Annotated in this window: 54 protein-coding genes (2 of these 54 running past the window's edge); 21 read left to right on the top strand and 33 right to left on the bottom strand. The window is 60.3% G+C overall.

The window, feature by feature from the left end:
• Window positions 1–33, bottom strand: partial view of an SDR family NAD(P)-dependent oxidoreductase gene (locus ACSOSP_RS39485; RefSeq protein WP_455314432.1) — the 5' end (the start) only. It extends 741 nt beyond the left edge of the window; the window shows 33 of its 774 coding nt (coding positions 1–33); it begins with the start codon at window positions 31–33; the stop codon falls past the left edge of the window.
• 231 nt (window positions 34–264) lie between these two features.
• Here ACSOSP_RS39485 and ACSOSP_RS39480 point away from each other — a divergent pair, with 231 nt between their 5' ends.
• Entirely contained in the window at window positions 265–2,292 is a 2,028-nt protein-coding gene (locus ACSOSP_RS39480) for an ATP-binding response regulator (RefSeq protein WP_455314431.1), read from the top strand.
• A 60-nt stretch (window positions 2,293–2,352) separates the two neighbouring features.
• Here ACSOSP_RS39480 and mazF read toward each other — a convergent pair whose 3' ends face one another.
• The 3 genes from mazF to ACSOSP_RS39465 form a co-directional block, all read right to left on the bottom strand.
• The gene (gene mazF / locus ACSOSP_RS39475; protein WP_455314430.1) at window positions 2,353–2,703 is read right to left on the bottom strand and encodes an endoribonuclease MazF; all 351 of its coding nucleotides are present in this window, start codon (window positions 2,701–2,703) and stop codon (window positions 2,353–2,355) included.
• Window positions 2,703–2,945 carry an AbrB/MazE/SpoVT family DNA-binding domain-containing protein gene (locus ACSOSP_RS39470; protein ID WP_455314429.1) on the bottom strand — a complete coding sequence of 81 codons (243 nt, stop codon included), beginning with the start codon at window positions 2,943–2,945 and terminating at the stop codon, window positions 2,703–2,705. Before ACSOSP_RS39470 ends, mazF begins: the two co-directional genes overlap by 1 nt.
• A 125-nt stretch (window positions 2,946–3,070) precedes the next feature.
• Window positions 3,071–3,712, bottom strand: coding sequence for a response regulator (locus ACSOSP_RS39465; protein WP_455314428.1), 642 nt, complete (start codon window positions 3,710–3,712; stop codon window positions 3,071–3,073).
• 341 nt (window positions 3,713–4,053) lie between these two features.
• Between ACSOSP_RS39465 and ACSOSP_RS39460 the strand changes: the two genes are divergently transcribed.
• Window positions 4,054–4,515 carry a response regulator gene (locus ACSOSP_RS39460; RefSeq protein WP_455314427.1) on the top strand — a complete coding sequence of 154 codons (462 nt, stop codon included), beginning with the start codon at window positions 4,054–4,056 and terminating at the stop codon, window positions 4,513–4,515.
• 374 nt (window positions 4,516–4,889) lie between these two features.
• On the opposite strand, the gene ACSOSP_RS39455 is transcribed toward ACSOSP_RS39460, so the two are convergent.
• The 14 genes from ACSOSP_RS39455 to ACSOSP_RS39390 all read right to left on the bottom strand — a co-directional run bounded on the left by ACSOSP_RS39455 (window position 4,890) and on the right by ACSOSP_RS39390 (window position 19,233).
• Window positions 4,890–6,623, bottom strand: coding sequence for a methyl-accepting chemotaxis protein (locus tag ACSOSP_RS39455; protein WP_455314426.1), 1,734 nt, complete (start codon window positions 6,621–6,623; stop codon window positions 4,890–4,892).
• 547 nt (window positions 6,624–7,170) lie between these two features.
• A complete protein-coding gene (locus tag ACSOSP_RS39450) occupies window positions 7,171–7,395 on the bottom strand; it encodes a hypothetical protein (protein WP_455314425.1) in 225 nt (74 codons plus the stop codon).
• A 417-nt stretch (window positions 7,396–7,812) separates the two neighbouring features.
• Window positions 7,813–8,016 carry a cold-shock protein gene (locus tag ACSOSP_RS39445; RefSeq protein ID WP_031362000.1) on the bottom strand — a complete coding sequence of 68 codons (204 nt, stop codon included), beginning with the start codon at window positions 8,014–8,016 and terminating at the stop codon, window positions 7,813–7,815.
• A 278-nt stretch (window positions 8,017–8,294) separates the two neighbouring features.
• Window positions 8,295–8,579, bottom strand: coding sequence for a DUF6723 family protein (locus ACSOSP_RS39440; RefSeq protein ID WP_455314424.1), 285 nt, complete (start codon window positions 8,577–8,579; stop codon window positions 8,295–8,297).
• Window positions 8,576–8,860, bottom strand: a complete 285-nt coding sequence (locus ACSOSP_RS39435; RefSeq protein ID WP_455314423.1) for a hypothetical protein — start codon at window positions 8,858–8,860, stop codon at window positions 8,576–8,578. Before ACSOSP_RS39435 ends, ACSOSP_RS39440 begins: the two co-directional genes overlap by 4 nt.
• A 93-nt stretch (window positions 8,861–8,953) precedes the next feature.
• A complete protein-coding gene (locus tag ACSOSP_RS39430) occupies window positions 8,954–9,331 on the bottom strand; it encodes a hypothetical protein (protein WP_063771244.1) in 378 nt (125 codons plus the stop codon).
• A gap of 571 nt (window positions 9,332–9,902) precedes the next feature.
• On the bottom strand, window positions 9,903–11,252 hold the full coding sequence (locus tag ACSOSP_RS39425; RefSeq protein WP_455314422.1) for an MFS transporter: 1,350 nt from the start codon (window positions 11,250–11,252) through the stop codon (window positions 9,903–9,905).
• Between the two features lie 95 nt (window positions 11,253–11,347).
• Complete coding sequence (locus ACSOSP_RS39420) at window positions 11,348–12,541, bottom strand: CaiB/BaiF CoA transferase family protein (protein ID WP_455314421.1); 1,194 nt, start codon at window positions 12,539–12,541, stop codon at window positions 11,348–11,350.
• Between the two features lie 104 nt (window positions 12,542–12,645).
• Entirely contained in the window at window positions 12,646–13,575 is a 930-nt protein-coding gene (locus ACSOSP_RS39415) for a LysR family transcriptional regulator (protein WP_455314420.1), read from the bottom strand.
• Between the two features lie 62 nt (window positions 13,576–13,637).
• Entirely contained in the window at window positions 13,638–15,041 is a 1,404-nt protein-coding gene (locus tag ACSOSP_RS39410) for an efflux transporter outer membrane subunit (protein WP_455314419.1), read from the bottom strand.
• Between the two features lie 8 nt (window positions 15,042–15,049).
• Window positions 15,050–16,624 (bottom strand): DHA2 family efflux MFS transporter permease subunit, encoded by a 1,575-nt coding sequence (locus ACSOSP_RS39405; RefSeq protein ID WP_455314418.1) that lies wholly within the window; start codon window positions 16,622–16,624, stop codon window positions 15,050–15,052.
• Window positions 16,621–17,721: an HlyD family secretion protein gene (locus tag ACSOSP_RS39400; RefSeq protein WP_455314417.1), complete on the bottom strand. Its 1,101-nt coding sequence runs from the start codon at window positions 17,719–17,721 to the stop codon at window positions 16,621–16,623. Before ACSOSP_RS39400 ends, ACSOSP_RS39405 begins: the two co-directional genes overlap by 4 nt.
• Before the next feature lie 68 nt (window positions 17,722–17,789).
• On the bottom strand, window positions 17,790–18,212 hold the full coding sequence (locus tag ACSOSP_RS39395) for a MarR family winged helix-turn-helix transcriptional regulator (protein WP_455314416.1): 423 nt from the start codon (window positions 18,210–18,212) through the stop codon (window positions 17,790–17,792).
• Between the two features lie 124 nt (window positions 18,213–18,336).
• Window positions 18,337–19,233, bottom strand: a complete 897-nt coding sequence (locus ACSOSP_RS39390) for a LysR family transcriptional regulator (protein ID WP_455314415.1) — start codon at window positions 19,231–19,233, stop codon at window positions 18,337–18,339.
• Window positions 19,234–19,440: 207 nt separating this feature from the next.
• Here ACSOSP_RS39390 and ACSOSP_RS39385 point away from each other — a divergent pair, with 207 nt between their 5' ends.
• From ACSOSP_RS39385 to ACSOSP_RS39370, 4 genes are read left to right on the top strand one after another with little or no spacing between them, the layout of a single operon-like run.
• Complete coding sequence (locus tag ACSOSP_RS39385; protein WP_455314414.1) at window positions 19,441–20,181, top strand: IclR family transcriptional regulator; 741 nt, start codon at window positions 19,441–19,443, stop codon at window positions 20,179–20,181.
• A 46-nt stretch (window positions 20,182–20,227) separates the two neighbouring features.
• Window positions 20,228–20,974 (top strand): transporter substrate-binding domain-containing protein, encoded by a 747-nt coding sequence (locus ACSOSP_RS39380; RefSeq protein WP_455314413.1) that lies wholly within the window; start codon window positions 20,228–20,230, stop codon window positions 20,972–20,974.
• A gap of 43 nt (window positions 20,975–21,017) precedes the next feature.
• On the top strand, window positions 21,018–21,683 hold the full coding sequence (locus tag ACSOSP_RS39375) for an amino acid ABC transporter permease (protein WP_455314412.1): 666 nt from the start codon (window positions 21,018–21,020) through the stop codon (window positions 21,681–21,683).
• 26 nt (window positions 21,684–21,709) lie between these two features.
• Complete coding sequence (locus ACSOSP_RS39370) at window positions 21,710–22,477, top strand: amino acid ABC transporter ATP-binding protein (protein WP_455315381.1); 768 nt, start codon at window positions 21,710–21,712, stop codon at window positions 22,475–22,477.
• Between the two features lie 18 nt (window positions 22,478–22,495).
• Here ACSOSP_RS39370 and ACSOSP_RS39365 read toward each other — a convergent pair whose 3' ends face one another.
• Window positions 22,496–22,942, bottom strand: coding sequence for a hypothetical protein (locus ACSOSP_RS39365; RefSeq protein ID WP_455314411.1), 447 nt, complete (start codon window positions 22,940–22,942; stop codon window positions 22,496–22,498).
• Window positions 22,943–23,242: 300 nt separating this feature from the next.
• Complete coding sequence (locus ACSOSP_RS39360; protein WP_455314410.1) at window positions 23,243–24,214, bottom strand: GlxA family transcriptional regulator; 972 nt, start codon at window positions 24,212–24,214, stop codon at window positions 23,243–23,245.
• A gap of 298 nt (window positions 24,215–24,512) precedes the next feature.
• Here ACSOSP_RS39360 and ACSOSP_RS39355 point away from each other — a divergent pair, with 298 nt between their 5' ends.
• From ACSOSP_RS39355 to ACSOSP_RS39335, 5 genes are all read left to right on the top strand, one after another.
• Window positions 24,513–25,202 (top strand): HD domain-containing protein, encoded by a 690-nt coding sequence (locus ACSOSP_RS39355; RefSeq protein ID WP_455314409.1) that lies wholly within the window; start codon window positions 24,513–24,515, stop codon window positions 25,200–25,202.
• Window positions 25,203–25,433: 231 nt separating this feature from the next.
• On the top strand, window positions 25,434–26,309 hold the full coding sequence (locus ACSOSP_RS39350) for a TauD/TfdA dioxygenase family protein (protein ID WP_455314408.1): 876 nt from the start codon (window positions 25,434–25,436) through the stop codon (window positions 26,307–26,309).
• Between the two features lie 55 nt (window positions 26,310–26,364).
• Window positions 26,365–27,426: an ABC transporter substrate-binding protein gene (locus ACSOSP_RS39345; RefSeq protein WP_455314407.1), complete on the top strand. Its 1,062-nt coding sequence runs from the start codon at window positions 26,365–26,367 to the stop codon at window positions 27,424–27,426.
• A gap of 204 nt (window positions 27,427–27,630) precedes the next feature.
• A complete protein-coding gene (locus tag ACSOSP_RS39340; protein ID WP_455314406.1) occupies window positions 27,631–28,461 on the top strand; it encodes an ABC transporter ATP-binding protein in 831 nt (276 codons plus the stop codon).
• Window positions 28,458–29,357, top strand: coding sequence for an ABC transporter permease (locus ACSOSP_RS39335; RefSeq protein WP_455314405.1), 900 nt, complete (start codon window positions 28,458–28,460; stop codon window positions 29,355–29,357). Before ACSOSP_RS39340 ends, ACSOSP_RS39335 begins: the two co-directional genes overlap by 4 nt.
• Before the next feature lie 167 nt (window positions 29,358–29,524).
• Here the strand turns inward: ACSOSP_RS39335 and ACSOSP_RS39330 are convergent, their stop codons facing one another.
• The 6 genes from ACSOSP_RS39330 to ACSOSP_RS39305 form a co-directional block, all read right to left on the bottom strand.
• Window positions 29,525–30,934 (bottom strand): OprD family outer membrane porin, encoded by a 1,410-nt coding sequence (locus tag ACSOSP_RS39330; RefSeq protein WP_455314404.1) that lies wholly within the window; start codon window positions 30,932–30,934, stop codon window positions 29,525–29,527.
• Window positions 30,935–31,211: 277 nt separating this feature from the next.
• Window positions 31,212–32,195 (bottom strand): murein tripeptide/oligopeptide ABC transporter ATP binding protein OppF, encoded by a 984-nt coding sequence (oppF, locus tag ACSOSP_RS39325; protein ID WP_455314403.1) that lies wholly within the window; start codon window positions 32,193–32,195, stop codon window positions 31,212–31,214.
• On the bottom strand, window positions 32,188–33,186 hold the full coding sequence (locus tag ACSOSP_RS39320) for an ABC transporter ATP-binding protein (protein WP_455314402.1): 999 nt from the start codon (window positions 33,184–33,186) through the stop codon (window positions 32,188–32,190). Before ACSOSP_RS39320 ends, oppF begins: the two co-directional genes overlap by 8 nt.
• Window positions 33,187–33,191: 5 nt before the next feature.
• A complete protein-coding gene (locus tag ACSOSP_RS39315) occupies window positions 33,192–34,094 on the bottom strand; it encodes an ABC transporter permease subunit (RefSeq protein ID WP_455314401.1) in 903 nt (300 codons plus the stop codon).
• A gap of 30 nt (window positions 34,095–34,124) precedes the next feature.
• Window positions 34,125–35,045 carry an ABC transporter permease subunit gene (locus ACSOSP_RS39310; protein ID WP_455314400.1) on the bottom strand — a complete coding sequence of 307 codons (921 nt, stop codon included), beginning with the start codon at window positions 35,043–35,045 and terminating at the stop codon, window positions 34,125–34,127.
• A gap of 91 nt (window positions 35,046–35,136) precedes the next feature.
• Window positions 35,137–36,837 carry a peptide ABC transporter substrate-binding protein gene (locus ACSOSP_RS39305; RefSeq protein ID WP_455314399.1) on the bottom strand — a complete coding sequence of 567 codons (1,701 nt, stop codon included), beginning with the start codon at window positions 36,835–36,837 and terminating at the stop codon, window positions 35,137–35,139.
• Between the two features lie 538 nt (window positions 36,838–37,375).
• Here ACSOSP_RS39305 and ACSOSP_RS39300 point away from each other — a divergent pair.
• From ACSOSP_RS39300 to ACSOSP_RS39290, 3 genes are all read left to right on the top strand, one after another.
• The gene (locus ACSOSP_RS39300) at window positions 37,376–38,263 is read left to right on the top strand and encodes a LysR substrate-binding domain-containing protein (RefSeq protein ID WP_455314398.1); all 888 of its coding nucleotides are present in this window, start codon (window positions 37,376–37,378) and stop codon (window positions 38,261–38,263) included.
• A 306-nt stretch (window positions 38,264–38,569) separates the two neighbouring features.
• A complete protein-coding gene (gene ggt, locus ACSOSP_RS39295) occupies window positions 38,570–40,309 on the top strand; it encodes a gamma-glutamyltransferase (RefSeq protein WP_455314397.1) in 1,740 nt (579 codons plus the stop codon).
• A gap of 327 nt (window positions 40,310–40,636) precedes the next feature.
• A complete protein-coding gene (locus ACSOSP_RS39290) occupies window positions 40,637–42,031 on the top strand; it encodes an NCS2 family permease (protein WP_455314396.1) in 1,395 nt (464 codons plus the stop codon).
• 176 nt (window positions 42,032–42,207) lie between these two features.
• Here ACSOSP_RS39290 and ACSOSP_RS39285 read toward each other — a convergent pair whose 3' ends face one another.
• The 3 genes from ACSOSP_RS39285 to ACSOSP_RS39275 all read right to left on the bottom strand — a co-directional run bounded on the left by ACSOSP_RS39285 (window position 42,208) and on the right by ACSOSP_RS39275 (window position 44,548).
• Window positions 42,208–42,357 carry a hypothetical protein gene (locus ACSOSP_RS39285; RefSeq protein ID WP_455314395.1) on the bottom strand — a complete coding sequence of 50 codons (150 nt, stop codon included), beginning with the start codon at window positions 42,355–42,357 and terminating at the stop codon, window positions 42,208–42,210.
• Between the two features lie 208 nt (window positions 42,358–42,565).
• Window positions 42,566–43,657 carry a calcium:proton antiporter gene (locus ACSOSP_RS39280; protein ID WP_455314394.1) on the bottom strand — a complete coding sequence of 364 codons (1,092 nt, stop codon included), beginning with the start codon at window positions 43,655–43,657 and terminating at the stop codon, window positions 42,566–42,568.
• Window positions 43,658–44,116: 459 nt separating this feature from the next.
• Window positions 44,117–44,548 (bottom strand): OsmC family protein, encoded by a 432-nt coding sequence (locus ACSOSP_RS39275; RefSeq protein ID WP_455314393.1) that lies wholly within the window; start codon window positions 44,546–44,548, stop codon window positions 44,117–44,119.
• A gap of 197 nt (window positions 44,549–44,745) precedes the next feature.
• On the opposite strand from ACSOSP_RS39275, the gene ACSOSP_RS39270 reads away from it, so the two are divergent.
• The 3 genes from ACSOSP_RS39270 to ACSOSP_RS39260 all read left to right on the top strand — a co-directional run bounded on the left by ACSOSP_RS39270 (window position 44,746) and on the right by ACSOSP_RS39260 (window position 47,995).
• Entirely contained in the window at window positions 44,746–46,086 is a 1,341-nt protein-coding gene (locus ACSOSP_RS39270) for an NAD(P)/FAD-dependent oxidoreductase (RefSeq protein WP_455314392.1), read from the top strand.
• Between the two features lie 436 nt (window positions 46,087–46,522).
• Window positions 46,523–47,257, top strand: coding sequence for a hypothetical protein (locus ACSOSP_RS39265; protein WP_455314391.1), 735 nt, complete (start codon window positions 46,523–46,525; stop codon window positions 47,255–47,257).
• 87 nt (window positions 47,258–47,344) lie between these two features.
• The gene (locus tag ACSOSP_RS39260) at window positions 47,345–47,995 is read left to right on the top strand and encodes a DsbA family oxidoreductase (RefSeq protein WP_455314390.1); all 651 of its coding nucleotides are present in this window, start codon (window positions 47,345–47,347) and stop codon (window positions 47,993–47,995) included.
• Window positions 47,996–48,027: 32 nt separating this feature from the next.
• Here the strand turns inward: ACSOSP_RS39260 and waaC are convergent, their stop codons facing one another.
• Together waaC and ypfJ are read right to left on the bottom strand one after the other, a co-directional pair.
• Entirely contained in the window at window positions 48,028–49,038 is a 1,011-nt protein-coding gene (gene waaC / locus ACSOSP_RS39255; protein WP_455314389.1) for a lipopolysaccharide heptosyltransferase I, read from the bottom strand.
• Window positions 49,039–49,374: 336 nt separating this feature from the next.
• Window positions 49,375–50,301, bottom strand: coding sequence for a KPN_02809 family neutral zinc metallopeptidase (ypfJ, locus tag ACSOSP_RS39250; RefSeq protein WP_455314388.1), 927 nt, complete (start codon window positions 50,299–50,301; stop codon window positions 49,375–49,377).
• A gap of 434 nt (window positions 50,302–50,735) precedes the next feature.
• Between ypfJ and ACSOSP_RS39245 the strand changes: the two genes are divergently transcribed.
• Genes ACSOSP_RS39245 through ACSOSP_RS39235 form a run of 3 tightly spaced genes read left to right on the top strand, consistent with a single transcriptional unit; the run spans window position 50,736 to window position 53,287 of the window.
• Window positions 50,736–52,148, top strand: a complete 1,413-nt coding sequence (locus tag ACSOSP_RS39245; protein WP_455315380.1) for a cytochrome ubiquinol oxidase subunit I — start codon at window positions 50,736–50,738, stop codon at window positions 52,146–52,148.
• Between the two features lies 1 nt (window position 52,149).
• Window positions 52,150–53,151, top strand: coding sequence for a cytochrome d ubiquinol oxidase subunit II (gene cydB, locus ACSOSP_RS39240; protein ID WP_455314387.1), 1,002 nt, complete (start codon window positions 52,150–52,152; stop codon window positions 53,149–53,151).
• Window positions 53,129–53,287: a hypothetical protein gene (locus ACSOSP_RS39235; RefSeq protein WP_455314386.1), complete on the top strand. Its 159-nt coding sequence runs from the start codon at window positions 53,129–53,131 to the stop codon at window positions 53,285–53,287. Before cydB ends, ACSOSP_RS39235 begins: the two co-directional genes overlap by 23 nt.
• Window positions 53,288–53,408: 121 nt before the next feature.
• On the opposite strand, the gene ACSOSP_RS39230 is transcribed toward ACSOSP_RS39235, so the two are convergent.
• Together ACSOSP_RS39230 and mnmH are read right to left on the bottom strand one after the other, a co-directional pair.
• The gene (locus ACSOSP_RS39230) at window positions 53,409–54,464 is read right to left on the bottom strand and encodes a permease (protein WP_455314385.1); all 1,056 of its coding nucleotides are present in this window, start codon (window positions 54,462–54,464) and stop codon (window positions 53,409–53,411) included.
• 33 nt (window positions 54,465–54,497) lie between these two features.
• Window positions 54,498–55,589: a tRNA 2-selenouridine(34) synthase MnmH gene (gene mnmH / locus ACSOSP_RS39225; protein ID WP_455315379.1), complete on the bottom strand. Its 1,092-nt coding sequence runs from the start codon at window positions 55,587–55,589 to the stop codon at window positions 54,498–54,500.
• A gap of 255 nt (window positions 55,590–55,844) precedes the next feature.
• Here mnmH and ACSOSP_RS39220 point away from each other — a divergent pair, with 255 nt between their 5' ends.
• Window positions 55,845–56,689, top strand: the 5' portion of a protein-coding gene (locus ACSOSP_RS39220; protein ID WP_455314384.1) for an ethanolamine ammonia-lyase subunit EutB. Its footprint extends 535 nt past the window's final position; the window shows 845 of its 1,380 coding nt (coding positions 1–845); the start codon lies at window positions 55,845–55,847; its stop codon lies beyond the right edge, outside the window.

Raw genomic sequence — 56,689 nt, 5'->3', positions numbered from 1 at the left:
ATCGGCGGACCCGGTTATGAAAACGCGTGACATGGCGGTACCTTTTAAAGATCAGACGAATAACACAGTAGGACTATCTATCTGGCGACGATGAAAGCGAGGGTAGCGTGAGAGTTCGCCATTAGCGAGCGCGTGCCGGTCATCAAGCCAATGACACCCTGTCATGGACGGTAAACATCTGGAATACTTCGTAAATATGATGTTTGCTTCAGGCGAATGGTCAGATAAAGTAATCGATCACGCCCTTTTTCGAGTGAGCGAATCATGGACGTCCCCGAACACGTTGTTGAACTAGCCGCGCCCAAACCGTCGCGGCTCTTTTCCTCGTCCGCGCGCGATGCGGGCTTAAGTCTCGTCCGCAATCTTTCGCTGCCGAAGCCGTTCCCCGACGCCGCTTTCGAAGCCCAGTTCCTCGAAGACCATTGCCGTCGTTTCTGCGCGTTTCGCCGCGCATCGGCGCTTCTCGCGCTGACTGTGTGGATCTGCTTCCTCTGGTACGACTTCAGTTTCGGCCGTGAAAGCGCGGTGCTTGCCCCGGTCTTCATGCAGATCATGGTGCTGCGGTTCGCCGGCATCGTGTTGCTGGCATTCGTCGGCAGCCTGACCTTGAGGGCGTCGTTCGCGACGCATGCCACGTCGCAGCGCGTGATCCTGACCGGCGTCTACGGCTGTAACGTGCTGCTGGTTCTGATGGTGGCCCTGGCGCCAGGACCGTACAACTACACGTGGTATTTCGTCGGGCTCTACCTGGTATTTTTCTTCCAGTCCGGCTTCTTCTACCTGATGTCGGGGGTGGCGCTGACAGCCGCTGCGATCACGTTTTCATCGGTCATCGTGATGCAGTACACCATCAGGATTCTCTCGCCCGAAGACTTCTACATGGGCATGTTCTATCTGTTCAACGTGGTCGTGATCGGCCATGGCGTGTGCGTGCATGCGGAACGGGTGTCGCGTGAACGCTTCGCGGCAGAGCGTGCCCTCGGTGTGCTCAATAACGAGCTCTCCACCGCAAACGTTCAACTGGAACGAAAGAACCTGGACCTGCTTGCGTCGGAGAAAGAACAGGACACCAAGACCAACGCATTGCTCGCGCTCAAGGAGCAGCAGATGCTGGCCGCGGAAACCGCAAGCAAGGAGAAGTCGAATTTCCTCGCCGCCGCCACGCACGATCTGCGGCAACCCATGCACGCGCTCAATCTTTTCCTGCAAGCCGCCGCCGAAGCGCTGCACCACGACGATGTCACCGAAGCCGCCCGGCTGATCGATGAATCCGGCCGTTCATCGGTGATCCTTGCACGCTTCCTGAACGCAGTGCTCGATCTGTCCCGGCTCGAGTCGGGCCGGGTCGTGCCCCGCTATCACGTGTTCGACCTCAAGATCGCGGTGCTGGAAGCGGCCGAGCAGTTGCGCCCGCTTGCGACCATGCACGGCGTCGAGTTGCGCCTGCGCATGCCTCAGGCACCCGTGTACGTACGCAGCGACGCGCATTGGCTGGGGCGGGCGATCGTGAACCTGGTGTCGAACGGCATTCGTTACGCCGATGCCAGCAAGAAAGCCGAGCCCGTGGTGATCGTGGGCGTGGTGCGTTCGGCCACGCGAACCCGGATTGATGTGGTGGACAACGGCATTGGCATTGCATCGGAACATTGGGATTCGATCTTCCAGCCGTTTTTCCAGGTGGGCAACGCCGAGCAGGACAACGATCGGGGACTGGGTCTTGGCCTGTCGATCGTGAACGCCGTGGTGTCCATATTGGAGGAACACCGGATCGAGCTGAAATCGACAGAAGGACGCGGTTCGCGCTTCTCGCTCGAAATGCCCATTTGCGGTTCGCCGCTCGGCGAAGCCGCGCCGCGCGCGCGAGGTGACGCCTCCGACCTGCAAACGGTGCCGCTGGACGGGCTCTATGTGCTGCTGGTGGAAGACGACAGCCTCGTGCGGGCATCGACGGAAGCGTTGCTCGTGCAATGGGGCATGCTGTTCGATTCCGCGAGCAGTTTCGAGGAGTTCGAGGAGACGCTGAATACCATCGAACGTTATCCGGATCTCATCATCACGGATTTCCGTTTGCGCGATTCGAAAACAGCACGCGATGTGGCCATGCTCGGTGCGTCGAAAATCGGGCGGCGCTGCCCGTGCCTGGTGGTCACCGGTGAGCCGGCTGCGACCATCGTGCCGCTCGCCTGCGATCACGACGTGCTGAGCAAGCCGGTTAGTCCCGTTGAATTGCGCCGGCAGATTGCGTCGCTGATATCGGGGCGCCAGGAGGGAGAGACCGCGAGGGCTTGCTGATAAAGGGGAAGACAGAGGACGAACGCGACAGCCAGGCTTGACCGTCGCGCTTCCTGCAGATCAGGACCTGACTTTGGGAATCCCGATGAGGGCGCCAATTTTCGCCCTTACATCGGCGAGTTCACTTGAAGAGACCTGGCCCTTGCGCGTTGCCTTGCGCGCGCCCCAATCCAGGTTCTTGACCTGATCGGCCAGCACCGCCTGCGCCCGGTCGCCACCGACGATCACCTCGAATGGATAACCCTTGATCTGAGTTGTCATAGGGCAGCAAAGCATCAATCCAGTCTTGTTGTTGTACGCCGAGGGACTGAGCACCAGCGCCGGCCGGTGTCCGGCTTGTTCGTGACCTGCCTGCGGGTCGAAATTCAGCCATACCATATCGCCAGCTTCCGGCACATAACGCCGTACCATCAGAAGCTTTCCTTACCGAGTGCCGGGCCGAAACTGACTTCGGCGTGCAAATTTTCCCGCGTTATACCGGCCAACAGCTGATCAAGGTCATACTCCTTGAAACGCACCGGCTCGATAACGATCCTTCCACCTTCCTCGTGGACGTCTACAATTTCGTCCAGATTCAAGCTGATCGCTTCCATCACAGCGGCGGGAATACGCACCGCTGCGCTGTTGCCCCATTTCTTTACGGTTACACGCATTTCAACTCCGTATCATCAATGTAGATACTATGCCACAGCGCCGGGGCAGTAGCAACATTGTAGATACGCGACAAACGCGGCTGCTCACTTAATTTTATTTATAAATCTCTCAGGCCCAGCCTTCCCTACCGTGACGCTGCTGCCGTCGCCGTGTTGCCCATCGGCATCTCGATTCCGCGCCGCGCCATTTCCACGATCAGGAACGTGCGACGCGTTACGTGAAACCGGGCGAGGAGATCGCTTGAATACTCCTTGGCGGTGTTCTCGCTGATATTCATTTTTCTCGCGATCGCCTTGTTCGACAAACCCTGCAACAAATAGCGCAGCGTCTCCGTCAGGCGCGGCGGCAGGTTCAGCGACTCCACCGTCACACCCGAATGGGTGGAGACCGGCTTGGGGCTGTGACCGCCCTTTCCCAGCACGCTATTGGGCAGATACACCCGGCCGCTCAAAATCGTCTTGAGCGCCTCGCGGAACACGCCCGGCCCTTGTTCACTCGCCTTCGAAATAAAGCCGCATGCGCCGCTCCTGATGCATTCCAGCACCGTATCGCGGTCGTCTTGTGCGGACAGCATGATGGTCTGTACCTCGCGCTCCTGCTCCCCGATCCAGTTCAGCAGATCGAGTCCCGTGGAATCGCCCCGTAATTGATAGTCGAGGAAAACGAGATCGTACGAGCGCTCGGACAGCTTCTCCGTGGCCTGTTCGAAGCCGTCAGCCTCATCGATATCGAGCAACGGTTCGTTGGCCAGGATCAGGCTTTTCATGGCGCTTCTCGTAAGCCCCTCATCCTCGACCAGCAGCACCGTTTTGAAATTACCGTTTTCCATTGCCATTCCCATAAATCACAACCAGATGGTAACGGCATGTCGGTGTGTCGCCACCCCCCCTTTCGCAGGGATACGAAGGGGGGTCCGCGGCCCCCCCGAAAAGTTCGCGAGCGTCCCCTCATCGACCGGGTTTTGCGGCAAACGTTTAATCGCGACACTCACTCATCGATTCCGCAGCACTCCCAACGCCGGACCCGCAGTTGCCGTACCTGGAGCCCATTCGGTTCCAGTTACGGCTCCGGCGCCCCGCCCACACCATAAAACCAGGAGGAGGCACTATGAGCAATCGTTCAGGTACGGATGATGAGAGACACTTTGCACTATGGAGCAACAAACAGGCACGCATGCCGATCGGCTCACCGCGGGTACTGATCGCCCATCAGGACAAACTGATCGGGGAATCGCTGGCCGCGCTGCTGCGGCTGACGGGGCTGCAGGTCATGCATACCCAGAGCCTCAAATCGGCGCGCTCGCTGCTGCAGAACTGGAAACCCCAGGCCTTGATACTGGATACGCGGCTCGACAGCGAATCCGGTTATGCCTTCATTAGCGCCCTGCGCCCCGATGCCGACATCACCGGCCGCCTGCTGGTCGCGATCAGCAACGTCTGGCCGGCCGATCCGGTAGAAACCCTGAAAGATGCAGGCTTTGACGCCCACTGCCGCCGGCCCTGCGCTACGTGGCGCCTGGCAGAGATGCTGGCCACCTACTTCTCGATACCCAAGCGGTGCCATTATTGAAACGGCGCCGAATTTAAGCTGAAATCGCGCCGATGCCGACGTCGACGCCAGTTACACCGGTAGCGCTGTTGAGGCGGCTCAAGCGAACGCAATGCCGATCACCAGCGCGCCGCCGAACGCAACCACGTCTTCCATCAGCGCCGCCGGCAAATCACGGCCCTCACTTGCAAGCCAGCGTATCGATACAAAGAATACTGCGCGACGAGACCAATCTAAAATAAATCATCTGGATAACGAAGCATAATTTGATCGGCAGCATCATGCGGACTGAAGGACTTAACGCGATCAGCACATAAAACCGCATGCGCCACCCGCTGAAAACGGCGCGACCGCAGTCGCGCCGCTTCATCCCCCTGCCAGACAGTAACAATGCGTCAGAACGTGCTCCAGCCTTCCTCTCCGGCGCTTGCCGTTTTCAGCGGTGCAATCAGCGCGGCAGGCGAGCGCTTGATAGCGCGTTTGGCAACCGGCGAGGTCGACGCGCGAACCGTCGGCTTGTGCGTGGGCTTATGAGTCGGCTGAGCCGCTGGACGGGAAGCGACCGTCGTGGCCTCCACCTGGAAGAACGCAACGGCCTCTGTCAACTGCCGCCCCTGATCCTGCAGTGAATGCGAGGCCGCCGCCGCTTCTTCCACCAGCGCCGCGTTCTGCTGCGTGACTTCGTCCATCTGTGTGATCGCCCGGTTCACCTGTTCTATGCCGCGGCCCTGTTCGATCGATGCCGCCGCAATCTCCTCCATGATGTCCGTCACGCGCGCGACCGCCTGCGTCACCTCCGACATCGTCTCGCCAGCTTGGCTGGCAAGCGCCGAACCGGTCTGGACCTGCAGCACCGAGTTCGCAATCAGGTCCTTGATCTCCCTGGCCGCATTCGACGAGCGCTGCGCGAGACTGCGCACTTCGCTCGCGACCACCGCGAAACCACGGCCCTGTTCCCCGGCCCGCGCTGCTTCAACCGCCGCGTTCAATGCCAGGATGTTGGTCTGGAACGCAATCCCTTCGATAATCCCCGTGATCTCCGCAATCTTCGCCGAACTCTCGCTGATACCGTGCATGGTATCGACCACCTGCCCGACCACCTTGTTGCCACGCTGGGCAACATCTGAAGCGCTGGTCGCCAGCGCGCTGGCCTGCTGCGCGTTTTCGGTGTTCTGCCTGACCGTCGATGTCAGCTCTTCCATGCTCGCCGCCGTTTCCTCCAGCGACGCAGCCTGCTCTTCGGTGCGCTGACTGAGGTCGGTGTTTCCCGTCGCAATTTCCGACGACGCACTCGCGATGCTGCCGCTGCTCTCACGCACGCGGCTCACCGTTTCGATCAGGCGCGCATTCATGTCGGCGAGCGCCCCAAGCAACTGCCCGGTCTCATCGTTCTGAGTGACCACGATGCGGCTGCGAAGATCGCCACGAGCCACCGTGCTCGCGACATCGACGGCACGCCGGATCGGCAGTGTGATCGAGCGCGTGATGAACACACCCGCCGTCAATGCCGCGGCGATCGCGGCCACGCAAATGGCGATCAGCAGGTTGCGCTGCGTTTCGTACTGGTCTTCAGCGTCGCGCACCAACTGTTCCTGGCGGCCGCGCGTGAAGTCGGCGTAGGCGTCCGTCGCTTTCACGAGCGCGGCCAGCAGCGGCCGGCATTCATCATCCATCTTGACGATGGCCTCGTCGTGCTTGCCCGCCAGCGCGAGCGCCACGATGTTGTTGGCGACCGGCCCATACAGCGTCTCCACACGATCGATTTCAGCCACCAGACTGCGGGCGGTGTCGCTGCTGCCGGGTCCGTTTGCGACCATGGTCTTCAATAGTTTCAGCCGCGCCTGCACGTCGTCGGACGCCCGCGTGACATCGGCCTTCTCGATTTCCAGGTCCACCGGTTTCGTCACCAGCACAAGATTGCGCGCCGCAATGGCGCGGCGGTCCACTGCCGTGCGAACCTGTGCTGCCATGTCGGCCCGCGCGCCTGGACCATGGACATAGTTCGAAAAACCATCGGTGGAACTGCTCAGCGCGTGCAGCGACATCGCTGACACACCGAGCACGATCACTGAGAGCACGCCAAATCCAGCAACGAGTTTGCTCTTGATGCTCATGTGTTTGAGATTCACGTGGTGACTCCTGCCCGAACGGGCTCTTGACGGCTGAATAGCCGCTGCCGTCCTTGGCCCCCCAAGTATCGGCAGCGGTATGAGTGCGACGCGGGCACATCGATTTTCGTGTGTCCGCGCGCCGTGCCAGTCGCAAAGTGTTCGTTGACGGCGAGGCTCTCACCCCTCGAACGCGTTAACTTCTTTTGCTAATGCTCCGTCACACATTTGTCGACTCAGGCAGACGGTTTATCGACCGCACCGGCGCAATGCTTAAGGGTAAAGATGCAAAGTTTCTACAAGTATTTTCGAATTCGTTTTGTCGGCCGATGCAGGACTGGCGCAACGGCGTCCCCGTGGAGCAAACGCTTATTCGGTGGGCTTGAAACAAAAACGGCGCACCCGATGGCGCGCCGATGGACACATACGCTTGTTGCGCGTGCCAGGAGACTATGAGAGCAAGCCGACTAGATCGAACTTGAGAAAGCGGAAGGCTGGGGCATGCTTTTTAACGGCAAGCCGCGGGCAAGCCGTTTCGATGGATTGCAACATGACCCTCTGCGGACGATCAGCCGCGGGTATCGACCCATTGACGTGCCCACTCGCGTGAATGGCCGAGTGCTTGCGCCTCGTTCTTGAAATAATCGAGAACGTGGAACTGGTAGCGGTTGCCCTTCTCGCTGCCGCTGTGGCGCTCGAGCAAGAGGTTCGACGCGAATGATCCATCAGGCAGACGATGCGCGGAAGGAACGACTTTATAGCCGTTGTACAAATAAATATTAGAGTTATGCATAAGTGACACACACGAACAAACGCAAGTCCGACAAATATTGATTGTCAGGACGCGTTGATAACAGGCACGAGGCCTTAAAAATTCGCAGAGGAAACAGCAGAAAAACAGCAGAAAGCAGCCGAAATCACAAGCGCGTTCACAAACAATCAGCGAACATTTAGCGTTCGTATTGGATACGCGACGTGTGGCAGCGAAGTTGCAGGAGATTGCAGAGGGACTAAAGCAGACTAACTAAAGCGGACTAAAGTGGAAGTGCAAACAGATGCAAGCAGAGGCAGACAGATGCAATGCTGGTGGTAGCGGCGTCGTTCACTAAAGGCAACTGCCGCAACCGGGAACCGAAGCTCCGCGAAAACATTTACCGCTCGCGTAAATCGGCTCAGGCCAATTTACGCGATAAATCAACTACACCACTAATTACAGCGGGGTAATGTTCGAAGCTTGCAGACCCTTCGGGCCTTGCTTGGTTTCGAAGCTAACCTTTTGGTTTTCGGCGAGCGTCTTGAAGCCGTCGCTACGAATTTCCGAAAAGTGGGCGAAGAGGTCGTCGCCGCCTGCGTCAGGCGTAATAAAGCCGAAGCCCTTGCTGTCGTTGAACCACTTGACGATACCGGTATCCATGATAAATCCTTGAAAATATAAAGATGATGCAACCCCGTATTGAGGCGAGAGAAGCTTCAAGGAAGTGAGAGGACAACAAATACCGCGGAGATAACGAGGCAGAATGATGAACAGCAATCGAGCTTCTTGAATACTTCGACCCTCAGATTACGTGCCGCGGGGTAACGTGTCAAGCTATTTCGGACCGTGCCTAGTCACACAATGAAACGATCGCGGACGATTTGTCACGATTGCCGCCCTTTCAGGCGCCCTGCAAGTGCCATTTGCTCACCCTGTCGTCACTCAGGCACCGCGATATCACCGTCCACCAGGCTGGCGCCATACTGCTCTGCGTAATCGCGCGCTCCTTGCGCGTCGGGGAACAGCGGCATGTCCGCGCAACCGACAAACGGATAGATCACGCGTTTGTCGCTCAGCCGCGTCACGCGCAGCGTGGGCATGGTTCCGCCCGTTGCGCGCCTTGACGAGGCCGCCACGTTGTAATTGGCCCATTCCGCCGGCTTGTCGGCCGTTCGGTTATCGAGTGACGGGTTCATGGGCGGATGATCGAGCGAATAACTCATAGATCGGCAATCGATTCGCCAACGACGTTGCCGTCGATCAGCCGTTCGGCATAGCGCGTGGATGCCAGCCGCGCTTCACCTGAGCCGCTGAACGGACCGGCGCCCGGCACGCGATATACGCGGCTGGTGGTCGTGCTGTCGTCAACGCCGCGCCGGGAGATCTTCACGGCGGCGTCGAAACCCGAGTCGTAATGACGGGAACCGTCCGCGCCGCGCGGCTTGTGCGGATAGATCAGCGGATAAATTTCGAGGCCGCGATAGCTTCTTACAGTGTCGTTCATGATTTTCTTCAATTTCAGTTATTGCGCGACGCCCCGAGATCCTGTCACGCGTGGCTGCTGCTTATACATATTGCGCACTTCGAGCGTTGCCGCTCATGTAGCGTTGTCAGCGCCGCCTGGCTGCAAAGGTGCGGACGGCGCAGCCGCAGATGGCTGGAACCGCCGCACCGAGCGGGAAAAGCGCCCGCTTCGCGCGTTGTAGAGTGCACCGGCCTGAACCTTGCCGTCGATGATATCTCGACCATACTGCATGGCGAGCTCGATAGCGTCGTCCGCATTGGCCGGCTCGGCGCCCTTGATTGCTGGCGAATAGCGCTTGGACGTTGCGCTGTCGGTCGGTACGGTATCTATCTGAACAATCGCGGAAAAACGCTTGGGACCTTTTGCAAACGGATCGCCATGCGGCGGGAAAATCTGCTGCGAATAAGCGCGCAATGCATAGCCGCGATATTCGATGGTATGGATGGTCATAACGCACTCGCTGGACACATTGCGCTGACCGTCGTGGAAATTTGCTGAAGACCGATATGCAAACTGACGGTCATTAGCATCGGAACGATTAAGAATGCGCCGAATCGTGGCGTGAGGCAAGGCAAATCGGCGTTTGCCCGGTATTTGGAGGATAACGCAAGGGCTTAACCAGTGGCGGCGCCATGATGGTTTTTAAAGCATTGGATGAAGTGAGCCGGTCGCATTTTCCTGCGTTTGCATAACTTGCGCCACACACGGTATTTTTGGCCGGATCTTAGTTGGGATAACCGGCAGTCGATGTTTTATTGCATAAAACACCGGACGGAAACAAGGATTTCAGGCGAAAGCGTATGCAATTGCTCAACCGGGCCAATCGACTGGATAAAGCGTTCAGGACTACTCGTCGCGGGCATTTTCGACCTATTTATATTGGCTCATTGCAATAAATCCCTGTCCATGTTTAACAACGTATCAGGTCGCAACTGGATTTTCTCCGGCGCCAAAACGAAAGGTTTTCTGGTCGTGTAAAGCGCCCAAAATGGCGTCGAAGATTAAAACCGCCGAACCCAGGTTATCTCCGGGAAACACGAGCTTCCGACGGATCCTTCTCGCGCAATACCGCCGGCAAACCGAACAGCAGGAGCAATGCGCTGATCAGGCTCATCGCACCGATCGCATATAACGCGGGCGTCGTGCTGCCGGTCAGGTCGCGAACCCGCCCCACCATCAGAGGACTCACAATGCCGCCAAGTTGCCCGATCGTGTTGATCAGCGCTATGCCGCCGGCAGCACCCGCTCCCGTCAGGAGCTTCGGCGGCAGCGCCCAGAACGCCGGGATCGAAGCCACCACGCCCGCACCCATCACGCCGAGCGCCACGATCAGGAAACCCGTTTGTTTGTCGAAGATGCCTGCGGCAAGAAAGCCGATCGCCGCCATCACCAGCAGGCCGCACACGAACTTGCGGCGCTCGCCCGAGGCATCGGAGAGACGGCCCACCACGACCATGGCGATCGCGCCACAAATGTAAGGCACCGCCGTCAGCAATCCAATGGTGGTCGGGTTGTGTGTACCCGCGCTTCGAATGAGTTGCGGCGCCCAGAAATTGAGCCCATACGACGCCACCTGGATCAGAAAATAGATCAACCCGAGCATGAGAAAACCGCGTGTCCTGATTGCATCGAGTAACGAGTTGCCGGCGCCCGTGTGGGCTGCGGGTCGCTGGATGCGGCTTGCCAGCAGTGACTTTTCCGATGCGCTGAGCCAGCCCGCGTCTTCAATCCGGTCCTTCAGTAGCTTGAGCACCAGCAGGCCCAGGACGATACATGGCAAACCGCCAAGCAGAAATAGCCAGTGCCATCCGCGAATGCCGAGCACACCGTCCATGTGTCCGAGAACCAGACCCGACAACGGCGCACCGACCAGCCCGGAGAACGCCGACGCAAGAAACAGCATCGAGGTGATGCGGCCGCGATGGCTCGGCGGAAACCATAACGTGAGGTAGTACAGAACGCCGGGGGCGAAGCCCGCTTCCATTGCGCCGATGATGAAACGCAGCCCATAGAACTGCCATTCATTGCCGACAAGCACCATGGCGCTGGTGGCGATGCCCCAGGAAATCATGATGCGCGCGATCCAGCGGCGGGCGCCGACCTTGTAAAGCATCAGGTTGCTGGGCACTTCAAACAAGACGTAGCCGATCACGAAGAGGCTGGCGCCGAGGCCGTAGGCGGTGTCCGAGAACCCGAGATCGCTTTGCAGCTGGAACTTCGCAAAGCTGATGTTGATGCGATCGAAAAAGGCGAACAAATAGCAGATCATGATGAGCGGCATCAACCGCCAGGCGACCTTGCTGATAATCGCTTTGAAGTCGTTTTCGCTGTGTGCCTGCGGTACGGCCGTAGTGGCGCCAAGATCGCTCATGATCGTCTCCTTGCCGGACTGGCCTTGCGGCCGTCCGGTCATATGTGTTCTTTAATGTTGGGAAAAGGTTTTGCGTTTTTTAAACGCGGCGGCGCTTATTGCACGGCGCCCTCGCTGCGTAGCCGTGCGACATCGCTCGCGTTGAAACCGAGGCCGGACAGTACGGAGTCCGTATGTTCACCGAGCGTCGGTCCCTGCCATCGCACTTCGCCGGGGGTGTCGGAGAGCTTGGGCACAATGCCGGGCATCTTCACCGACACCCCGCCGGGCAATGCGGCGTCAAGCAACATGTCTCGCGCCTGATAATGCGGGTCCGCAACAATGTCGGCGACGGAATAGATCCGGCCGGACGGCACTTCTGCTTCTTCGAGCGCGGCGAGCACCTCGTCGATCGGATGATGCGTGGTCCACGCGGTGATCGCTTCGTCCAGCCGTGCGCTCTGCGCGGCGCGGCCGTCGTTGCGGGCAAGCGCGGGGTCATCGGCGAGGTCGGCGCGGCCTATGACATGCATCAGGCGCTTGTAGATCGGATCGCTGTTGCCGGCAATCACCACAAAAGCGCCGTCTTCAGTGCGATACGTATTCGATGGCGCAATGCCCGGCAACGCGCCGCCACTACGCTCGCGCACGTGACCGAGCAGGTCGTATTCGGGGATCAGGCTTTCCATCAGGTTGAAGACGCTTTCGACAAGCGATACATCGACGACTTGACCCTCGCCCTGCCCCGTCTTCACGCGAAGGATGGACATCAACGCGCCAATGACTCCGTGCAGGGAAGCGAGCGAGTCGCCGAGCGAGATGCCCACGCGTGCCGGTGCGCCATCGACGTCACCGGTTGTATAACGAATGCCGCCCATGGCCTCACCGATCGCACCAAAGCCCGGACGATCGCGATACGGTCCCGACTGCCCGTATCCGGAGATGCGGACCATGGTGAGTTTGGGATTGATCGCGTGCAGCACGTCCCAGCCAAGGCCGAGTTTTTCGAGCGCACCGGGACGGAGGTTTTCAATAACGACGTCGGCGTCCGCGGCAAGACGCTTGACGACATCGACGCCATCCGGAGACTTCAGGTTCACGCAAACGGACTTCTTGTTGCGCGACTGCAGATACCACCAGAGCGACGTGCCCTCGTGCAGCTTTCGCCATTTGCGAAGCGGGTCGCCGTTATCCGGCGCTTCGATCTTGATGACGTCGGCGCCGAACTCCCCGAGCATGCGGGCGGCGAACGGCGCCGCTATGAGTGTGCCGATTTCTATGACGCGAATGCCTGCGAGCGGTCCAGCCATGATGCGTGTCTCCCGAAAAAGCTAACCTGGAAGACAGCTTAGGAGCCGGCAACGCACCCCGTCCAACCGCATTTCGCCAATGACCGTTCGTGAACGGCGAACGCTCAGGCCTTGTTTTGCTCGTCGTGCTCAACGGCTACCAGGTGATCGAACAACATGCGGCTGACCGGCGGAAGTCCATCGACATCGCGCACCACGACGATCAGGTCGCGCTGGCTCCAGGGTTCGTCGAGCAGGACGGCCGTGAGTCCGAGCGGACGGCCGATCGTGTTGAAGACCTTGAGCGGCAGCACGCTGATGCCGAGACCTGCCTGCACCATGCGGCAGACGCCATCGAAACCCGGCACCTGGATGCGCAGCCGCAATGGCTTGCCTGCCTGACGTGCAGCGATGTGCGTGCGCAGGTTGATCGAGCTGGCCGCATGCAGGCCAACGTAGTCGCTGTCCAGCGTTTCGACGAACGTGACCTGCTCGCGAAGCGCGAGTTCGTGATCTATGGGCATCACCACGACCAGCGAGTCATGCCGGTAGTGCGAGACGTCGAGGCCGCGCGTATCGGCTTCGCCTGAGCAGATGCCGACATCGGCTAGGCTGTCGGCTATGCCTTGCACCACACCACTGCTCGGGCGCTCTTCGAGGTCGAGCTTGATGCGTTCGTTCATCGAAAAGAATGCGCGCAAGTCTTCGGGAAGGAATTCGACGATCGCCGAGAGGTTCGCCATCATGCGGACAAACCCGCGCACGCCGCTCGCGTGCTCAGCCAGTTCGATCCCGATGTTCTCGACATCGCGCAACACGCGGCGTGCATGATGCAGCAGGGTTTCGCCCGCGGGCGTGAGCTCCATGCCCCTGGGCCGGCGCACGAACAGCGTCGCCCCCACGGCCTGTTCGAGTTCGAGCAGCCGCTTGCTCGCGGCCGAAACAGCGATAGCCTCGCGCTCGGCCGCACGCGTGAGCGTGCCCTCCTCGTAGACCGCAAGAAAAAGTTGCAGCGTGGTCAGGTCAAGCCGTCTCAACAGGTTTTTGAGTGCCATGCGGGTGGTGGGCATCCTGGACACAGAAGATGCCCGATGTTACCCGAGGCATGGCCTACGCATTACTCCTGCTTTGTCTCGCTCCAGCCGCCACCGAGCGAACGGTACAGCGCAACCGCTGCCAGCGCGTGTTCACGCTTCGCCTGGTTCAGCGCATCAGAGTCCTGCAGATACGCTTCTTGGGCGGCGAGTACATCGAGGAAACCGCTTGCACCGCCCTTATAAAGTTGCGTGGACAGGCGTAGCGATTGATCGGAGGATTGCAATGCGTCCTTCAGGCGCTCAGCCTGCTCCGACGTGCTGACGAGATCGGTACGCGTGTCTTCCACATCTTTCAGCGCCTGCAGCATGGTCTGCCGCAGACGCAGATCGGATTCGCGCATGCGGCTTTGGCTCTGCTCGATGCCCGCCGTAATCCGCCCGGCATTGAAGATGGGGCTGGTCGCATTGAGCGCAGCGCTGAAGAGGTTGTCGGTGAGCGTGGGAAGCCCGAGATACGACGACGCCAGCAAACCGTCAGTCAGTTGCAGCGAGAACTTCGGATAGCGGTCCGCTTGCGCAACACCCACTTCCGCTGCGCGTTGTGTCAGCTCGGCGTAGGCACTGCGGACATCGGGACGGCGCAGCAACGCCTCGGAGGGCAGCATCTGGGGCACCGCGTTTGAAGGTGTCGGGATGGTCCCGGGCGTGGCGAGCACGAGCGTATCGACGGATTCAGGCGTGCGCCCCGAGTACACCGCGATCAGGCTGAGCTGATGTTCGACAGTGGCGTTGGCGCGCGGCAAACGCGCTTGCAACTCGCTCAACTGGTTCTGTGCGCGCGTGACGTCGAGGCGCGGCGAGAGCCCGTATTGCATGCGCTCCTGCGTCAGGCGCAGTGCACGGTCCCGGATCGCGATATTGTCCTGAAGGATCTTTTGTTCACTCTGCGCCCAGCGCAGATCCACATATGCCGATGCCGTATTGGCCGCAAGCGCGAGACGAAGCGCGTCGACATCATGTTGACGGCCTGTCAATTGCGCCTGTGCCGCGAGCAGTTCGAGGCGCTCGCCGCCGAACACGTCGGGCGTCCAGGCGAGCGTCAGGCCTAACCCTGCCTGACGAACATAGCCCAGCGGCGGCGGCGTGTTCTGGCGCGCATCGGCGGCGCTGGCGTTCGCGTCGAGTTCCGGCAGCAGCGCGGCGCGTCGCTGCGTGGTCACGGCCTGAGCCTGCTTCACCCGCTCAAGTGCCGCTTGCACATCGAGGTTCTGGCTCAGCACCGAGCTCACCAGTTCATGCAGCACCGGGTCGCCGAATTGCTCCCACCACGCCGCGGCATCCACGTTGTCTTGCGGCGCGTCGGCGCTCCAGTTCGCGGGCGCTATCGACTGTACGGTCGAAGGTAAATCCGCATGCGTCGCGGGTTGAACGGCGCACGCCGCGAGCGTCAGGCTTGCTGCCAGTGCCAACAAAATCTTATGCATGGTGGATCTCAATGAGCGTCAGGAGAAGGCGGCGCAGCGCCAATAGGCCGCACGAAAAGCACGCTGACTATGCCGACGGCGAAGCACATCGCGAGTACGTAGAAGGTGTCGGAGAAGGTCATCACGAGCGCTTCGCGAAACACCAGCGCATGCAGGTTGGCGAGGCCCGCGTTGGTCGCGTTCAGCGCATCTCCCGCTACCGATCCCCAGTGCGCGAATTGCCTCGACAGGAACGCTTCGGTCTCCGGACTGCCGGTCGTCACGCTTTCACTGAGGCGCAGATAGTGAAAGTTCAGCCGGTCGTTGAGCATGGTCGCGCTGACCGCAATGCCGATCGCGCCGCCGAGATTACGCATCAGGTTGAACAGGCCGCTCGCCGACTTCAGACGCGATTGCGGCAGCGAGCCCAGCGCCATTGTCACGATGGGCGGCACCGCGAATTGCTGGCCAATCCCGCGCAGCGCCTGCGGCAACAGCAGCTGCTGCCAGCCCCAGTCATTCGTGAGCGGCACATAGAAGTAGCAGCCTAGACCAAAACACACGAGGCCAAAGAGCAGGCACCAGCGCATGTCGACGAGACGAGAGGTGAACGCATAGGCGCCAAGCGCGAGCAACTGAAACACGCCCACCGACAGCAACGCAATCCCGATCTGCAGCGAATCGAGTTCACGCACGCGGCTGAGGAACAACGGCGTGAGAAACACCGCGACGAAAATGCCGATGCCCGTCACGAACGACAGCAAACACCCAATCGCAAAGTTCCTGACCGCGAGCGCGCGCAGATCGACAACCGGATCTTTCGCAGTGAACGCGTGCACGAGAAACAGGAAGCCGCAGATCGCGGAGATCCATGTGCACGTGATGATCACGTCGTCGCCAAACCAGTTCTTGCGGGGACCTTCTTCGAGTACATACTCAAGGCAGCCAAGGAAACCTGACATCAACGCAATGCCGAGGTAGTCGCCCTTCTTCAACAACGACAAGTCGGGTTCGTCGATATGCACGAACTTCGGCACCAGGATTGCGACCACGAGCCCCGGCACGACATTCAGGTAGAACAACCAGTGCCATGACCATTGCGACGTAATCCATCCGCCGATCACCGGACCGATCGCAGGGGCGAGCGAAGCGAGCGCGCCGATCGTCGTCGATGCAATCAGCCGCTGCTTGCCGGGGAACAGCACGAATGCCGTGGTGAAGACGGTCGGGATCATTGCTGCGCCAAGTGCACCCTGCAGGCCACGGAAAATGATCATCGAGTTGATGTCCCACGCGAGGCCGCACAGCATGCTCGTGATGGTGAAACCGACCGCGGACGCCACGAACAGCCAGCGCGTGGAGAAGACCTTGGAGAGCCAGCCGGACATCGGGATCACTAGGATTTCCGCGATCAGGTACGAGGTCTGCACCCACGACAGTTCATCCTGGCTCGCCGACAACCCGCCGCCGATTTCCCTGAGCGACGACGCAACGATCTGGATGTCCAGCGTCGCCATGAAAAAACCCAGGCACATCAGCGCGAACGCAAAAACACGCTGCCGGGTGGGTTGATCGGCGGGGTTCAGTGGCACGGCCGGGCTCATGAACGGCTCGCGCTGTCGAGGTGCACCTTCACCGTCGCCGAGAGGCCGGCGCGCAGTACGTCCTGCTTGTCCTTGGGTAGGTCGAGGCGAATCCGCACCGGGACGCGCTGCACGATCTTCGTAAAGTTGCCGGTTGCATTCTCTGGCGGCAGCACGCTGAAGGTTGCACCCGTTGCGGGCGCCAGGCTTTCCACATGACCCTCGAAGGTCCCGCTGGAGGCATCGAGCTCAACGTCCACGCGATCCCCCACATGCATCTTCTTGAGCTGGTCTTCCTTGAAGTTCGCGTCGATCCACAAGCCGTCCGTGGGCACGATTGTCAGCAGCGACGCCCCCGTGTTCGCGAGCATGCCCACGCGTGCCGTCCGGTTGCCGACGTAACCATCCACAGGCGAGCGGATCGTCGTGTACTCCACGTTCAGTTCGGCGACCCGCCGCAACGCTTCAGCGGTCGCGACACGCGCGCGGGCGTCGTCTACCTGCGCGGCGAGCACGGCAAGCTGGCGTTGCGAAGCGAGCGCCGCTGCATTGCTGTTATCGAGCGTGGCGCGGGCCTTCAGGTAGTCCGCATCGGCTCGCTCGACCACCTGGTTCGATACCGCCTCGTCCTTGACGAGTTGCCGGTAACGCACCTGGTCGGACGCACTGCGCGTGACTTCCGCCGACGATGCCCGTACCTCCGCCTGGCTCTGGTTGATCACAGCGGCCTGCAGTTGCTGCTTCGCTTCGAGCTCGGCAACGGCGGCACGCGCGCCCTGCACGTCGGCATTGGCCTGCGCGAGTTTGGCGTCGTAGTCCCGGGAGTCGAGCCGGATCAGCACCTGGTTCGCCGTCACGCGCTGGTTGTCTGTGACCAGCAACTCGGTCACGAAACCGTTCACCTTCGGCGCCATCACCGTGACGTTACCGCCGACATACGCGTCGTCCGTGCTCTGAACGAAACGCAGCACCGTGACCCAGTATGTCGCGGCCGCAGCGATCACGGTCACCACCGCAATGATCGCGAGCGGCATCCAGCCAATGCGAAAAGGCCGCCTCGCGCCGCGCTCGGCCGTGGGCGCGGCGGTGGAGATAATCGGCGTGGAAGGTGTGGTCATCGGTCAGTCCTGTTGGTTACGTCGAATGGTTGATACGGGCATGAGCGGTGAGCATTGAGGAGCGCCGTTCACTCGCTGGTCAGGCGAAAGAGTTCGCGCCGCAGACGCGCCGCTTGCCGGCGCCCGAACTTCGCCTCGAATTCTTCTTGTGCCGCCTGCCAGTGCCGCAGCGCGTCGGCGAGTTTGGTCCGGCCGCCTTCGGTGAGCGTCAACTGCAAGCGCCGCTGGCAAGGTCCGCCCAGTTCCGCCAGAACGAGACCGCTGCGCAGCAGCGGCTGCAGCACCCTGACCAGCGTCGTGCGTTCCATCACCATGGCCTGCGCGAGCTCCGCCATCGTCATGTCCGGCATGCGCTCAAGCGCGGAGACGATGCTGAATTGCGTCGGCGTGATCTGTACTGCCGACAAGTGCCGCTCGTACAGCTGCGAGATGTGCCGGGCAGCCTGGCGAACGGCAAAACAGTCGTCGTGTCGTGGAGGGCGTGTGTGCATGTGCACAGGTTATGTGTGCATATGCACGTAGTCAACCACTATCGCGCGCATCAATTAATGACGAATCTGTCAACAATCTAAAATGAATGAAGTCGAAATTAAAATGAAAGCTTGCCCGGCTGGCTCAGGCTTCGAAGAATTCCGCCGCATGTTCGATGAACGCCCGCACCTTCGCCGGCAGCAAGGTGCGGCTGCTATAAGCCAGGCGGATTTCGATCGCGCCGTCGACGATCTCGAAGTCGTCGAGCAGCGACACCAGCTTGCCGGACGCGAGTTCGTTGCGAACCAGCGCCGCAGGCAGCACGCCAAGGCCGAAGCCCTCGAGCACCAGTTCGCGGTTGAGCACCGCGTTGTTCGATGTCACGTCTGCTTTCAGCGGCACCGTGATCTGTTCGCCGCCGCCCAGCCGAAACGTCAGCATGGGCTTGCGGATCGACGCGTGCATGGCGACGAATTCAAGCTCGGCGAGCTCGGACGGATGGTTCGGCCGGGGTTTGCCTTCCAGATACCCTGGCGTCACCACAATCACGAGCGGAATGCGCTCGAGCAGGCGCGTCACCGTGGTGTCGCTGGTCAGCATGAAAGGCAGCACGACGCCGAGGTCGTAACCGTCCGCGACCAGGTCCACGGGACGCTCGGTCAGCGTGACGTCGAGTCCGATCAGCGGGTAGCGACGGCGAAACGTGGCGATCAACGGGACCAGACGGTTAACCGTTGCCGTCGTGTGGGCAACCAGGCGCAGCATGCCGGTCGGATCACTGTTGCGATTGGCCGCCTGCGCCTCCAGCGCGTCGAGCTCATCCAGCACGCGTGAGCAGCCCGCGAAGAATTGCTCGGCGGTCTCGGTCAGCGAGATATGGCGCGTGGTGCGATGAAAAAGCCGGTTGCCCAGGCGCTGCTCGAGCGTGGCGATGGCGCGCGACACGACCGGCGGCGACACGCCCAGCAGATCGGCGGCGCGCGTGAAACTTTTCGCCTCCACGACCGCGCGGAACACTTTGAGGCTCGTCAGATAGTCCATGTCTCGGTCCTTGAGGGTGCGGCGCGGGTACTTTCAATCGGGCTTGAAGCCGGGCAATTGCGGCTTTCAACGCCCGGATTCTCCTGCAAGACGGATTTTTTTGCCGATCATCAAGTCTGGCCGCAAGGGAAAGCACCCGCCGAGTCAATTTCTCATCCGATGAGAAATGATTTCTTTCTTTGAGAATTGGCGAGGGAAACTTGCGTCATGAAACAGCCAGCCGAAGCGTCTTCCGTTGTCGATCGCGTCCTTCACGCGCTGACCAGCGTCGCCCGGGCAGGACGACCGATCGGCGCCAAGGAGATTGCCGCGGACATCGGCGCGCCCTTGTCCACCGTGTACCGGCTGCTGAGCTCACTCAAGCAATGGGGTTTGTTGCAGGAACATGCGAACTCCGGCCTGCTCGAACCGGGTCCGTCCAGCGTGCAGCTTGCGTGGGGTTTCGACCAGAACGCGCAACTCGTCACCCAAAGCCGGGACGAAATCAGGGCGCTTGTGCAGCGCACTGGTGAGAGTGTTGGCTTGCTCGTGCCGATCAACGACACAGTCGTATGCCTCTCGATGGTCGAAAGCGACCAGCCGCTGCGTTGCTCGTTCGCCCGTGGCCGCACGCATCCGCTGACACGAGGCGCTTCGGCTAAAGCGTTGCTGGCCTTCCTGCCCGAAGCAAAAGCCGAGGCCGTGATCGCCGGCAGCGCATCTGGCGACCCTGAGAGCGCTGCAGCGTTGCACGTGCAACTGCAGGAAATTCGCCGCCGGCGCTTTGCGACGAGCGAGAGCGAAGTCGACATAGGTGTATGGGGCGTGAGCGCCCCGCTCATATCCGATGCCGGACGGCTGGAAGGAACCATCACCCTGATGGCGCCGGTCGCTCGCATTGCAGGACGTGAGGCCGAACTGGCGCAGCTTACGCGCGCGGCCGCAGACCGTATCAGCTACAAGCTTTGAGCACTTTTATTTTTAACCTTGCTTGCCACCCTTCAAGGAAACCAGCATGAAACTTATCCACGCACTTTCGGCCTTTGCGCTTGCCATTGTAGTGAGCGTAGCCGCTGCGCCCGCCGCCCGAGCCGCCGATGACACCATCCGCGTGGCGACCGATGCAACCTTCCCTCCGCTCGAATTCGTCAAGGACGGTAAGCGCACAGGCTTTGATATCGAGTTGATCGAAGCCATGGCCAAGACCATGGGCAAGAAAGTGCAATGGGTGGACATCGACTTCAAGGGGCTGATTCCCGGGCTGATCGCGAACCGCTTCGACGTCGCCGCGTCGGGCATCTATATGACGGATGAACGCCGCAAGGTCGTCGATTTCACCGATCCGTACTACAAGGGCGGCCTCGTCGTGCTGGTGCGCAAGAACGACACGTCGATCAAGACGCCTGCCGATCTCGACGGCAAGAAAGTGACAGTGCAGGTCGGCACGAAATCGGTCGCCTTCCTGAAAGACAACTATCCGAGGGTGCAGCGCGTGGAAGTCGAAAAGAACCAGGAGATGTTCGACCTGGTGAACATCGGCCGCGCCGATGCCGCCGTGACCGGGCGCCCCGCCGCCGTGGAATACGCGAAAGCGCAGCCCAACGTGCGCGTGCTCGACAAGGGACTCACCACCGAGCTTTACGGCTACGCGCTGCGCAAGGACGAAACTGAGCTGACCGCGCAGATGAACAAGGCGCTGCAGACACTGCGCGCCAACGGCACCTACGACGCGCTTACGACGAAGTGGTTCGGCAAGCAATAACGCGACGAGTAACGCGACAGCCCTGACAGCAGAGGAGTAACCGATGACGCTCGATTTTTCGCCCGTATGGGCAGGCTGGGAAGCGCTCGCGACCGGCGCTGCGACGACTATCGAAGTCACGGCCTGCTCACTCGTACTCGGCTGCGTGCTGGGGCTGCTGGTGGGGATCGGCAGGCTCGCACCGCAGCGCCGCGTGGTCTATGGCATCTGCACCGCCTACCTCACGTTCATACGTGGCACGCCCCTGCTCGTGCAGCTCTTTATCCTGTTCTTCGGCCTGCCGCAGTTCGGCATCATGCTGCCCGCGTTTGCGTGCGGTGTGCTCGGGCTCGGCGTCTATAGCGGCGCTTATGTATCGGAGATCGTGCGGGGGTCGATTCAATCAGTGGACCGTGGCCAGATGGAAGCTGCGCGATCGCTTGGGATGCCTTATCGAATGGCGATGCGCAAGGTGATCCTGCCGCAAGCGTTCGTGCGCATGATCCCGCCGCTTGGCAACGAGTTCATTGCGTTGATCAAGAACTCGGCGCTGGTCTCCCTGCTGACGATCAACGACCTGATGCACGAAGGCGAGAAGATCATCAGCGTGTCGTACCGCTCGCTGGAGGTGTATATCGTGATCGCGTTCATCTACCTGATCTTGACGGGCGCAACATCGCTCGCGTTGCGCAAGACAGAAAAAACGCTGCGCGCAGACGGGAGAGTCTGACCATGAGCACGACCTGGAGCACGACCATGAGTGAACCTATTGTTTCAGTCAGGAAACTGGCGAAGTCGTTTGGGTCGAACCGGGTGTTGAACGGTATCGATATGGACGTGCAGCCGTCTCAGGTGATCGTGGTGATCGGTCCGAGCGGGTCGGGCAAGAGCACGTTTCTGCGCTGCCTGAACGGGCTCGAAACAGCCGAGGAAGGCACAGTCAGGATCTGCGGCCATGCCCTTGTGGACAACGGCCGCATGATCGACGAGAACGGCCTGAACCGCATCCGCCGGGACGTGGGCATGGTGTTTCAATCGTTCAACCTGTTTCCGCACCTGACGGTGCTGCAGAACGTCACGCTTGCGCCGCGCTCGTTGGCGCGCGTCAGCGCGGCGGAGGCAGAAAGCGAGGCGCGCGCGCTGCTGGCGAAGGTCGGGCTCGGTCACAAGGCTGACGTTTATCCGGGCACGTTGTCCGGTGGCCAGAAGCAACGGGTGGCGATCGCTCGGTCGCTTGCGATGCACCCGCAAGTCATGCTCTTCGATGAACCCACTTCCGCGCTCGATCCCGAACTCGTCGGCGAAGTGCTGCAGGTCATGCAGGCGCTGGCGAGCGAAGGCATGACCATGCTGATCGTCACTCATGAAATGAATTTTGCGCGGGACGTGGCGGACACCGTCGTGGTGATGGATCATGGCAGCGTGATCGAGGCAGGACCGCCGGCGCAGATTTTCGGGGCGCCACAAGAAGCCCGCACACGCAGCTTCCTGCAAGCCGTTTTGTCGCGTGAACAGGCGGCTTGAGCAGCAAGCGTGGCGGCCTCACGAGGCCCCTGTTTGCGCCGGGTAGGGCCATCGGCTGAAGCGCGATTCCGGCTTGGTTTCTTCTTCGTTCGAGGGTGACGGCAAACCTTCCGCAAACCACGCTACATCGGCTCTGCGCTCCTTCACGTAGCGCTCCCATCCATTCGCATTCCCAGCGAAGAGATCGTGCTGCACGGTCGACGCAAGCAATTCACGGTTCAGGTCTTCATCGAGGAGCGTCTTCGGCCAGAGGAAAAACGCAGCGCTCGCGCGTTCGCTCACCTGCTGCGGGGTCATGGCGGCATCGAGGTGTCCGAGCCATGTGAAGGTGGCAAGCGAGTCTTCACGGGCAATTGCGTCGCCGAGCGTGTTATACCGCTGGCCGCCACGCGACAAACACGACAGCGCTTCCAGCACGTCGCCCAGATGCAGCAGTAGCGCACGTCGTTCATAAGCATCTTTCATCAAAATCTCCAGATTCATTGGACCGGGCCTTGAGCGACTCGAAAGTCACCGCTCTGACCCGATGAGCAAAAACGCGCTCGAATAGAAGGAAGGTCGTTCTCCGCGGTCATTCGCTCGCGGTTTGACTCGTTCCCAGAGCGTCGAACAGATAGCGGCTCACTCGCGGATGCGCGTGTCTTGCGTGAGCATGAAGTGATCCAGCATACGATAAGCGGCAAAGCAAAACGCTCGCCCGGCTTTCGACATAGCCTCGACCGACAACCATAGCCAGCCGCGTGACGACCGTTCGTACGTTCATCGTCAAGCGTCGGCCCCGAGTTTCTGAAAGCTCAGACGATAATCATTCGGCGACACCCCCAGTCGTTGCCGGAACACAATTCGCATGCGATCCGCTGTTCCGAAACCGCATTCATAGGCGATCGTTTTCAACGGCGTCGTGCTGCTTTCCAGCGCGTTGCGCGCTGCATCGATACGCGCGCGCTCCACGAAATCATGCGGCGTCACGCTTGTCTCTTCGACGAACGCGCGCGCGAAATTGCGCTCGCTCATGCCCGCGATCTGCGCCAGCTTTTCAACCGTCATGCGTTCGCCGATGTGTTCCATCACGTAGGCCTGCACCTTGGCTGCGGGCGAGGTCTCATCGGCAGGCGCACTCAGGTACGGGCTGAATTGCGACTGGCCGCCGCGGCGCTGCGCAAAAACCACGAGCCGCTTGGCGACAGCAAGTGCGATACGCGGACCATGATCTTCGGCGACAAGCGAGAGGGCGACGTCAATCCCCGCCGTCACGCCCGCCGATGTCACCAGGTTGCCATCGCGAATATGAATACGGTCGAGCTCGACCCGGGCCAGCGGAAATTGCCGTGCGAGTTGCGGCGCATTTTGCCAGTGAGTTGTGACATGACGGCCATCGAGCAGACCGGCATGACCCAGCGCGAACGCGCCGGTGCAGATAGAACCGTAGCGCTCACAACGCGAAGCAACGTCGCGCAGCCAGGTGCTCAGGCGCAGATCGGGCACATCGGACGGCAGCCCGGGACCGCCTGCCACGAGGGCGACGTCGTAATGCTGCTGCGGCGCCTCGCACGCAATGTCCGCGAGCATCCGCGTGCCGTTCGACGCGCGCACCGGTGCGTTGTCCACGCTGACCAGCGTGATTGCGTAGCCCTCGCCGGACGCGACGAAACCGTTCGCCTCGGCGAATACGTCGAGGGGACCGGCGACGTCGAGCGCCTGCACTTGCGGAAAAATCGCGATGGCGACGCTACGCATAAGGTCATGCTCCTTTGTCGACCAGAGTTGGCGCTTCAGCGCTTACTCCGGTCCCATAGCGCTTACTCTGGTCCCGTGAAAAGGGTTGTTTTCCACGCGTTTTACGCGCTTGGCAGGAGACGCCGTGTGGTTGGCAGACTTCGACGGACCTGCCGCATTGCGGCCTCGGCCGCTCCCGGCGACACTGGCTTCGTCGTCCAGCCGCTTTCGCTTCTCCCGATGATGCGACCCAAACGGCGCATTTTAACAAGGTGTCGGCGGCATCGAGGCCAAGCCCACTATCCCAGGAGCATTGAACATGACCACCACCATTGCAGGCATCCGCATTCCCGACAGCGCCATGGCGCGCGCAGCAACCGAACTCGTTCGCGATACCGAGCCGGACCTGCTCTATAACCACTCGCGCCGCGTATTCCTGTTTGGCGCGCTGACTGGCGAGCGCCGTCAGTTGGCCTACGACGCGGAGCTGCTTTATATCGGCGCGATGTTCCATGACATGGGCCTGATCGATGCGTACAGCAGCGCGACCGAGCGCTTCGAAGTGGACGGCGCCAACGCCGCGCGCGACTTCCTCAAGGGTTATGGCATTAACGAGTACGACATAGAACAGGTTTGGGACTCAATCGCCTTGCACACGACGCCGGGGATTCCGCAGCACAAGAAACCGGTGGTCGCGCTGGTCACAGCAGGCGTGGAGATGGACGTGCTCGGACTCGCGTACGATCAATTCACCGACTCACAGCGCAAGCAAGTCATCGCCGTGCATCCGCGTGAGGTGAATTTCAAGGAAGGGATCATCGACGCATTCGCTCACGGCACGATCAAGAAGCCTGAGACCACGTTCGGCAACGTGAAGGCCGATGTGCTTGCGCTGAAGGACCCCACGTACAAGCGTTTGAACTTCTGCAGCCTGATCCTGGGGTCGTCGTGGAACGACAGCGCCACCGGATGCGCTCACTGCAGCGATCCAGCGCATAATCATCAATGATCCAACGGGCCTCAAGCTCCGGGAATAAAGCCGCTCCTCTTCTACTGGAGCGGCTCGTTTATCGTTAAAACAGATAAGCGTATGGGATTTGGTTCGTTGACCTGGTTCGCTGGGGATTTTAGATTCGCTGTCTGACCTGGACAACCTGGACTTTTGTGGCGTACGTTGTCAGTGCTTCAGCGACGCTTCGCCTCAATTGTTCCCGCCCCGAATTGAATTAACGAGTCCCGCGTGACGACCTTATCCCCACACCAGACGATTGAGATCACCCCATTTGCAGGTGCGCCGCTGGGCGCTGAAGTAACCGGTCTCGACCTGAGCCAGCCGCTTGCCGACGATGATTTCAAGCGCATCCATCGCGCTCACCTGGACCATCATGTGGTCGTGTTCCGCGACCAGCGCATCACGCCCGACCAGCAAATCAGCTTCAGCCGCCGTTTCGGTCCGCTGCAAATCCACGTGCTCCACCAGTTCCAGTTGACGGGCCATCCGGAAGTGCTGATCGTCTCCAACGTCATGGAAAACGGCAAGCCGATTGGTCTCGGCGACGCAGGGCATTTCTGGCATCCGGACCTGTCGTACAAGGAAACACCGAGCCTCGGTTCCTTGCTGCACGCACAGGAATTGCCCGCTGAAGGCGGCGACACGCTGTTCGCCAACATGCATCTGGCGTGGGATACGCTGCCGCAAGCGCTGCGCGACGCGGTGAAGGGACGCTCCGCCGAGCACACGTATCTTGCGAAATACGCCGAGTTGCAAAAGCGCAGCCCATGGCGCCCCAACCTCTCCGCCGAGCAGATCGCGCAGGTGAAACCGGTCGTGCATCCCATCGTGCGCACGCATCCGGAAACCGGCCGCAAGGCGCTCTTCGTCAGCGAGCATTTCACCACGCGCGTGATCGGCCTGCCGGAAGACGAGAGCCGCGACCTGCTGCGAGCGCTCTTCGAACATAGCGTTCGCGACGAGCATATCTACCGGCACGTATGGCGCGAGCACGACCTTGTGTTCTGGGACAACCGCTCCCTCATGCATCTCGCAGCGGGTACGCCCGATCATCTGCGCAGAAAGATGTATCGAACGACGATCGAAGGCGATACGCCGTTCTGAGCGTCCACACGCCCTGCTTCGAATTCAATTCCAAAAACACTTCTTCGGACTTTCGATGCCGCTTTCTTTATTCTCCCGGCGGGAACCTGGGGGTTCCCGCTCGTCGCTGCGCTCGCTTACTGCAGCGTTTGTGTCGTTCTCCGTCGCCATCTCTTCGCTTGCCGCAGCCACGCCCGCACGCGCCGAGGGCACAATCCGCATCGCGGAGCAGTTCGGCGTCGTGTATCTGCTGCTGAACGTCGCGCGTGACCAGAAACTGATCGAACAGGAAGGCAAGAAAGCCGGCGTCGATATCAAGGTGGACTGGCTGAAGTTATCCGGCGGTGCGGCGATTAACGACGCCCTGTTGTCCAGTTCCATCGATATCGCGGCTGCGGGCGTGGGTCCGCTGATGACGATCTGGGATCGCACGCACGGCAAGCAGAACGTGAAGGGCGTAGCCTCGCTTGGCAACCTGCCGTACTACCTGGTATCGAATAATCCAAACGTGAAAACTATCGCGGATTTCACGGAGAAGGACCGCATTGCGTTGCCCGCGGTGTCCGTTTCCGTGCAATCGCGCGTGCTGCAGTATGCCGCAGCAAAGCGCTGGGGCGACAAGGACTACGATCGCCTGGACAAGCTGACCCAAGCGGTGCCGCACCCCGATGCCGCTGCCGCGATCATTGCCGGTGGGACGGAAATCACCGGGCACTTCGGCAATCCGCCGTTCCAGGAACAGGAACTGGCGGGCAATCCGAAAGCGCATATCGTGCTGAATTCCTACGATGTCCTCGGCGGCCCAAGCTCGGCCACCGTGCTTTACGCGACCGAGAAATTCCACGATAACAATCCTAAGACGTATAAGGCATTCATCGCTGCAATGGCCGATGCCGCGCGCTTCGTATCGGCGAATCCGGAAGCGGCGGCCGATACCTACATTCGTGTAAACAATGCGAGGATCGACCGCGATCTGCTGATCAGCATCATCAAGAACCCGGCCACGCAGTTCAAGATCACGCCGCAAAATACGCTTGGGCTTGCTCAGTTCATGTATCGCGTCGGCGCGATCAAGAATGAACCCAAGTCATGGCAGGACTATTTCTTCGCAGATCCGGCGCTCGGCAACGGAAGCTGAACTTAGCTTGCGTCATGGCCACGTTTTGACAAACGCCCGCGCCGCCTGCGGGCGTTTTTTCGACTAGCGCTCGAACATTCAATAGCGGCACTGGAGCGGCAAAACCGTCGCTTATGCGTCGGCGTGTTTTGAATATGCGCAATGATTGGTTCACGCGCGCGAGGCGCCCCGCTAAGGTCGTGGTTTATGCCTATATGCACAGTCATGGCCGCCAATCCTACCGCTCTGTATCCGCCTCTTGTCCCCAGTGATTCACCGGTGACGAGCGCCAAGCTTCTCACCGTCGATAAAGTCAGCCTCGAGTACCGTACCCGCGAGCGCATCGTACGCGCGACGCATGAAGTCAGCTTCGACGTTTATGGCGGCGACCGCTTCGTGCTGCTCGGCCCCTCGGGTTGCGGCAAGTCGACGTTACTGAAAGCCGTAGCGGGTTTCGTCGAACCAACCGCGGGCAGCATCCGTATCGATGACAAACCGGTACGCGGTCCCGGCACCGATCGCATTGTCGTGTTCCAGGAATTCGATCAGTTGCCGCCGTGGAAAACCGTGCTGCAAAACGTGGCCTTTCCATTGCGCGTCGGGAAGAAGCTGAGCCGCGCGGAAGCCCGTGAACGAGCGCTGCATTTCCTCGATAAAGTCGGCCTCGCCGCTTTCGCCGACGCCTACCCCCACACTCTTTCCGGTGGCATGAAACAGCGCGTGGCGATCGCTCGCGCACTGGCGATGCAACCCCGCGTGCTGCTGATGGACGAACCGTTCGCCGCGCTCGACGCACTCACGCGCCGCAAGATGCAGGAGGAACTGCTGCGCTTGTGGGACGAGGCGAGCTTCACGCTGCTGTTCGTCACGCACTCGATCGAGGAAGCTTTGATTGTGGGCAACCGCATCTTGCTGCTGACGCCACATCCCGGCCGGGTTCGAGCCGAGTTGAACAGCCATCAATTCACCAAGGACAGCTCGGGACGCAGCGACTTTCAGCAGAGTGTTGCGCGCATTCATCGGCTGCTGTTTGAAGACACGGAGGCCGTTCAATGAGCACGCCGACTATCCCCTCTTTCGAACCTGTCACGCTCGTACCGCCGGTTCGCGAAGAATACGAACGCATTCCTGAACCGCTGCGGGATGTCGCGGTTGAGGCGCCGTTACCGTTCGGCAAGCGGCTGTCCAATCAGACGTGGCTACGCAAAACGTTGATCGCGCTAGTCCTGATCGGGATATGGGAAGTGGCTGCGAGAGCTGTCGGCAATGACCTCCTGTTGCCGACCTTCACCGATACATTGAAAGCTTTCATACAAGGCATCTGGTCGGGCGAGTTGATCGCCAAGACGGCCATCTCCCTGTCCGTTCTGTTAAGAGGTTATGTGATCGGCGTGGTGCTGGCGTTCGTGCTGACGTCGCTTGCCGTGTCGACGCGTTTTGGCCGCGATCTGCTGTCCATGCTGACCGCCATGTTCAACCCTTTGCCATCGATCGCGCTGCTGCCGCTCGCATTGTTATGGTTCGGCCTGGGGACGGGGAGCCTGCTGTTCGTGCTCGTGCATTCGGTGTTGTGGCCGCTCGCGCTGAACACGTATTCCGGCTTTCAATCAGTACCGGAAACGCTGCGCATGACCGGCCGCAACTATGGGCTGAAGGGGCTTCGGCATGTGTTGCTGATCCTGGTGCCCGCCGCCTTGCCTTCGATCCTTGCCGGGCTTCGTGTGGGCTGGGCATTTGCATGGCGAACGCTGATCGCGGCGGAACTGGTGTTCGGCGCCAGCTCCGGGAATGGCGGCCTCGGCTGGTACATCTTTCAGAACCGTAACGAGCTCTATACCGATCGCGTATTCGCGGGATTGGCGGCGGTTATCGTGATCGGCCTGGTGGTCGAGCATCTCGTCTTCGATACCTTCGAACGGCTTACGGTGCGTCGTTGGGGCGTGCAACGCTAAAGGGCCTTGGCCGGAGTCACGGCGCAAAAAAAGCTCGCCAGGCTAACCTGGCGAGCGCAACGCGTGATCCCTTATCGACTGGGTTCCATGCCGGTGAGCCGCGCCCATCACGCTGCTCACCGCATCCCTTCCACCGTTTAATGGCCGTCGCTTTTCCTGGTAGAAATTTAAAACACATTAACCGGCACGTTGACCATCAAACGATAAACGTCACTACTGGAATCCGAATAGTATTTGCTGCCGTGATGGTGCATGTAATAGAACTTTGCACTCGTCCCCTTCAGTTTTCCAGAACCGAACGTATATGACGGAATGAAGCCGAACTCATAGTGAGTGCCGTGAACGGGCTCGCCATTTTTCCAGTACAGATCATGCAGTGCAGCCGATGAATCGGCGTACCGATTCGCCATGTCCAAAGCATCCGCGCCCCAACCATACGCGGTCCACAACGTCATTTTCAAACCCGGAACACCATAATCCTTCATGTTGACCGTGTAGCTAAGCGACAAGGACTTCTCGTGCGGCGCGTTGTAGTCGACGTCCAGTGAATTCGCCAGATAATCACCTGCCGATTGCCCGACATAATCGAAGAACTGATTGCTCGCGATCTGCTGGAATCCCACCGCTACCGTGTGTGCGTTGTGCGTGCCGGAGAACAGCAAGCTATACGCGTGGTTATTGATGGAGCCTTCGCGACTCTGCCCAACGTCATGCGTGTAGTAATAAATCAGACCGCCCGTCCAGCGAATCTGCGACGGATCGCCAATACTGCGCGAGAGCGACAGATAATATTGATCCCACACATTTTCCGCGCGACTTCCGTATAACGACACGGCCGTATCGTCATTGGGCGTGTAGTCGCCGCCCACGAACGTGAAGCGGCTGAAGTGCGTCCCGCCGTACTCGGTCGACAGCGACGAGACGCTGGTCTGGCCGCGCGCCAGCACCGCGTCAACGCTACCCGCCTTGAGCGTCAGGTTCTTGATCTCGTCGCTCGCGAGGGAAACGCCCCGGTACGTTGGTGGCAGTGCGCGGTTATCGTGGGGAACGAGAAAGGGGTTATCGAATAATTGTTGACCATATTTAACAACCGTATTCGATACCCGCGCTTTCACGTCCCACACACCCGGATACGTCCAGGCAAGCTGATTCTGTCCGCTTTGCCCATCGTGATTCAAATGCACGCGGTTACCGGCGCCTTGTCCGCCGTTCAGCTTGAACGCGCTGAACAACGAAGCGTCTAAACCGACACCGAATAATCCGCGTGTATACCCCGATTCAAATACCGCCTGGTTACCAAGGACCGAAGCGTCCTTATCCTTGATGCCCTCCCCCTGAAGATGTTCGGTATAACTGCGAAATAAAAGATTAAAATGTGAATCTTCGATAAACCCTTTCGACTTCAACTGATTACTAATCGGCGCATCCGCTTCGGAATTCGGCGGAGAACTCGGTGGCGCCTCGGTATGCCGTGTCGCGACATCATCATCGTCATCGGCAAAAGCGGGAATGGACGGGGATATCAAACCAGTGAAAACAATTAGAGATAGAGCGAGTGAGCGCGTTTGTTGTTTCATGTGCTTGTCTCTTAATTCTTATAGCAGCGAGTGAAGAGGCCAGTGGTCGTTCTCATATGATTTCAGCGCAAGCGAACAAGCTCACGCCGGGCTTGGAACGACTCGCCGGAGGGTTGTGACTGCAGGAACTACGGGAACTACAGGGACTACGAAAGCTTCACGATTGGCCGAACGACTCCCCGGCCCTCGTTAAAAACGGGGACCATTGGCTTTGCCGGGGATTGTCGAAACGGTCGTTAAATCAGGCGCTTATTCTTCATTAGGCAAATCAGGCAAATCAGGCGAGTAAGCAGGCGGCCGCAACTCCATGTTCAAGCGTGCGCAGCGGCGGCACGTCGACAGCACAACGCGCCTGCGCTATGGGGCAACGAGTATGAAAGACACAACCCGTTGGCGGATTGATCGGACTGGGAATATCACTGGACAGGATCTGCACGACCTTCGTGCGTTCGATGGCCGGATTAGGCACCGGCACCGCGGAAAGCAGCGCGCGCGTGTACGGATGCCGGGGGCGTGCGTACAGCGAGTGTTTGTCGGCGAGCTCCATGACGTGACCGAGGTACATCACCATCACGCGGTCGGAGATGTGCTTGACCACGGCCAGATCGTGCGCAATGAAGATCAGCGCGAGCTTCATTTCCTGCTGCAACGACTTGAGCAGGTTGACGATCTGCGCCTGGATGGAGACATCGAGCGCAGACACGGGTTCGTCGCAGACAATCAGCTTCGGCTCCACGATCAACGCACGCGCAATCCCGATACGCTGGCACTGCCCGCCTGAAAATTCGTGCGCATAGCGGTTGATCATCTGCTCGCGCAAGCCGACCTTCCCCATCATTGCGCGCACCCGCTGGTTCATCTCATCCTTCGACATGCCCGGACGATGTTCACGCAACGGTTCCGCGATGATCTGCCCGACCGTCATGCGTGGATCGAGCGAAGCAAGGGGGTCCTGGAAAATCATCTGGATATCGCGCCGCACGCCGTGCCACTCTTTCGCCGTTGCGCCGCTGAGATCCTTGCCCATCCACACGATTTCGCCGTGCGTAGCGGGAATGAGGTTGAGGATGGCGCGTGACAAGGTTGATTTGCCGCAACCCGACTCACCCACCACGCCGAGCGTCTCGCCGGCCTTGAGGTCGAAGCTCACGCCGTCCACCGCCTTCAGCGTGCGCGACGGCGCCCACGGCAGCTTGCTCTTCGCCTTGACGTTGAAATGAACCTGGACATCGCGTACTGACAGGATGGTTTGCTCAGACATGGGCCACCTCGTGCAACGACTTCATCTGCTCGACCGGCCGATTACAGGCGCGCAGCCAGGTTGTGTCGCCGCCAAACGGTTCGAGCGGCGGGACTGCTTCCGCACAACGCTCACTTGCGTCGACGCAGCGTTCCTGGAACGGACAACCCGATGGCGGATGCGCCATGTTCGGTGGATTGCCGGGAATGCCGACAAGCGGCGCATCGCTTTGATCGAGCCTCGGCAGTGCGCGCAGCAAACCGATCGTATAGGGATGCGAAGGACGGGCGAACAGGTTGTCCGCGTTGCACTGTTCCATGACACGGCCGCCGTACATCACCATCACTTGCTCGCACAAACCGGCGACCACGCCGAGATCGTGCGTGATCAGCACGATCGCCGTGCCGAAGTCGTTTTGCAGGTTGCGCAGCAACTGAAGTATCTGCGCCTGGACGGTGACGTCGAGCGCGGTGGTGGGCTCGTCGGCGAATAGCACTTGCGGTTCGCACAGCAGCGCCATGGCGATCATCACGCGCTGGCGCATGCCGCCGGACAGTTCATGCGGGTATTGATCGATACGATGTGCGGCTTCGGGAATGCGCACCGCTTCCAGCATCTCGATCGAGCGTTTCTTCGCCGCCCGGCGCGTCATGTTCTTATGGAGCTCAAGCACTTCCGTCATCTGGCGTTCGATGCTCAGATACGGATTGAGCGATGTCATGGGATCCTGGAAAATCATGGAAAGCCGATTGCCGCGAATGCGGTTCAGCTTTTTCGCCGGCATGGTCAGCAGATTCTCACCCTGATAAATCGCGCTGCCTTTTGCGCGGCCGTTGCTCGCAAGCAGCCCGAGCATGGCGAGCACGCTCTGGCTTTTGCCCGACCCCGATTCGCCGACAATGCCCAGCGTGCTGCCTTCTTCCAGGTCGAAACTCACGCCGTTGACTGCGCGGACCACGGCGTCAGGCGAGTCGAACGCGACTTCCAGATTACTTACCTTGAGCAGGGACATGGTGCTTACCGATCCTTCGGGTCGAGCGCGTCGCGCAGACCATCGCCGACAAAGTTGATGCAATACAGCGTCACCGACAACAACGCTGCCGGGAACAGGAGAATCCAGGGCGCCGTTTCCATGACACCAACACCGTCCTGGATCAGCACGCCCCAACTGGTCATGGGCTCCTGTACGCCGAGTCCAAGAAACGATAGCACGGACTCCGTAAGAATAACGCCAGGAACCGTAACCGTTGTGTAAATTGCCACAATGCCGAGCAGGTTCGGAACAATGTGACGCAAGATGATGCCGGTGGTGGAAACACCGATAGCACGCGCTGCTTCAATGTATTCCTTGGAGCGGATGGCGAGCGTCTGGCCACGTACCACGCGCGCCATGTCCATCCATGAGAAAACGGTGATGGTCAGCACCACGAGGTAGAACTCGCGGCCGAGCAACGTGACCATCAGGATGGCGATCAGCAGGTACGGGATGGCGTACATCATGTCGACAATACGCATCATCGCGTTGTCCACGCGGCCGCCCACAAAGCCTGCGATCGCGCCCCACACAATGCCGAGCGTCACCGACGTCAGCGTGGCGAGCCCGCCGATCATCAGCGAGACGCGCCCGCCAATCAGGCAGCGCACGAGCAGGTCGCGGCCGGTATCGTCCGTGCCGAACAGATGCCAGTTGGCAAACGTTGGCGTGGAACTCATCATGTTCCAGTCGGTGGAATCGAAGGCGTTAGGCAGCAGCATCGGGCCGATGGCGCAGGCCAGCGTGATCAGCAGCAGGATCACGAGACTCGCTACAGCGGCCTTGTTGCGCGCGAAGCGCATACGGGCGTCCTGCCATGGGCTGCGCCCTTCCACCGGCACGGCCAGCACGCTCTCGAGCGCGGGGACGAGCGTTCCTTGTTTCATTGCGGACCTCATGCTGGTTGACTCATTATTTCAGTAGCGGATTTTCGGATCGAGCCACGCATACGCGAGATCGACCAGCAGATTGAGCAGCACCGCGACCACCGTCACCAGCACGACCAGTCCCAGCACGAGCGTGTAATCGCGGTTGGCCGCGCCGTTCACGATCAGCTTGCCGATGCCCGGCAACGAGAAGACCGACTCGGTGACGACCGCCGCCGTGATCGAGCCGATCGCAAGCGGACCGATCACCGAGACCACGGGGATCAGGGTGGGCCGAAGTGCATGGCGCAGCACGACCGTCCAGCGCGACAGGCCCTTGGCGTAGGCTGTTCGAATGTAGTTGGTGTTCATCACTTCGATCAGGCTGCCCCGTGTCACGCGCCCCACGGTCGCCACGTTGATGATGGTGAGCAGCGCAACCGGCAGCACCATGTAGCGCACATGAAAGCCGTTCCAGCCGCCGGCCGGCAGCCACTTCAGCAGGATTGCAAATACGAGGATCAGGACCGGTCCGATCACGAAAGAAGGGAACGCGCTGCCCGCATTGCCGATGATCATCAGCAGGTAATCCGCCGGGCTGTTGCGATAGAGCGCCGCGACAATACCAAGCACGACACCGAGCACAATGGCGAGCACCATGGATACGCCACCGATAGTCAATGACACCGGCAACGCACGCAGCACGAGGTCATTGACGCTCCAGTCGGCGTACCGGAACGATGCGCCCAGGTCGCCGTGCAAGAGGCTGTTGAGATACAGCAGATACTGCTTCCACAGCGGTTCGCCGAGATGGTATTTCGCCTGCAGGTTGGCGAGCACCTCGGCGGACACCTTGCGTTCACCGTCGAACGGACCGCCCGGCGTAGCGTGCAGCAGCAGATAGCACACCGTGATGACAATCAGCAGCGTAGGCACCGTCAACAGCACGCGCCTCAACGTATAAGACCACATTGAACATCTCTCCTCGCGAGCCGCGACTTAGCGTGTCACGGCAACCGCCTCATGCTGTTTGCTGGATAATATTGCGGATCTGTCGTAGCGCTCAATGCGCCACGATGTACATGTCCTTGCTGCGGTAACGGTCCATCGGGTTCTTCAGCGAATAACCGCCCACATAGCTCTTGACCAGCCTGACCGTGGTGTATTGCAGCAACGGCAGGATTGGATAGTCATCCATCACAAGCTTCGCGGCCTGGGTTTGCAACTGGGTGCGTTTAACCTGGTCCGTGCTTTCATTCGCTTCTTTGATCAGCGCGTCGGCCTTGGGATTGCAATTGCCGCTGTCGTTCTGGTCCGAACCGCATTGCACAAGCTGCAGGAACGTGGTCGCGTCGTTATAGTCCGCCACCCAGCCATTGCGTGCGATCTGGTAGTCGCCGGCATGGCGCTTCTTCAGCAGGACCTTGAACTCCATCGCGTCGATCTGCGTATCGAGACCGAGCTTCGTTTTCCACTCGGAGGCCGCAAAAATAGCCATTTTCTTGTGATAGTCGCTCGTGTTCAGCGCGAAGTGCAGCGTCGTACCCGGCTTCACGCCCGCTTGCGCCAGCAGCTTTTTCGCTTCTTCCACACGCTTGGCCATCGGCCATGTCGACCAGTCGTAGGCCGTCACATCCGCGCCCTTCACGCCCTTCACGATCACGCCATACGCTGGTATCTGGCCGTCCGCGGTGACACGTTGCGCGAGGATGTCACGGTCGATCACCATGGAAAGCGCCTGGCGTACGCGCACGTCCTTGAGCAACGGGTCTTTGTTGTTGAACGAGTAGTAGCGCAGTCCGAGCATGGGGGCGATCTTCATGTCGGCGGCAAACTCCTGCTTGTATTTCGGGTACATGCCGGACGGCAGCTGATACACCCAGTCGTTGTCGCCCGACTGGAACAGCTTGATATCCGAAGTCTCGCTCTCGACCGGCAGATACGTCACTTGCGACAGTTGCACGTGCGCTGCGTCCCAGTACTGCGGGTTGCGCGCCAGCACGAGCTTGTTGTTCACCTGCCAGTCCTTGAGCATGAATGCGCCATTGCTCACCAGCTTGCCGGGTTTGGTCCAGTCCTTGCCGTATTTATCGACGGCGGTCTTGTTGATCGGACCAAGATTCGTATTCGACATCAGTTCCGGAATGAACGACACCGGATACGGCGTCCTGACCTCGACCGTGTACGGGTCGATGGCGCGCACGCCCAGCGTGTCCGGTGACTTCTTGCCCGCCACGATTTCAGCACCATTCAGCAAGAAGATGCCGAACGTACTGGCATACGGCGAAGCAATTTTCGGGTCGACAAGCCGCCGACAGCCGTACACGAAATCGCTTGCGACCACCGGCTCGCCGTTGGACCATTTGGCGTTCTTTCGCAGATGGAAGATCCACGTGGTTGCATCCTTCTGCTCCCATTTTTCCGCCACGCCAGGCACGACGGTGCCGTCGGCATCGGTTGCGGTCAGCCCTTCGAACAGGTCGCGCGTGACGTTGTTGGACGGCACGGTCTCAGCCAGGTTCGGATCGAGGGTCTCGACCTCGGACGCGTTGTTACGCACGAGCTCTTGCTTGGCGGCAAGCTGCACGCCGGGCGGCACGATAGCCGCATGAGCCAGATGAACGTTGCTTGCGGCTGCAACACAGACACTCGCGGCAAGGGCCGGAAGCCACTTGCCCGGCACGCGGCGATGAACAGCATCGCCTGGACGAAAAAACGCGTCAACGCGTGCGCTACGGGCAACGAGAGCTGCAAACAACGTCATGGGAATCCTTATTATTCATGTGTGCATCAAGCACGAAGCGCTGGAGCATAAGGGCTTTTGACCCTATGCAACACGCCGATTCGTGCCGTTATGTGTAGCTTTTTGTCGCTATGTACCGCCGTTCGTATGCCGAAGCAGACCGACGGCGGCCAGCATCTTAGCCCACCTAACATTTCACTTTCGAATTTGCAGTTGGAGCGTTGGCATCGTGTGCCTGCCCGCGACCCACATTCGCTTCCTTCTCCAACAGTTGCCTTCAAAAATCTTTACACATATCCTACGAACCGACGGTATAAGCGAGTTCGCCGGGAGTATTTCAGAGCAATAAAGTGGAATCCACTCACATGTGCTTATAGACCATGTCTTTTGGGTATAGGCAGGAGCTTGCGCGTTTCACTTGTGCTATATCCACGCGCGCGCGGCCGTTTGTCAGCAAGCACGCGCGGATCGCGCTACCATCGGCGTCCTTGAGAATCACGAAGGTAGATGCAAGACAATGATCCGTTTTCGACAGATAGAAGCTTTTCGCTCATTGATCATGATGGGTACCAGCGTCGGGGCCGCGCGCGCGCTTCACGTCACGCAACCCGCCATCAGCCGCCTGATCGCGGATTTAGAGGCCGACCTCGGTTTTAGCCTGTTCAGCCGCGTGGGCGGCCGCTTGAATCCGACTAACGCAGGATTGCGCTTTTACAAGTCGGTCGAAGAGAATTTCCTCGGGCTGGAACGCCTCAAACAGGTCGCCGAAATCATTCGCGACGAGGCTTCCGAAGGGCTGACCATCGCGTGCTTGCCGGTGGTCGCGAGCACCCTGCTGCCGCCCATCCTGGCCGACTTCGTCGAGCGTCATCCGGGCGTGCCCATTCGCGTCGATTCGGTCAAGGTGCCGGAGGTCCTCACCATTTTGCAGAACCACAAGGCTGACGTTGCGATCAGCCAGTCGTTTGCCGCGGTTGCCGGGATCGAGGTGGAGAAACTGCTGCACGCGCGCGGGCAGTGCGCCATGCCGGCGTCGCATCGGCTGGCGAAGAAAAAATGCGTGACGCTCGAGGACCTGCGCGGCGAACGCATCATCGGCTGGTTGCCGAATTCACGGCAGCCCTATGCGGCAGAGCAGTCGCTGTTCGCGGCCGGCGAAAACCGGGCGAACTACACGGTCATGACCGACACCGCGCATACACGCTATGCGATGGTGGCGGGCGGCCTGGGTATATCGATTGTCGAACCGTTTGCAGCCAAGGTGTGGCGCGCGCACGGCGTGGTCGTGCGGCCGTTCGATGCCGCGATCGAATATGAATACGTGCTGTCGTATCCGAGCAGCGGCATACGCTCGGATCTGGTTGCTTCGTTTCGCGAGTCGGTGCTGCGCGTGGTGGCCACGTACTCTCTCGACGAAACGTCGGCGCCTGCGGGTGCCGAGGCCTGACAAGAGGCCTGAAACGCATTCCTGAGACGCGAGCCCGACTCAGGACAAGCGGTCCGCGGGATAACTTGCCCGCGCGGCCACTCGGATCACGCGACTCTATCGCCTCTCTCCGGACGGCCTGAGCCTGCTCACGGTCCAAGCACGGGGCTTCCCACCCTTTCGGAATCAATTACGCCCGTGGTATAAGCCCCGGAGCGTTTCCGCTTGAGCGCGGCACCGGAAAAGGCGACGCGGAACACCGGTTACAACCGGTTACCCACGCTCACCCGCAGGCGGGCACCCATTTTCAGGAGGAGCAAGATGTCCATGAAGAAGTCCGTGAGTTTGCTGCACCGGACACGTCCGTTCGCGCTTGGAACGCTCGCTACAGCAGCGTTTTCGCTCTCGTTCGGGTTTGTCGAAAGCACGCCCGCCTACGCGAAAGTCGCGCCGCAACCCGCTGTCCTGACCGCATCGGCGGTGGCAGTCGCCGACAAGTTCGCAGCCGACGCCGCCGAGCAGGTCCTCAAGGAAGGCGGCAATGCCGTCGATGCAGCCGTCGCAATCGCCTTCACGCTGGCGGTGACCTACCCTGAAGCGGGCAACCTGGGCGGCGGCGGTTTCATGACGCTCTACGTGGATCATCGTCCCTACTTCCTCGACTATCGCGAGCGCGCCCCCATTGCCGCCACGAAGAACATGTATCTCGATGACAAAGGTGAAGTCATCAAGGGCATGAGCTTGTACGGATATCGCGCGGTCGGCGTGCCGGGTACAGTCTCGGGCATGTGGGAAGCGCAGAAGCGCTTCGGCAAGCTGAAATGGAAACAGGTCGTCGCGCCCGCGATCAAGTACGCGCAGGACGGCTTCGAAGTCAGCGACCAATTGCAGGAACGCAAGGACGCCGCATCGAAGGACTTCGCCGGCAAGACCAACTTCGACAGTTACTTCGGAACCCTGAATAAAGGCGTCAACTTCAAACAGCCGGAGCTGGCGGCCACGCTTCAGCGCATCTCGGACAAGGGTGCGAAGGGATTTTATGAAGGACAGACAGCGGACCTGATTGCAACTGCCATGACAGGCCATGGCCTGATCACATCGCAGGACCTGAAGGAATACAAGGCGGTTTGGCGCCAGCCGGTGCTCGCGAGCTGGAACGGCTATCGCATCATCACCGCGCCGCCGCCGAGTTCCGGTGGTATCGGTCTCGTTCAGTTGTTGAAGATGAAGGCCGATCTCAAGGACAAGTATGCCAACGTGCTGCTCGACTCCGCGCAGTACATTCACCTGACCGCGGAAATTGAAAAGCGCGTGTTCGCGGACCGCGCCCAGTATCTCGGCGATCCCGATTTCTACAAGGTGCCGGTCGCCCAGCTCATTGACGACGACTACATCCTCAAGCGTGCATCGGAGGTCAATCCCGACACGCCGTCGGACACCAAGAGCGTCGTTCCGGGCCTGGGCACCACCATGCCGGAAAAGGCTGAAACCACGCACTTCTCGGTGGTCGACAAGTGGGGCAACGCGGTATCGAATACGTACACCATCAACGGCTATTTCGGCTCAGGCGTGGTGGTGGATGGCACGGGTGTTGTGCTGAACGACGAGATGGACGACTTCTCCTCGAAGCCGGGTGTCGCGAACATGTTCGGTGTAGTCGGCAGCGACGCCAACGCCATTGAGCCGCGCAAACGCCCGCTTTCCTCGATGACACCGACCATCCTCACGAAGGACGATCAGGTCGCCATGGTGATCGGGACGCCGGGCGGCTCGCGTATCTTTACATCGATCTTTCAGGTAATCACCAACGTCTACGACTTCTCCATGCCGCTGCCTGACGCCGTCGCGGCAATGCGCTTTCATCATCAGTTGCTCCCGCCGAACACGATTTTCTGGGAGCCGTACAAGCCCATTGACGGCGATCTCGCGAAGGAACTGGAAGCGAAGGGATATACGCTCGCGAAACAGGGTTTCAACGGCGATATCCAGGTCATCAAGATCAATGACAAGACGCCGGAACCGGCTGCCGATCCCCGTGGCCGCGGCGTGACGCGTGTGATCCAGTAAGCGGCAGCGGTTGTTCCAGACAGGTTGTAGTCAGACGAAAGGGCCAGGTCATCCAAGACCTGGCCCTTTTGTTTTGTATCGTACGCGTGCTCCGTCAAAGCCAATGCGAAACGGACCTTATAAGGATCGCGGCATGACTGGAATCCCATTTTTGAGATTGGAGGCGGCTTTATGTTGCCCTAGTCTCTGTTCTGGCCCAGTCCAGTGCGTTGGCTCCCGCCAACACGACAAATAAACCTATCGAGACGACCCTGAAGACGGCGCGCCCGGTCTGCGAAAGACCATCCGGCCCGCTTGTTTCAGCCTGCTGATAAAGGAGAACAGCTCATGATGGAACCCCACGTCCAGCCGCTTGGCGGCATCGACATCCAGGATGACGCACCCGCGTCCCAATCAAGCGGATTGATCGACAAATACTTTCAAATCAGTGCACGCGGCAGTACGCAACGGCGCGAAGTGATCGCCGGGATCACTACCTTCCTGGCGATGGTTTATTCCGTGTTCGTCGTCCCGGAGATGCTCGGCAAGGCCGGATTCGACACCCGCGCCGTGTTCGTGGCGGTCTGCCTGACGACGGCGTTCGGCTCGCTCCTGATGGGCATCTGGGCTCGCTTGCCTATCGCGATAGGCTGCGCAATCTCGCTCACGGCGTTCACCGCGTTCGGGCTGGTGCTGGGCAAAGGGCTCTCGCCAGCCGTCGCGCTTGGCGCCGTCTTCCTGATGGGCGTCACCTTCACCGCGATCTCCGTCACCGGCGTGCGCTCGTGGATCCTGCGCAATCTGCCGGCAGGCGTGGCGCACGGCACGGGGATCGGTATCGGCTTGTTTCTGTTGCTGATCGCAACGAACGATGTCGGCCTGATCGTCAAGAATCCGGGCGCGGGATTGCCCGTTTCGCTCGGCCATATCACGGCGTTTCCCGTGCTGATGTCGATCTTCGGGCTCGCGGCGATCATCGGACTCGAACGCCGGCGCGTGCCGGGCGGCATCTTGCTGGTGGTGGTCGGGTTGTCGGCGCTGGGACTGGCCTTCGATCCCGCCGTCCGGTTCACCGGCGTGTTCGCGCTGCCCTCGCTGAGTGCACCTGGACATGCGTCGCTGATCGGCGCCATGGACATTCGCGGCGCGCTTTCGCTGGCCGTGCTGCCTAGTGTGTTCGCATTGGTGATGACCGCTGTCTTCGATGCCACCGGCACGATTCGCGCAGTGGCAGGCCAGGCAGGCCAGATCGACGAGAAAGGCCGCATTGTGAACGGCGGCCGTGCGTTGACGGCAGACTCGGTCAGCTCGATCGTCGCCGCGTGCCTGGGCGGTGCGCCAGCTGCAGCCTATATTGAATCGACTGTGGGCGTGGCGGCAGGCGCGAAATCGGGCCTGGCGGCCGCAACCGTTGGCGTGATGTTCCTGCTGGTGATGTTCTTCTCGCCGCTCGCCGGACTCGTGCCCTCGTACGCAACGGCGCCGGCGCTGATGTACGTCGGCCTGCTGATGCTCGCAAGCGTGAGCAAGCTCCACATGGACGATCTTGTCGACTCCATGTCAGGTCTTGTCTGCGCCGTATTCATTGTGCTGTCGGCGAATATTGTGACCGGCATCATGCTCGGCTTCTGCACGCTCGTGGTCGGGCGCGTAATAGCCGGCGAATACAAGAAGCTCAACGTTGGCACGGTGGTGATTGCCGCAGTGCTTGCCGTGTTTTATCTCGGCGGATGGGCCATCTGACCTGACGGGCTGGCGAGCATTCAGCCCAGTCAGCACGTTCAGAATGACGCCCCGGTTGCCGGCGATTTTCCCGGCAACCCTACTCACCTGGACGAAGACGCTTGAACCGACGTTCGAGAGCGATGGAACAGCTCGACCGGTAAGCCGATTCCGCGCTTGGCCAGGCTACAGCCGATTTACTTCCGGCGATACGCTTCAGCCAGCACTGCGCAATTTTGCAGATGCAGGTTCAGCGCGTGTGCCGCTTCGCGGCTGACAACGGCCTTCGCCTTGCGGAACCATGAACCGAACGAAACCAGCAACGAACTTTGAGCGGTGGTTTTCATGAGAGCACCTCAGCTTGAATTAGGGATTACCCGTTAGGGAATACCCTGATTATACGCATCTGATGCTGCGTTGCAAAAACAATTTTACGATCAGCGCGGTATGGGAGGCGTCAGCGCAACGGCGCGCGGCTCTTGCCCGGATTGGCCAGCCCTTGTATTCCAGACCTGTCCCGGGCGCCAACGGCGTGCCGCCTGTCCCCCGGATTGCTCAAGGCACGACGGAAAGAAACAGGAAGGTCGCGAAAATAACCAGGTGAACGGCGCCTTGCAGCACGGTCGAGCGCCCGGTGCCAAGCGTCAGGACACTCACGATCAAGGTCAGCGCGAGCAGTACGATTTCCTTCGGAGCGAGGCCAAGTGCGATCGGCTGGCTGATCGCAAGCGACACCACCGCCACCGCAGGAATGGTCAGCCCGATACTCGCCAGCGCCGACCCGAGCGCCAGATTCAAGCTCGTCTGCAACCGGTTCAGGCGCGCAGCGCGCAATGCGGCGACGCCTTCCGGCAGCAACACCAGTGCAGCGATCACCACCCCCACCACCGCTTCAGGCGCTCCGGCACTGGCAACCCCCGCCTCGACCGCCGGCGACAGCAACTTCGCCAGCCCGACCACTGAAATCAGCGAAAGCAGCAGCAAACCGCCGGAAGCCCACGCGTAACCATTGGTCGGCAGCGGGGCGTGAACGTCGTCGGATTCGGCGCGATTCGGATCGAGCGCCGGCACCGGCGGCAGGAAATAGTCGCGATGCCGCACCGTCTGCACGAACACGAACACCACGTAAAGCACCAGCGACGTCACGCCCACAAACACCAGTTGCGACGTCGACAACCCCGGCCCTACCACCGTGCTGGTGAAGTTGGGCAAGACCATTGTCAGTACGGACAGCGCACACAGGATAGCGAGTGTCGCGCTCGCGCCCTGCAACTGGAAATTCTGCTCGTGATGGCGCATCCCGCCCACGAGCAGGCAAATCCCGACAATGCCGTTGCACACGATCATGATCGCGGCGAACACCGTGTCGCGCGGCAACGCCGCTTTTTCCGGACCGCCTGAAACCATCACGGAGACGATCAGCGCCACCTCAATCACCGTGACCGCGATCGCGAGCACCAGCGTGCCAAACGGTTCACCGACGCGATGCGCCACCACTTCAGCGTGATGGACCGCGGCGAACACGGCCGCCGCGAGTGCGATGGCGGCAAGTACTAACAGGAAGCCGTTCGGCATGGCGAACGTCAGTCCCAGGATGACAAGTGCGGCAAATGGCGCAATGCACGTCCAGTCCAGCTTGAATTTCATGGATGCTCCAGGCAGTGCTGCGTATGGAAGGAAGTGTCAGGAAGCCTGACCGGCGGTAGGGTTCAGTCCGGCCCGATTAGTTGAAAGTGCCCTCAGATTACAGGTTCTTGACCCGAACGGCCGCTTGCAAGGCTTGCAACAACCGTCTGAAGATGCATGGCCGGCTGTGGACAGCGTTCCTGCCTGCAAAACGTTGGGGAACCCTAAACCGTTATGCGTCAGTGAGTTGGCGGCTGCTCACGCATGTTGTCCACATGGCTATCCACAAAAAATGTGGATAAGTCGCGTCCTTGATTTTAGTCGGTCGCATGTGTCGGTTGGTGGCTGACCATCCGCGCGCAAGTCTGCGGCGCTCAACCTGGAGGGCCTCACGACAGCCACGGACGGCTCACTCCGCACAAAAGAAAGGGCGCGGCTAGTTTCGTGGCCGCGCCCGTGAGTACACCGGTCAAACAAAACTCAGGAGACGAATTCCGTGCTCAACGTGATCTTCGCGTTTCCAGCGAACAGCTTCGACACCGGGCAGCCCTCTTTTGCCGCGTTAGCGAGCTTCTCGAAGGTGGCCGCGTCGGTGCCGGGCACCTTGCCTTTGAGATCCAGATGGCAGGCGGTGATCGTGAAGCCGTCGCCGTCCTTATCCAGCGTCACGGTAGACTTCGTCTCCAGACTTTCCGCCGTGAGGCCCGCCAGCGTAAGTTGCAGGGACAGCGCCATCGTGAAACAACCCGAATGCGCAGCGCCGATCAGTTCTTCGGGATTCGTTCCCGGACCTTCTTCGAAACGGGCTGCAAAACCATAAGGCGCGTCTTTCAATACGCCGGTTTGCGTCGAAATGTAACCTTTACCGTCCTTGATGCCACCACTCCATTTTGCCGATGCTGTCTTTTGCACGAGTGTTCTCCAGAAAGTCAGGGTGGGTATGCCGCGCAATACAGCCGCAGCATGGAATCGACCGTCAGGCCGACTGAAATACGCGGTCGGCTTTGACGCGCCATCGGGTTGAGGAAAGCACACAGGATGCCCGAAAGCACAGCGGGTGTGTTGCCGGATCCATTCTTCCGGCGCAGGTCCCTTACAAAGGAGGATAGATGGGTCCGCCAGTAGTTGAAGTTGTCGAAGATCGTGACCTACCCGAGCGCGTCGATGTTGTCGTTATCGGCGGCGGCATTATCGGTGTGAGCACGGCCCTTTTTCTCGCCGGCAAGGGCATTTCAGTAGCCGTCTGCGAGAAAGGCCAGATTGGCGGCGAGCAATCCAGCCGCAACTGGGGCTGGTGCCGCGCGACACATCGCGACTTGCGCGAGCTGGAACTGAGTCTCGAAAGCCTCAAGCTGTGGCGCGAACTGGACCGCACGCTCGGCATTGACACGGGTTTCAGGGAATGCGGCATCCTCTACGCCGCCGCCGACCTCAAGGCGCTCGCCGATCACGAAAGCTGGCTGGCGCGCGCCGTTGGCCTGGTGGGCCGCGAGGGTATCGACTCACGCATCACATCAAGCGACGAGACGGCCGCACTCATGCCGGGCGCGGCGTACAAGTTTCCCGGCGGCATCTACACACCCTCCGACGGCCGCGCGGAGCCGCAGCGCGCGGCACCCGCCATTGCCCACGCGCTCCGTGCGAAGGGCGTGAAGGTTTTAACGCCGTGCGCGGTGCGCGGCATCGAAACGAGCGCGGGCGCGATCAGCGGCGTCGTGACCGAATACGGCCCGATCCGCTGCTCCAGCGTGGTAGCGGCGGGCGGCGCGTGGACACGCCTGTTTGCCGGCAGCGTTGGCGTCGAACTGCCGCAACTGTCGGTGCGCTCGTCTGTCCTGCGCACGGAACCAATCGACGGCGGACCGGAAGTCAGTGCGTGCAACCTGACGGTCGGATACCGCAAGCGGCTGGATGGCGGCTACACGATCGCAAATGCGTTCCGCAGTCTGGCCGAGATAACGCCCGACAGCTTCCGGCTCTTCAGCCAATACCTGCCCGCGCTGAAAAGCCAGTTCAGGTCGATGGACTTCGCGCTCGGCGCACGATTCTTCGAGGCGTTGCGCCAGCCCCGGACATGGCGCCTTGATCAGCCGACGGTATTTGAAACCGTTCGCACGCTCGATCCGGCGCCCACCCAAAAATTCAACGATGTCGCCATCGACGCGTTTCGTGCCCTCTTCCCGGCACTTGGACACGTGAAAGTGGCGCAGGCATGGGCGGGTTATATCGACGTCACGCCGGATGCCGTGCCTGTGATCTCGGCCGCGCAACAGGTGCCGGGCATGTTCATCGCCACGGGGTTTTCGGGTCACGGCTTCGGGATCGGGCCGGGTGCCGGAAAGCTGATGGCCGATATGGTCGCGAACGATAAACCGCTGGTGGACCCGCAAGCGTTCCGGCTGAGCCGGTTCAGCGACGGCACGAAGATTGAACTGGACGGCGGGTTTTAAGCGCGCAAAGCACAGGAATGCGAATGGTGCAAAATATTACAAATGGCGTTTATGGCGTGCATTGCCCCGAAGGCCCTTGCAGCAAGGACGCCGGCAAGACATGGCATCGCGATTCGGATTGGCACGCCCTCTGTCGCCGCGTTGGCCCCTAGATAAACGAGGTGCAAAAGGGTAGTGTTAGCAATGTGCCTGCGGATACATCGAAATTAGCGTGAGCTAACTTCATAGCGGTGACTTCTTTGATAAGTGGAGGGCTTATGGGCGGCGATGCTTCTTAACGAGAACGAGTGTTTCCTCCGAAGGGCGCCTACAGGCGCCCTTACTTTTTTTTGAGCCCCCTTTTTTTAAACATCAATTCTTGAGATAGAGAATGTGGCGACTCGCTGGCAATCTTGCTTCGCTCGTCGCAATCGTCGGCGTTAGCGCAACCGATCTGGTGGCAGACCGCTGGAAGTCATGGGCAGCTTTAGCCATTTGTCTATTATGCGCGGGCTATGTTGCGTGGCTGGCGCGAAAAGCATTCGACACATTCTCGAAGCTGCATTATCCGGAAGGATATCTTTGCATCTCCAGCTTCTTCCGTTACACCACGCTCGACGGAAAGAATTTCGTACATGAGACGCACCGGCATATTCAGATAAAGACGGCCTTCGAGAAACGGTTCACGCATAAATTCCTGTGGACAGGCAGCAAGGCACCCATCGTCACATCCGATCTTCAAACCGTCTCGGCGGTCGAGCCGGTCGCGGGAGAAAACACCAAGCGCGTTACGCTGACGTTCCCACGCGTACGGATGTTCAACGAAGCGGAGGTGGTTCAGCTCCGAATGGACATCGACGACTCGGATGAGAGAGCGCAAACCTATCTGCGCCAGCGCGTGGACCAGCCTATCCGGCTGATTCATTTTCGGGTTGAGTTGCTGCATGCATCGGCCAAATACTTCGCCCAGTCGGCGCTCGTCACCCGATGCTCCACCGCGCTCGACCACGCAATCCCGGAAGAGTTGAAGCGGGTGCCGTTCGACGCGGTCACCAAGTCATTCAGTCATCAGATCATTGATCCCGATCCGGGGTACCAATACCAGCTCAGTTGGTCCCGCCCGGCGTTGCCGAGGAAAAACACGCCCACTCGCAATGGCCTCGCCGAGCGGGAGGCCGAAGGCTGCGGCTAAATATGACCTAAGCACGGCCGGCGAACCAAAGCTGAATGCGCGGTAGAATTCCGGACTGAATTTCGCCGAATATCAAACGAGCCGTATATGACAAGCTCCAAGCTCTACCTAGATGTCTGGTCCGACTTTGTGTGCCCTTTCTGCTATCTGGAAGTGCCGGTCATCGACCAGTTCAAGAACACCTATGGCGACGCGGTCGAAGTTCGCTGGCACGCGTTCGAACTGCGCCCCGAGCCCATGCAAACGCTCGACCCGGATAGTGACGAGCTGCACGAGACCTGGGAGAACTCCGTCTACCCGGTAGCCAACGAACGCGGTTTGCTGTTGCGCCTTCCGCCGGTTCAACCCCGTAGCCGCAAGGCGTTCGAAACCGCATTTTTCGCGCGCGAGTCGGGGCGATTCGACGTTGTGCATCGTGCAATCTTCAAGGCGTATTTCGAGGACGGCATCGATATCGGCGACACGGATGCGCTGCTGGATATTGCCGCCACGTGCGGCATCGATCCGGAATCGCTGGAAGAAGCATTGCTCGGCGATGAACTCACCGACGCAGTGATCGAAGACGAAGAATTCGCGAAGAAGCTCGGCGTGACGGGCGTGCCGTTCGTCGTGCTGTCGCGTGACGGCGTTGCGGGTCAGGAACCGCCGCCGCCCATCGCGTTGCGCGGCGCGGCGCCAATCGAGCACTTCGAAGCAGCGATCGGGCGCTTATTCCCGGATGGATTTTCGGCCGCTTAAACGCGCATCAGCACGCTTTCTCGAAGCTCGAATCAGGACACGGCCCCCGTCGCGACATCGTGAGCGGCGGGCGCCATCGATCCCGTCAACACGCCTTCTATAGCATCCAGCACCAACGCCACATTCGGCGCCGCATGCTGGTCGCCGACAGAAACCGAATGCGTCGACGTGCCGATGCCAAAATGCTCGCGCGACGTCGCCGTGAAAATCATCACTGTGGGCCGGCCCAACGCATACGCCAGGTGGACCAGCCCGGTATCCATGCCCACGACCAGCGCCGACGCCTCAATACAATGCGCGCACTCGCTCACGGTCAGCTTCGGCAAGACAATCGCGCCCGGCACGAGCGCTGCAATCTGCTCGCCCTCCCGGCGCTCGCCTTCGGTACCCCATGGCAGCGCGATCCGATAACCCCGCGCGGTCAGCGAACGTCCCGTCTCGGCCCATCGGTCGATCGGCCACTTCTTTTCATCGGCGGATGTAGCGTGGAACAGCATGGCGATGGGTGCGCCGTGCGGAAGCTGAAGCGGCGTGGCCAATGGTTGCAGATGAAGATTGAAGTCGGGGGTTTCGTCGAAGGTATAACCCAGCGCATCGGCCACGCTCACGCGCATGCCACGCCACGCATCGGTTTTCGGCCTCGGCCCGAAACGTTTGTTGTACGCAAACGCCGCACCGAGTTCGCCCAGATCCTTGTTCTTGTAACCGTAACGCCGCCGTCCGCGAGCCAGGAACGCGATGATCGCGCTCTTGTAGACGCCATGGATGTCCAGGATCACATCGTACTTCTCGGCCCGCAGCTCTCCGATCGACGCAGCGATATCTTTCAAGTCTGACCAGCTTCGTGCTTTCTTGAACTTGCGCAGCGGCGCGCTCAACACACGGTCCACGGCCGGATTCCAGCGAATGATGTCGGCAAAGGCCGCGTCTGCCGCCCAGTCGATCTTGGCGGACGGAAATGCACGGCGAAGATCGGAGACAACAGGTTGCGTCTCTACGATATCGCCCAACGATGTCACCTTGACAATCAGGATTCGCTTCATGGGGATGCTATGGGACCTTTAATTCGCTTGCGCGTGGATTCATGCCGCGACGCATGAACCGCTACCGCTTGACGGCTGGATCGCTTGACCGGTAACGCTTTCGGTAGATCGAAAGCCATTCGGATCATGATCGATTTGAAAACCGGAATTCAAATAAATTGGCTTAATGCCGCGCTGTCAGGATTTGTAAGTTCCGCAGCGCGCGTTCTGCCCGAATTATCCGTCGAATTAACGGTTTTCACTACTATTTCACGGTCTTTCATGAACAAAGCGCCCAACCTTCGGGCGCTTTGACAGTGAAACTTGCGTTGCCCGGTGATCAGGAACGAAGAGCGCTCAGAGCGTTTTGGAGCCGAACGTGTCGCACTGCCCCAGATCGCCAGTCGCCAAGCCCCGATTCAACCAGCGCTGCCGCTGCGCGCTCGTGCCATGCGTAAACGCTTCCGGAACCACGCGCCCCTGCGTCTGCTTCTGCAGCCGGTCGTCGCCTATTGCGCCCGCCGCGTTCAGCCCTTCCTGGAAGTCACCGGGCTCGATCAGCTTCGCGTTGTTCTTCTGGGCCACGTTGGCCCAGACACCCGCGAAACAATCCGCCTGCAACTCGACACGCACCGACAACTGGTTGGCCTGTTCCCGCGACATCCGTTGCCGGGCGGCATCGACTTTATTCATGATGCCCAGCACGTTCTGCACATGGTGGCCGACTTCGTGTGCAATCACGTACGCCTGCGCAAAATCTCCGCCCGCGCCAAAGCGGTCGCGCAACTCGCGATAGAACGACAAATCGATGTACACCGTCCGGTCGTTCGGGCAGTAGAACGGCCCCATGGCTGACTGGCCGGTTCCACACGCGGTCGCGGTGCCTCCGGTGAAAAGAACGAGCTTCGGCGCCGGGTAATCCTGGTTGTAGCGGGTCCGGAAAATCTGCTGCCATGTGCGCTCGGTGTTGCCGAGCACCCGGCGCACGAACACCGCGTCTCGATCGTTCGCGCTCGCCTGCGGCTGAACGCTTGGGTCCATCTGCCGCTGCTGCGTTTGCGGCTGACTGTATGGAGCAGTCTGCGAACCACTCTGCCCGGTCGAACCGCCGCTCAGGATCAGCATGGGATCGATACCGAAAAAGTAGGCGGCCGCCAACGCCACGACAATCGTGCCGATACCAATCGAGCGCCCTCCGCCGATGCGAAATCCTCCGCCCCCGCCTCCCCCGGCGCCACGCCGGTCCTCCACATTGCGGCTCTCTGCTTCGTCATCAAGACGCATGATTTCTCTCTCCCGTTGCGGTGTCTGGTTGCTTTGTGCCTTGCTGCAGGCCTGTTATCCCGATGTGGAAAACTGCCGCGATGCCGTTGCGTGATGGTACCCGGCGTATGGCGGCGCACCACCGGAGAATCTCGCCGACAAGATCACGACGCGCCGGATTGTCTTTGACGCAGTGCGGTTGATTGTCGCGGAAATGGCAAGCTGGCGGTTTCGAGCACTAACGCTCGCTCTCAAAAAAATCACGAATAAACAATAAGTTGTAGGACATCCATCTCAAAAATTGCGACATTTCCGCGCATTCCTGTCTTCTGCCGCGCCGCACCATTCATCTCAAAAATTGGCTTAGAGTCACTTCCGTCGTACTCAATCCAACCAACCAGCGCCCGTCCGCGAGCTCGTTTTCGAGTGCGCGGGCGATGGCTGCACAACCTGCCATGCATGCCACTCAACAAGCGCTCGACCTGGCGCGTATCCAGTTCGCTTTCACGGTCTCTTTCCACATTGTGTTTCCGGCGCTCAGCATTGGCCTGGCGAGCTTTATCGCCGTGCTCGAAGGCATGTGGCTCAAAACCGGGAAGCCGGTCTACAAGGAGTTATGCTTGTTCTGGTCGAAGGTGTTTGCCGTCGCCTTTGGCATGGGCGTGGTCTCCGGTGTCGTGATGAGCTACGAATTCGGCACCAACTGGGGCGGTTTTTCGAGCTTTGCCGGCCCAATCACCGGCCCGCTGCTCGCCTATGAGGTGATGACCGCATTTTTCCTGGAAGCCGGCTTCCTCGGCATCATGCTGTTCGGCTGGAACAAGGTTGGACCCAAGGCGCACTTCGGCGCGACGCTGATGGTCGCCATCGGCACGCTGATCTCGACCTTCTGGATTCTTGCATCGAATAGCTGGATGCAGACGCCGCAGGGGTTTCGTATCGAAGGCGATCATGTCGTGCCGGTGAGCTGGTTCAAGATCATTTTCAACCCGTCGTTTCCGTACCGGTTGTCGCATATGGCGATCGCGGCGTTCATTGTCGCTGCGCTCGTGGTGGCGGCATCGGCCGCTTATCACTTGCTGAAGGGACGCAAGGACCCAGCCATCAAGAAGATGTTTTCGATGTCGCTCTGGCTGCTGCTGGTGCTCACCCCGCTTCAGGCCATCGTCGGCGACCAGCACGGTCTCAACACGCGGGAATATCAACCGGCGAAGATCGCGGCTATTGAAGGCTTGTGGGATACGGAGAAAGGCGGCACTGCGCTGAACCTCTTCGGCATCCCGGACATGGAAGCCGAAACCACCAAGTATGCGGTCTCCGTTCCGCACCTGGGCAGCCTGATCCTGACGCATAGCTGGGACGGTGAAATCCGTGGCCTCAAATCGTTTCCGAAAGAGGATCGGCCGAATTCCACAGTCGTGTTCTGGAGCTTCCGGATCATGGCCGGGCTCGGTGTACTGATGATCCTGATGAGCGTGGCCGGGTTCGTATTGCGGCGCAAAGACAAGCTGTTCGAATCGAAGATGTTCCAGCGCTTCGTGCTCGTGATGGGACCGTCCGGTTTCATATCGCTGCTGGCCGGCTGGGTGACGACGGAAGCCGGACGTCAGCCATGGGTCGTCTACGGCGTGATGCGCACGGCGCAGGCTGTGTCGCCGGTCACCGCGCACCAAGTGGGCACGACGCTGCTGATCTTCGTGATTGTTTATACGCTCGTGTTCGGGACTGGCATCTACTACTTGCTCAAGCTGCTTAAAACAGGTCCCGCGTCGCCCGGCACAATTACTCACGCACCGCGCATGGACGACGACAACCACACCGCGCGCCGGCCGCTGTCCGCCGCGACGCATTCAATCGAAGGAGCCTGACATGGACTTGTCCTTGACGTGGGCAGCGATCATCGCGCTGGGCGTACTGATGTATGTAATACTGGATGGGTTCGATCTCGGCATCGGTATCCTGTTTCCGTTCTTCCCCGAGGAGCGTGATCGCGACGTCATGATGAACACCGTTGCGCCGGTCTGGGATGGTAACGAGACCTGGCTCGTGCTGGGCGGCGCCGGGCTGTTCGCCGCGTTCCCCATGATCTATTCGACCGTGCTGTCGGGGCTTTATTTGCCGTTGATGTTCATGCTGGTCTGCCTGATCTTTCGCGGAGTCACGTTCGAGATCCGTTCGAAGGCGACGCGCACGAAGCACATGTGGGATCTTGCGTTTATCGGCGGATCGGCGGGCGCGACGTTCTTTCAGGGCGTGACGCTTGGTGCGTTTCTTAACGGAATTCCTGTCGCCGATGGCCGGTTTTCCGGCGACGCCTTCACGTGGTTCACGCCCTTCAGCATGTTCACCGGACTGGCCCTTGTGGTCACTTACGCACTGCTCGGCTGCTGCTGGTTGATCGCGAAAACGGAAGGCGATCTGCAACGGCGTTTTTATCGAATCGTGTGGCCGTTGACGCTGCTGCAATTGGGGACCATTGCGGTCGTCAGTATCTGGACGCCGCTGCAGGACGCAGGCATTGCCACGCGCTGGTTCGATACCCCCTGGTTCTATCGCTTCCTGCCGGTGCCTGTACTCGTGGTCGCATGTGCGTGGCTGATGCGCCGGTCCATCCGTTCACGGCACGAAACGCGGCCGTTCATGATGGCGCTGGCGTTCGTGCTGCTCGGTTATAGCGGACTGGTGGCGAGCATTTCGCCCCATGCCATATTCCCCGGCGTGTCGCTCTGGGAGCTCGCGGCTCCGCACTCGAGCCAGAAGTTCACGCTCATTGGCGCGGCGGTGATCTTGCCCGTGATCATCGCGTACACGACGCTTGGTTACTGGGTTTTTCGCGGGAAGGTGCGCCATGGCGAACATCACTATCATTGAGACTGATATCAAACGCCGCAGAGGTGCGGGCCTCAAGAGCACGTTGTGGTTCGTCGCGCTCTGGTGTGTCGGCGTGGGTGGCGCGATGCTGCTGGCGCTGCCGTTCAAGCTGCTGATTCAGGCGGCTGCGCATTGAAGCGTCCCAGGAGCCGCCGCCGCACCAAACAACTGACGCTCACGAAAGAGAGGCCGGTTTCAACTCGCGTTGAAACCGGCCTCTCGCGTCCTGGATGCTATGTGAGCTACATCATTTGCGGCTAGAACCCCAACGCCACCGCAAGCAGCCCGGCGACCACTCCGAACCCGACCACGGCAATGGCGACAAACGTCAGCACGCGCGGCGGAAAAGAACGGCCGAGCATGGCGACCGACGGCAAGCTGACCGGCGGCAGCGTCATCAGCAACGCGCCTGCGGGACCGACCGACATGCCGAGCGACAGCATCGCCTGGATGATCGGCACTTCGCCCGCTGTCGGGATCACGAACAACGTGCCCGCGATAGCGAGACCGACAATCCACAGCGCGCTGTTGTCGATATTCGGACCAATATGCGGAAACAACCAAGCCCGCGCAGCGCCAAGCACCAGCACGAGGACGATGTATTCGGGCACGAGCCGAATCGTCATGCGTCCGAGGATGCGAATCCAGCGCGTGAACGCCGTACCCGGATCTTCCGCGGTAACGAGCTTCGCCATCTCGCTGCGTGACGCTTCGGCTTCCTTCGGCGTCACCATCCGGTTCACGACGTAGCCCAGGCCGAACACCATGAGGATTCCCAGCGCGAGCCGCAATCCCATCCATTGCCAGCCGAGCACGAAGCCCATGAAAATCAGCGTGGCCGGGTTCAGCACCGTGTTACCAAGCCAGAACGCGATGGCCGCACCCGGCGCCGCCTGACGCGCCCGCAGGCCGGCCACGACCGGTGCTGCGCAGCAGGTGCACATCATGCCCGGCAGCGACATCAGGCCGCCGTTCACCACACTGCCAAAGCCGCTCTTGCCGAGCGCGCGCGCCACCCATTGCGGCGGAATCAGCGCCTGCACCGCCGAGCCGAGCAGAAGCCCCAGGACCATTGCCTGCCAGATCGCCTTGCCGTACGCGAACGCATAGTCGATAGCAGCCTGCCACGACGGCGCGGGCGCGCTCGCGGCGGCGCCCATCAGGATTGATTTGCCGATGGAATGCTGACTGGCCGCCACGAACGCACGGTTGTAGTAGGGAAACCATTTGACGTAGAACAATCCCCCGACCGCGATCAGCAAAAACGTGATCCAGCCGAGTGCGACGCGTGGTTGTCGAAGTGTGGATTGCATGGTCTTGGTGGCTTGTATTGGAATGAAACGGCGTTAGAGCGACGCGATCGGCGGCTTTTCGGGCTGGGCCTGCTGCGCGGTATCGAGCCGTGCAAGCAGCGCCCTTGCCTGCTCGACCACGTCGGCGTCGTTCGGCCGGAACAGCATGTGCGTGGCGTGCGGCAATTCGCTGAAATTCTGGTGGCTGCTGCGTGAATAGGCCGGATCGTAGTGCAGGTCGATCAGTTCGCGGGCCAGCTCCGCTCGTCGGCCTGCATCGATCAACGCATGCCAGACGCTCACCCGCTCGCGGCTATGCAGCCCGATCAGTCGCGACAGTTGCTGCTTGAACGCTTCCGGATGCTGGAAAAGATGCGCGTAGTCATGCAGCAGGAACGTGGCGCGATCGTCGCGGGTTGCCTCGACCTCGACACACGCGCCGCGATGAAACGTGTCCAGTAGCGCAAGCGGCAAAGAAATCGCGCCGATTCGCCGGCTCTCCGCCTCGATGAATACCGGCCGTGTCGGATCGAAGCTGCGCAACGCGCTCACCAGCATCGTCTCGAACCATTTCTGCGACGGCTGCGGCTCACCCGGCAACGCGCCGAGCAGGGAGCCGCGATGCGCCGCCAGTTGTTCCAGGTCCAGCGTCTGTGCACCAGCCTCGTGCAATGCGTGCAGCAGACGCGTCTTGCCGCTGCCGGTGGGACCGGTGAGCACGATATACCGGAACGTGGCGGGGAGATGATCGAGCGTATCGAGCGTCGAACGCCGGTAGGTTTTATAGCCGCCCTCCAGTTGCCGCGCCTGCCAGCCGATCATGCTGAACACCGTGGTGACGGAACCTGACCGGGTACCGCCGCGCCAGCAGTAAATCAGCGGGCGCCAGTTGCGCGGCCGGTCGGCAAAGATCGTATCGAGGTGCTGCGCGATATTGCGCGCGACCAGCGCCGCGCCCACGCGGGCCGCCTCGAACGGTGACACCTGCTTGTACATCGTACCTACCAGCACCCGCTCCTCGTTGCTCAGCACGGGGGCGTTGAGCGCACCGGGGATATGGTCATCCGCGAATTCGAGCGGCGTGCGGACGTCGATTATTTCGTCGAAATCAGCCAGGCGATCGAGGGATACAAGCAGGTTTTTCAAGGTGCGGCGCGCAAAAGTACCCGGATGGGAGAGCGGATTATCGCACGCGGAAACTCGGGTAACGATGCGCCCGGGCGTGCGGTCCATATCGGAGGTCCGGCGTGGACACGCCGTCTGCTCCGTTCAAATTACCAGGCCCGCATTTTTGGCCTTTAATAATTTCACCGCATACTTCGGGTTAACGCGTGGATCGGCCGCAAGCCCTGGCCGTGCGCGAATAAGTGCCTGGAGAAGCCTTGAAACAAGGATCACGCAATGAGCTATAACGAGACCATCGGTCTGCGGACTTACCGTTTCGACGACCTGAAGACGCTGCTGGCGAAAGCCAGCCCGCTGCGTTCCGGCGATCAGCTGGCGGGTGTGACAGCCGAGACGGAAGAGGAACGCGTGGCGGCGAAGATGGCGCTGGCGCAAGTGCCGTTGCGCACCTTCTTGAACGAAGCCGTGATCCCGTATGAGACCGACGAGGTCACGCGCCTCATCATCGACGATCATTCTCACCAGGCTTTCGCCGAGATCTCGCATCTCACCGTGGGCGACTTTCGCAACTGGCTGCTGGCCGACACCACCGATTCCGCCGCGCTGAACCGCGTGACGGCGGGGCTGACACCGGAGATGGTCGCGGCTGTATCGAAGCTCATGCGCAACCAGGACCTGATCCTCGTCGCGAAGAAACGGCCGGTCATCACGCGCTTTCGCAATACGATCGGTTTGCCCGGACATATGTCGGTGCGCCTGCAGCCGAATCATCCGACCGACGACGTCAAGGGCATTGCCGCATCGATGCTCGATGGCCTCATGTACGGCTGCGGCGACGCGATGATCGGCATCAATCCAGCATCGGATTCGCTGAATGCGATCACCACGCTGCTCTTGATGATCGACGACTTCCGGCAACGCTATGACGTCCCGACGCAATCATGCGTGCTCACGCATGTGACCAACACGATTGCTGCAATCGAAAAAGGCGCACCGGTCGATCTCGTGTTCCAGTCGATTGCGGGCACCGAGAAAGCGAACAGTAGTTTTGGCGTCTCGCTGGCGCTGCTTCAGGAAGCGCATGAAGCAGGGTTGTCGCTTAAACGCGGCACAGTTGGCAA

The sequence above is a fragment of the Caballeronia sp. KNU42 genome, assembly GCF_053760385.1.
Note: the sequence above shows the minus strand (reverse complement) of the source record. Positions and strands in the feature narration are given on the sequence as shown.

Coding starts and splice junctions, on each gene's coding strand:
- ACSOSP_RS39235 (WP_455314386.1), top strand. CDS start 53,129: ATGGCGAACATCACTATCATTGAGACTGATATCAAACGCCGCAGAGGT.
- ACSOSP_RS39310 (WP_455314400.1), bottom strand. CDS start 35,045: ATGTGGTCTTATACGTTGAGGCGCGTGCTGTTGACGGTGCCTACGCTG.
- ACSOSP_RS39370 (WP_455315381.1), top strand. CDS start 21,710: ATGAGTGAACCTATTGTTTCAGTCAGGAAACTGGCGAAGTCGTTTGGG.
- ACSOSP_RS39300 (WP_455314398.1), top strand. CDS start 37,376: ATGATGGGTACCAGCGTCGGGGCCGCGCGCGCGCTTCACGTCACGCAA.
- ACSOSP_RS39360 (WP_455314410.1), bottom strand. CDS start 24,214: ATGCGTAGCGTCGCCATCGCGATTTTTCCGCAAGTGCAGGCGCTCGAC.
- ACSOSP_RS39380 (WP_455314413.1), top strand. CDS start 20,228: ATGAAACTTATCCACGCACTTTCGGCCTTTGCGCTTGCCATTGTAGTG.
- ACSOSP_RS39320 (WP_455314402.1), bottom strand. CDS start 33,186: ATGTCCCTGCTCAAGGTAAGTAATCTGGAAGTCGCGTTCGACTCGCCT.
- ACSOSP_RS39445 (WP_031362000.1), bottom strand. CDS start 8,016: ATGGATACCGGTATCGTCAAGTGGTTCAACGACAGCAAGGGCTTCGGC.
- ACSOSP_RS39395 (WP_455314416.1), bottom strand. CDS start 18,212: ATGCACACACGCCCTCCACGACACGACGACTGTTTTGCCGTTCGCCAG.
- oppF (WP_455314403.1), bottom strand. CDS start 32,195: ATGTCTGAGCAAACCATCCTGTCAGTACGCGATGTCCAGGTTCATTTC.
- ACSOSP_RS39410 (WP_455314419.1), bottom strand. CDS start 15,041: ATGCATAAGATTTTGTTGGCACTGGCAGCAAGCCTGACGCTCGCGGCG.
- ACSOSP_RS39385 (WP_455314414.1), top strand. CDS start 19,441: ATGAAACAGCCAGCCGAAGCGTCTTCCGTTGTCGATCGCGTCCTTCAC.
- ACSOSP_RS39420 (WP_455314421.1), bottom strand. CDS start 12,541: ATGGCTGGACCGCTCGCAGGCATTCGCGTCATAGAAATCGGCACACTC.
- ACSOSP_RS39340 (WP_455314406.1), top strand. CDS start 27,631: ATGGCCGCCAATCCTACCGCTCTGTATCCGCCTCTTGTCCCCAGTGAT.
- ACSOSP_RS39315 (WP_455314401.1), bottom strand. CDS start 34,094: ATGAAACAAGGAACGCTCGTCCCCGCGCTCGAGAGCGTGCTGGCCGTG.
- ACSOSP_RS39280 (WP_455314394.1), bottom strand. CDS start 43,657: ATGAAATTCAAGCTGGACTGGACGTGCATTGCGCCATTTGCCGCACTT.
- cydB (WP_455314387.1), top strand. CDS start 52,150: ATGGACTTGTCCTTGACGTGGGCAGCGATCATCGCGCTGGGCGTACTG.
- ACSOSP_RS39435 (WP_455314423.1), bottom strand. CDS start 8,860: ATGAACGACACTGTAAGAAGCTATCGCGGCCTCGAAATTTATCCGCTG.
- ACSOSP_RS39330 (WP_455314404.1), bottom strand. CDS start 30,934: ATGAAACAACAAACGCGCTCACTCGCTCTATCTCTAATTGTTTTCACT.
- ACSOSP_RS39345 (WP_455314407.1), top strand. CDS start 26,365: ATGCCGCTTTCTTTATTCTCCCGGCGGGAACCTGGGGGTTCCCGCTCG.
- ACSOSP_RS39450 (WP_455314425.1), bottom strand. CDS start 7,395: ATGCATAACTCTAATATTTATTTGTACAACGGCTATAAAGTCGTTCCT.
- ACSOSP_RS39440 (WP_455314424.1), bottom strand. CDS start 8,579: ATGAGTTATTCGCTCGATCATCCGCCCATGAACCCGTCACTCGATAAC.
- ACSOSP_RS39245 (WP_455315380.1), top strand. CDS start 50,736: ATGCATGCCACTCAACAAGCGCTCGACCTGGCGCGTATCCAGTTCGCT.
- waaC (WP_455314389.1), bottom strand. CDS start 49,038: ATGAAGCGAATCCTGATTGTCAAGGTGACATCGTTGGGCGATATCGTA.
- ACSOSP_RS39270 (WP_455314392.1), top strand. CDS start 44,746: ATGGGTCCGCCAGTAGTTGAAGTTGTCGAAGATCGTGACCTACCCGAG.
- ggt (WP_455314397.1), top strand. CDS start 38,570: ATGAAGAAGTCCGTGAGTTTGCTGCACCGGACACGTCCGTTCGCGCTT.
- ACSOSP_RS39260 (WP_455314390.1), top strand. CDS start 47,345: ATGACAAGCTCCAAGCTCTACCTAGATGTCTGGTCCGACTTTGTGTGC.
- ACSOSP_RS39285 (WP_455314395.1), bottom strand. CDS start 42,357: ATGAAAACCACCGCTCAAAGTTCGTTGCTGGTTTCGTTCGGTTCATGG.
- ACSOSP_RS39480 (WP_455314431.1), top strand. CDS start 265: ATGGACGTCCCCGAACACGTTGTTGAACTAGCCGCGCCCAAACCGTCG.
- ACSOSP_RS39335 (WP_455314405.1), top strand. CDS start 28,458: ATGAGCACGCCGACTATCCCCTCTTTCGAACCTGTCACGCTCGTACCG.
- ACSOSP_RS39290 (WP_455314396.1), top strand. CDS start 40,637: ATGATGGAACCCCACGTCCAGCCGCTTGGCGGCATCGACATCCAGGAT.
- ACSOSP_RS39405 (WP_455314418.1), bottom strand. CDS start 16,624: ATGAGCCCGGCCGTGCCACTGAACCCCGCCGATCAACCCACCCGGCAG.
- ACSOSP_RS39365 (WP_455314411.1), bottom strand. CDS start 22,942: ATGAAAGATGCTTATGAACGACGTGCGCTACTGCTGCATCTGGGCGAC.
- mazF (WP_455314430.1), bottom strand. CDS start 2,703: ATGGTACGGCGTTATGTGCCGGAAGCTGGCGATATGGTATGGCTGAAT.
- ACSOSP_RS39400 (WP_455314417.1), bottom strand. CDS start 17,721: ATGACCACACCTTCCACGCCGATTATCTCCACCGCCGCGCCCACGGCC.
- ACSOSP_RS39375 (WP_455314412.1), top strand. CDS start 21,018: ATGACGCTCGATTTTTCGCCCGTATGGGCAGGCTGGGAAGCGCTCGCG.
- ACSOSP_RS39430 (WP_063771244.1), bottom strand. CDS start 9,331: ATGACCATCCATACCATCGAATATCGCGGCTATGCATTGCGCGCTTAT.
- ACSOSP_RS39415 (WP_455314420.1), bottom strand. CDS start 13,575: ATGGCACTCAAAAACCTGTTGAGACGGCTTGACCTGACCACGCTGCAA.
- ACSOSP_RS39470 (WP_455314429.1), bottom strand. CDS start 2,945: ATGCGTGTAACCGTAAAGAAATGGGGCAACAGCGCAGCGGTGCGTATT.
- ACSOSP_RS39390 (WP_455314415.1), bottom strand. CDS start 19,233: ATGGACTATCTGACGAGCCTCAAAGTGTTCCGCGCGGTCGTGGAGGCG.
- ACSOSP_RS39355 (WP_455314409.1), top strand. CDS start 24,513: ATGACCACCACCATTGCAGGCATCCGCATTCCCGACAGCGCCATGGCG.
- ACSOSP_RS39465 (WP_455314428.1), bottom strand. CDS start 3,712: ATGAAAAGCCTGATCCTGGCCAACGAACCGTTGCTCGATATCGATGAG.
- ACSOSP_RS39460 (WP_455314427.1), top strand. CDS start 4,054: ATGAGCAATCGTTCAGGTACGGATGATGAGAGACACTTTGCACTATGG.
- ACSOSP_RS39230 (WP_455314385.1), bottom strand. CDS start 54,464: ATGCAATCCACACTTCGACAACCACGCGTCGCACTCGGCTGGATCACG.
- ypfJ (WP_455314388.1), bottom strand. CDS start 50,301: ATGCGTCTTGATGACGAAGCAGAGAGCCGCAATGTGGAGGACCGGCGT.
- ACSOSP_RS39305 (WP_455314399.1), bottom strand. CDS start 36,837: ATGACGTTGTTTGCAGCTCTCGTTGCCCGTAGCGCACGCGTTGACGCG.
- ACSOSP_RS39425 (WP_455314422.1), bottom strand. CDS start 11,252: ATGAGCGATCTTGGCGCCACTACGGCCGTACCGCAGGCACACAGCGAA.